At 68.9% G+C, this 56,862-nt stretch carries 49 protein-coding genes (2 of these 49 only partly in view); 25 read left to right on the forward strand and 24 right to left on the reverse strand.

Annotated elements, in window-relative coordinates; translation table 11 throughout:
• Window positions 1-614, reverse strand: partial view of a helix-turn-helix domain-containing protein gene (locus JYG32_RS17505; RefSeq protein WP_213264213.1) — the 5' portion only. The gene continues 394 nt to the left of window position 1, outside the view; the window shows 614 of its 1,008 coding nt (coding positions 1-614); its start codon is at window positions 612-614; the stop codon falls past the left edge of the window.
• Window positions 615-765: 151 nt separating this feature from the next.
• Here JYG32_RS17505 and JYG32_RS17510 point away from each other — a divergent pair, with 151 nt between their 5' ends.
• Window positions 766-1,452, forward strand: a complete 687-nt coding sequence (locus JYG32_RS17510) for a cysteine hydrolase family protein (RefSeq protein WP_213264214.1) — start codon at window positions 766-768, stop codon at window positions 1,450-1,452.
• 114 nt (window positions 1,453-1,566) lie between these two features.
• Here the strand turns inward: JYG32_RS17510 and JYG32_RS17515 are convergent, their stop codons facing one another.
• Window positions 1,567-2,208: a TetR family transcriptional regulator gene (locus JYG32_RS17515; protein WP_174383993.1), complete on the reverse strand. Its 642-nt coding sequence runs from the start codon at window positions 2,206-2,208 to the stop codon at window positions 1,567-1,569.
• A 398-nt stretch (window positions 2,209-2,606) separates the two neighbouring features.
• On the opposite strand from JYG32_RS17515, the gene JYG32_RS17520 reads away from it, so the two are divergent.
• The 3 genes from JYG32_RS17520 to JYG32_RS17530 are packed head-to-tail and all read left to right on the forward strand — an operon-like array spanning window position 2,607 to window position 8,623.
• Complete coding sequence (locus JYG32_RS17520) at window positions 2,607-3,884, forward strand: efflux RND transporter periplasmic adaptor subunit (RefSeq protein ID WP_213264215.1); 1,278 nt, start codon at window positions 2,607-2,609, stop codon at window positions 3,882-3,884.
• Between the two features lie 15 nt (window positions 3,885-3,899).
• Window positions 3,900-7,100: an efflux RND transporter permease BpeB gene (gene bpeB, locus JYG32_RS17525; protein ID WP_174383995.1), complete on the forward strand. Its 3,201-nt coding sequence runs from the start codon at window positions 3,900-3,902 to the stop codon at window positions 7,098-7,100.
• A complete protein-coding gene (locus JYG32_RS17530) occupies window positions 7,100-8,623 on the forward strand; it encodes an efflux transporter outer membrane subunit (protein ID WP_174383996.1) in 1,524 nt (507 codons plus the stop codon). Before bpeB ends, JYG32_RS17530 begins: the two co-directional genes overlap by 1 nt.
• A gap of 354 nt (window positions 8,624-8,977) precedes the next feature.
• Here the strand turns inward: JYG32_RS17530 and JYG32_RS17535 are convergent, their stop codons facing one another.
• Window positions 8,978-10,354: a nucleobase:cation symporter-2 family protein gene (locus JYG32_RS17535; RefSeq protein ID WP_174383997.1), complete on the reverse strand. Its 1,377-nt coding sequence runs from the start codon at window positions 10,352-10,354 to the stop codon at window positions 8,978-8,980.
• Window positions 10,355-10,803: 449 nt separating this feature from the next.
• Between JYG32_RS17535 and JYG32_RS17540 the strand changes: the two genes are divergently transcribed.
• The 3 genes from JYG32_RS17540 (at window position 10,804) to fghA (ending at window position 14,485) form a co-directional block, all read left to right on the forward strand.
• Window positions 10,804-12,270 (forward strand): xylulokinase, encoded by a 1,467-nt coding sequence (locus JYG32_RS17540; RefSeq protein ID WP_213264216.1) that lies wholly within the window; start codon window positions 10,804-10,806, stop codon window positions 12,268-12,270.
• Window positions 12,271-12,513: 243 nt separating this feature from the next.
• Window positions 12,514-13,620 (forward strand): S-(hydroxymethyl)glutathione dehydrogenase/class III alcohol dehydrogenase, encoded by a 1,107-nt coding sequence (locus JYG32_RS17545; RefSeq protein ID WP_034178897.1) that lies wholly within the window; start codon window positions 12,514-12,516, stop codon window positions 13,618-13,620.
• Window positions 13,621-13,636: 16 nt separating this feature from the next.
• A complete protein-coding gene (fghA, locus tag JYG32_RS17550; RefSeq protein ID WP_213264217.1) occupies window positions 13,637-14,485 on the forward strand; it encodes an S-formylglutathione hydrolase in 849 nt (282 codons plus the stop codon).
• 142 nt (window positions 14,486-14,627) lie between these two features.
• Here the strand turns inward: fghA and JYG32_RS17555 are convergent, their stop codons facing one another.
• Genes JYG32_RS17555 through JYG32_RS17570 form a run of 4 tightly spaced genes read right to left on the reverse strand, consistent with a single transcriptional unit; the run spans window position 14,628 to window position 17,731 of the window.
• Window positions 14,628-15,410 carry a metal ABC transporter permease gene (locus tag JYG32_RS17555; RefSeq protein WP_213264218.1) on the reverse strand — a complete coding sequence of 261 codons (783 nt, stop codon included), beginning with the start codon at window positions 15,408-15,410 and terminating at the stop codon, window positions 14,628-14,630.
• On the reverse strand, window positions 15,403-16,293 hold the full coding sequence (locus tag JYG32_RS17560; protein WP_213264219.1) for an ABC transporter ATP-binding protein: 891 nt from the start codon (window positions 16,291-16,293) through the stop codon (window positions 15,403-15,405). The genes JYG32_RS17555 and JYG32_RS17560 overlap by 8 nt, the downstream gene beginning before the upstream one ends.
• Window positions 16,294-16,307: 14 nt before the next feature.
• Window positions 16,308-17,222, reverse strand: coding sequence for a metal ABC transporter solute-binding protein (locus tag JYG32_RS17565; protein WP_213264220.1), 915 nt, complete (start codon window positions 17,220-17,222; stop codon window positions 16,308-16,310).
• Window positions 17,223-17,269: 47 nt separating this feature from the next.
• Window positions 17,270-17,731, reverse strand: coding sequence for a Fur family transcriptional regulator (locus JYG32_RS17570; RefSeq protein WP_011546084.1), 462 nt, complete (start codon window positions 17,729-17,731; stop codon window positions 17,270-17,272).
• 328 nt (window positions 17,732-18,059) lie between these two features.
• Between JYG32_RS17570 and JYG32_RS17575 the strand changes: the two genes are divergently transcribed.
• The 8 genes from JYG32_RS17575 to JYG32_RS17610 all read left to right on the forward strand — a co-directional run bounded on the left by JYG32_RS17575 (window position 18,060) and on the right by JYG32_RS17610 (window position 26,377).
• Entirely contained in the window at window positions 18,060-18,836 is a 777-nt protein-coding gene (locus tag JYG32_RS17575; RefSeq protein ID WP_213264221.1) for an L-iditol 2-dehydrogenase, read from the forward strand.
• 96 nt (window positions 18,837-18,932) lie between these two features.
• Window positions 18,933-19,889: a sugar kinase gene (locus tag JYG32_RS17580; protein WP_174384170.1), complete on the forward strand. Its 957-nt coding sequence runs from the start codon at window positions 18,933-18,935 to the stop codon at window positions 19,887-19,889.
• Window positions 19,877-21,238, forward strand: coding sequence for a D-tagatose-bisphosphate aldolase, class II, non-catalytic subunit (locus tag JYG32_RS17585; RefSeq protein ID WP_213264222.1), 1,362 nt, complete (start codon window positions 19,877-19,879; stop codon window positions 21,236-21,238). The genes JYG32_RS17580 and JYG32_RS17585 overlap by 13 nt, the downstream gene beginning before the upstream one ends.
• A gap of 57 nt (window positions 21,239-21,295) precedes the next feature.
• Entirely contained in the window at window positions 21,296-22,621 is a 1,326-nt protein-coding gene (locus tag JYG32_RS17590) for an ABC transporter substrate-binding protein (RefSeq protein ID WP_213264223.1), read from the forward strand.
• A gap of 100 nt (window positions 22,622-22,721) precedes the next feature.
• Window positions 22,722-23,669 (forward strand): carbohydrate ABC transporter permease, encoded by a 948-nt coding sequence (locus JYG32_RS17595; RefSeq protein ID WP_213264224.1) that lies wholly within the window; start codon window positions 22,722-22,724, stop codon window positions 23,667-23,669.
• On the forward strand, window positions 23,666-24,517 hold the full coding sequence (locus JYG32_RS17600; RefSeq protein ID WP_213264225.1) for a carbohydrate ABC transporter permease: 852 nt from the start codon (window positions 23,666-23,668) through the stop codon (window positions 24,515-24,517). Before JYG32_RS17595 ends, JYG32_RS17600 begins: the two co-directional genes overlap by 4 nt.
• The gene (locus JYG32_RS17605) at window positions 24,514-25,212 is read left to right on the forward strand and encodes an HAD family hydrolase (RefSeq protein WP_213264226.1); all 699 of its coding nucleotides are present in this window, start codon (window positions 24,514-24,516) and stop codon (window positions 25,210-25,212) included. The genes JYG32_RS17600 and JYG32_RS17605 overlap by 4 nt, the downstream gene beginning before the upstream one ends.
• Window positions 25,213-25,267: 55 nt before the next feature.
• A complete protein-coding gene (locus JYG32_RS17610; protein WP_213264227.1) occupies window positions 25,268-26,377 on the forward strand; it encodes an ABC transporter ATP-binding protein in 1,110 nt (369 codons plus the stop codon).
• A gap of 13 nt (window positions 26,378-26,390) precedes the next feature.
• Here the strand turns inward: JYG32_RS17610 and JYG32_RS17615 are convergent, their stop codons facing one another.
• A complete protein-coding gene (locus JYG32_RS17615) occupies window positions 26,391-27,275 on the reverse strand; it encodes a LysR family transcriptional regulator (protein ID WP_213264228.1) in 885 nt (294 codons plus the stop codon).
• 114 nt (window positions 27,276-27,389) lie between these two features.
• On the opposite strand from JYG32_RS17615, the gene JYG32_RS17620 reads away from it, so the two are divergent.
• Window positions 27,390-28,586, forward strand: coding sequence for a serine hydrolase domain-containing protein (locus JYG32_RS17620; protein ID WP_213264229.1), 1,197 nt, complete (start codon window positions 27,390-27,392; stop codon window positions 28,584-28,586).
• A complete protein-coding gene (locus tag JYG32_RS17625) occupies window positions 28,583-29,794 on the forward strand; it encodes an MFS transporter (RefSeq protein ID WP_213264230.1) in 1,212 nt (403 codons plus the stop codon). Before JYG32_RS17620 ends, JYG32_RS17625 begins: the two co-directional genes overlap by 4 nt.
• A 16-nt stretch (window positions 29,795-29,810) precedes the next feature.
• Here JYG32_RS17625 and JYG32_RS17630 read toward each other — a convergent pair whose 3' ends face one another.
• The 4 genes from JYG32_RS17630 to JYG32_RS17645 all read right to left on the reverse strand — a co-directional run bounded on the left by JYG32_RS17630 (window position 29,811) and on the right by JYG32_RS17645 (window position 34,952).
• On the reverse strand, window positions 29,811-30,818 hold the full coding sequence (locus JYG32_RS17630; RefSeq protein ID WP_174384304.1) for a sugar-binding transcriptional regulator: 1,008 nt from the start codon (window positions 30,816-30,818) through the stop codon (window positions 29,811-29,813).
• A 58-nt stretch (window positions 30,819-30,876) separates the two neighbouring features.
• The gene (xylB, locus tag JYG32_RS17635; protein WP_213264231.1) at window positions 30,877-32,358 is read right to left on the reverse strand and encodes a xylulokinase; all 1,482 of its coding nucleotides are present in this window, start codon (window positions 32,356-32,358) and stop codon (window positions 30,877-30,879) included.
• 104 nt (window positions 32,359-32,462) lie between these two features.
• On the reverse strand, window positions 32,463-33,857 hold the full coding sequence (dalD, locus tag JYG32_RS17640) for a D-arabinitol 4-dehydrogenase (RefSeq protein WP_213264232.1): 1,395 nt from the start codon (window positions 33,855-33,857) through the stop codon (window positions 32,463-32,465).
• Window positions 33,858-34,040: 183 nt separating this feature from the next.
• Window positions 34,041-34,952 (reverse strand): LysR family transcriptional regulator, encoded by a 912-nt coding sequence (locus tag JYG32_RS17645; RefSeq protein ID WP_174384382.1) that lies wholly within the window; start codon window positions 34,950-34,952, stop codon window positions 34,041-34,043.
• Between the two features lie 99 nt (window positions 34,953-35,051).
• Between JYG32_RS17645 and mdlC the strand changes: the two genes are divergently transcribed.
• The 4 genes from mdlC (at window position 35,052) to JYG32_RS17665 (ending at window position 40,763) form a co-directional block, all read left to right on the forward strand.
• Window positions 35,052-36,659, forward strand: a complete 1,608-nt coding sequence (gene mdlC / locus JYG32_RS17650) for a benzoylformate decarboxylase (protein WP_213264233.1) — start codon at window positions 35,052-35,054, stop codon at window positions 36,657-36,659.
• Between the two features lie 29 nt (window positions 36,660-36,688).
• Window positions 36,689-38,140, forward strand: coding sequence for an aldehyde dehydrogenase (locus tag JYG32_RS17655; protein WP_213264234.1), 1,452 nt, complete (start codon window positions 36,689-36,691; stop codon window positions 38,138-38,140).
• Window positions 38,141-38,154: 14 nt separating this feature from the next.
• Complete coding sequence (locus JYG32_RS17660; RefSeq protein ID WP_213264235.1) at window positions 38,155-39,099, forward strand: ketopantoate reductase family protein; 945 nt, start codon at window positions 38,155-38,157, stop codon at window positions 39,097-39,099.
• 266 nt (window positions 39,100-39,365) lie between these two features.
• Window positions 39,366-40,763 carry an MFS transporter gene (locus JYG32_RS17665; RefSeq protein WP_213264236.1) on the forward strand — a complete coding sequence of 466 codons (1,398 nt, stop codon included), beginning with the start codon at window positions 39,366-39,368 and terminating at the stop codon, window positions 40,761-40,763.
• Window positions 40,764-40,784: 21 nt separating this feature from the next.
• On the opposite strand, the gene kynA is transcribed toward JYG32_RS17665, so the two are convergent.
• The 3 genes from kynA to kynB form a co-directional block, all read right to left on the reverse strand.
• Entirely contained in the window at window positions 40,785-41,729 is a 945-nt protein-coding gene (kynA, locus tag JYG32_RS17670; RefSeq protein ID WP_213265445.1) for a tryptophan 2,3-dioxygenase, read from the reverse strand.
• Window positions 41,730-41,821: 92 nt separating this feature from the next.
• Window positions 41,822-43,075 (reverse strand): kynureninase, encoded by a 1,254-nt coding sequence (gene kynU, locus JYG32_RS17675; RefSeq protein WP_433960833.1) that lies wholly within the window; start codon window positions 43,073-43,075, stop codon window positions 41,822-41,824.
• A 24-nt stretch (window positions 43,076-43,099) separates the two neighbouring features.
• Window positions 43,100-43,741, reverse strand: coding sequence for an arylformamidase (gene kynB, locus JYG32_RS17680; RefSeq protein WP_213264237.1), 642 nt, complete (start codon window positions 43,739-43,741; stop codon window positions 43,100-43,102).
• 130 nt (window positions 43,742-43,871) lie between these two features.
• Here kynB and JYG32_RS17685 point away from each other — a divergent pair, with 130 nt between their 5' ends.
• Window positions 43,872-44,372, forward strand: a complete 501-nt coding sequence (locus JYG32_RS17685; protein WP_006477992.1) for an Lrp/AsnC family transcriptional regulator — start codon at window positions 43,872-43,874, stop codon at window positions 44,370-44,372.
• Here the strand turns inward: JYG32_RS17685 and JYG32_RS17690 are convergent.
• From JYG32_RS17690 to JYG32_RS17700, 3 genes are all read right to left on the reverse strand, one after another.
• Window positions 44,359-44,868 carry a flavin reductase family protein gene (locus tag JYG32_RS17690; protein WP_174383800.1) on the reverse strand — a complete coding sequence of 170 codons (510 nt, stop codon included), beginning with the start codon at window positions 44,866-44,868 and terminating at the stop codon, window positions 44,359-44,361. The two genes, JYG32_RS17685 and JYG32_RS17690, sit on opposite strands and share 14 nt — an antisense overlap.
• Before the next feature lie 306 nt (window positions 44,869-45,174).
• A complete protein-coding gene (locus tag JYG32_RS17695) occupies window positions 45,175-45,840 on the reverse strand; it encodes a hypothetical protein (protein ID WP_213264238.1) in 666 nt (221 codons plus the stop codon).
• Complete coding sequence (locus JYG32_RS17700) at window positions 45,837-47,243, reverse strand: selenium-binding family protein (RefSeq protein ID WP_174383802.1); 1,407 nt, start codon at window positions 47,241-47,243, stop codon at window positions 45,837-45,839. Before JYG32_RS17700 ends, JYG32_RS17695 begins: the two co-directional genes overlap by 4 nt.
• 580 nt (window positions 47,244-47,823) lie before the next feature.
• On the opposite strand from JYG32_RS17700, the gene msrA reads away from it, so the two are divergent.
• On the forward strand, window positions 47,824-48,384 hold the full coding sequence (msrA, locus tag JYG32_RS17705; protein WP_213264239.1) for a peptide-methionine (S)-S-oxide reductase MsrA: 561 nt from the start codon (window positions 47,824-47,826) through the stop codon (window positions 48,382-48,384).
• 33 nt (window positions 48,385-48,417) lie between these two features.
• On the opposite strand, the gene JYG32_RS17710 is transcribed toward msrA, so the two are convergent.
• The 3 genes from JYG32_RS17710 to pdxH all read right to left on the reverse strand — a co-directional run bounded on the left by JYG32_RS17710 (window position 48,418) and on the right by pdxH (window position 51,723).
• Window positions 48,418-49,716: a DUF72 domain-containing protein gene (locus JYG32_RS17710; protein WP_213264240.1), complete on the reverse strand. Its 1,299-nt coding sequence runs from the start codon at window positions 49,714-49,716 to the stop codon at window positions 48,418-48,420.
• A gap of 23 nt (window positions 49,717-49,739) precedes the next feature.
• Window positions 49,740-50,960, reverse strand: coding sequence for an SAM-dependent methyltransferase (locus JYG32_RS17715; protein ID WP_213264241.1), 1,221 nt, complete (start codon window positions 50,958-50,960; stop codon window positions 49,740-49,742).
• Window positions 50,961-51,078: 118 nt separating this feature from the next.
• Entirely contained in the window at window positions 51,079-51,723 is a 645-nt protein-coding gene (gene pdxH, locus JYG32_RS17720) for a pyridoxamine 5'-phosphate oxidase (protein ID WP_213264242.1), read from the reverse strand.
• A gap of 128 nt (window positions 51,724-51,851) precedes the next feature.
• On the opposite strand from pdxH, the gene tcdA reads away from it, so the two are divergent.
• Window positions 51,852-52,709, forward strand: coding sequence for a tRNA cyclic N6-threonylcarbamoyladenosine(37) synthase TcdA (gene tcdA / locus JYG32_RS17725; protein ID WP_174382606.1), 858 nt, complete (start codon window positions 51,852-51,854; stop codon window positions 52,707-52,709).
• 99 nt (window positions 52,710-52,808) lie between these two features.
• Here tcdA and trxA read toward each other — a convergent pair whose 3' ends face one another.
• Both trxA and JYG32_RS17735 read right to left on the reverse strand, forming a co-directional pair.
• Complete coding sequence (trxA, locus tag JYG32_RS17730) at window positions 52,809-53,657, reverse strand: thioredoxin (protein WP_213264243.1); 849 nt, start codon at window positions 53,655-53,657, stop codon at window positions 52,809-52,811.
• Window positions 53,658-53,709: 52 nt separating this feature from the next.
• Window positions 53,710-54,591 (reverse strand): pirin family protein, encoded by an 882-nt coding sequence (locus JYG32_RS17735; protein ID WP_174382604.1) that lies wholly within the window; start codon window positions 54,589-54,591, stop codon window positions 53,710-53,712.
• Between the two features lie 168 nt (window positions 54,592-54,759).
• Between JYG32_RS17735 and JYG32_RS17740 the strand changes: the two genes are divergently transcribed.
• Window positions 54,760-55,638, forward strand: coding sequence for an EamA family transporter (locus tag JYG32_RS17740; RefSeq protein ID WP_213265447.1), 879 nt, complete (start codon window positions 54,760-54,762; stop codon window positions 55,636-55,638).
• A 51-nt stretch (window positions 55,639-55,689) separates the two neighbouring features.
• On the opposite strand, the gene JYG32_RS17745 is transcribed toward JYG32_RS17740, so the two are convergent.
• A protein-coding gene (locus JYG32_RS17745) for an N-acetylmuramoyl-L-alanine amidase (protein WP_174382603.1) crosses the window boundary here: on the reverse strand, window positions 55,690-56,862 show its 3' portion. It continues 354 nt past the right edge of the window; only the last 1,173 of its 1,527 coding nucleotides appear in the window; the start codon falls outside the window, past its right edge; it ends in the stop codon at window positions 55,690-55,692.

Raw genomic sequence — 56,862 nt, forward strand, 5'->3', positions numbered from 1 at the left:
CCCTGGCGGTGCGGCGGGATCACGAGGCGGCGTGCGATCCGGTTCGCGGCGTCCGAGCCGAAGCGCCGCCGCACGACGTGCAGGCAGCAGTCGAGCCCCGCGGCCGTGCCGGCCGACGTCATCAGGTTGCCGTCGTCCACGTACAGCACGTCGGGATCGAGCTTCACGCGCGGAAAGCGTTGCGCGAAATCGTCGGCCCACGCCCAGTGCGTCGTGGCCGGGCGGCCGTCGAGCAGGCCGGCCGCGGCGAGTACGTAGGCGCCGAGGCACAGCCCGACGAGCTGCGCGCCGCGGGCGGCGACCGCGCGCACGGCGTCGAGCAGTTCGTCGGGCGGCGCTTCGTCCGGGTCGCGCCAGGCCGGCACGATGACGATGTCCGCGTCGTCGAGTGCGTCGAGCCCGTACGGCGCGGTGATCGTGAAGCCGCCCGTCGTCGCGAGCGGGCCGCGCTCGGCCGAGCAGACGCGGAACTCGAACGCGGGCGACGCGGCCGCGTCGCGTTCCTTGCCGAACACGACGGACGGCACCGACAGGTGGAACGGGCTGATGCCGTCGTAGGCGATCACGGCGACGACGGTCGGGGCGGGCGAGGCGGGTGACGCGACGGCGAACATGGCGGGCTCCGGAATGGAAGTGGCCCGATTTTATCGAAGAATGGTAATCCGGCCACTATCTGCATGGGCGATGCAGCCCGACAATGCATCGCATCGCGCCGCTGGCCGTCCCGTTCCGGGGCGGGGCCGCGCCTCAGGACAGGAGCCTGTCATGTCGAACGCCGTCCCGCTTTCCACTTCTCATCCCGCTGCCCGCTGCCCGCTGCCCGCTGCCCGCCGTGCGCTGATCGTGATCGACGTCCAGAACGAATACGTGACGGGCAACCTGCCGATCGAATATCCGCCGGTCGACGTGTCGCTCGCGAACATCGGCCGAGCGATCGACGCCGCGCATGCGGCCCGCGTGCCCGTGATCGTCGTCCAGCACGTCGCGCCGGCCGGCGCGCCGATCTTCGCGCCCGGCACCGACGGCGTTGCGCTGCACGCGGTCGTCGCCGGCCGGCCGTATGCGCACCTGATCGAGAAGGCGCAGGCGAGCGCGTTTGCCGGGACCGATCTGGCCGCATGGCTCGACGCGCACGGGATCGACACGCTCGCGGTGGCCGGCTACATGACGCACAACTGCAATGCGTCGACGGTCTATCACGCGGCGCACGCGGGGCTGAATGTCGAGTACCTGGACGATGCGACGGGCGCGTTGCCGTACGAGAACGAAGCGGGCGCGGCGAGCGCCGAAGAGATTCACCGCGCGTACACGGTGGTGTTCCAGTCGAATTTCGCGGCCGTGATGTCGACCGACGCGTGGATCGAGGGGCTGGCCGGCGCGCCGATGCCGAAGCGCGATTCGGTGGCCGCGTCGAACCGGCGGGCCCGCGCGCATCGCGCGAAGGCGGCCTGAGTGGGTCGGAGAGACGGGGGCGGGGCGTTGCCGCGGCCGCCATGCGGCCGGGGGCCCGGGGCCCGGCTCGGCAATCGATGAAAATGAAACGGCGCGCGTGCAACCGCCGCGCCGTCAGTCGCCTTCCTTCAGCATCGCCGGGCTGTAGCGCAGCATGTCGAAGCAGCCGTCGACGAGCTTTTCCGCATGCTGCTCGGCGTCGATCTCGTCGGGCAGCATCAGCATGTCGCGCACGAAACCGCTGACGAGCGTGTGCAGCATCAGGGTCGCGCGCCAGGTGTCGAGCCGATCGGGCAGCCGCTTCTGCCGGACGGCCACCGCGAGATCGGCGTCGATCGCGTGCAGTGCCTCGCTCATCCCGGCGCGATTGCGCTGCAGCAGCGGCTCCATGTCCGCGACGTACTCGCACTTCATGAACAGGATGCTGAACACGCGCCGCAACTGCGAGTCGCGCTGCACGCCAAGCAGGCACCAGATCAGGATCTTGCGGATCTTCTCGAGCGGATTGCCGCCCGGCGCGTCGAGCGGCATCCGCTTCAGCTCGTCGATCGGCAGAAACACGCGGTCGAACATCGCGTCGAACAGCTCGCTCTTGTTCGCGAAATGCCAGTAGATCGCGCCGCGCGTGACGCCGGCGTGCTGGGCGATGTCCGCGAGCGACGTGTGCGACACGCCCTTCTCGAAGAACACGTGTTCGGCGGCATCGAGAATGCTGTTGCGCGTCTCGAGCGCCTCCTCCTTGGTACGTCTGACCATGTGCAGGCCTGATTGGATCTATCGTAGGTGAATATAGGGTCGGCAACCCTCGTCGCCATCATGCGGATTGGCTATGCTCGCGACTGGTAATAATTCGTAAGACTGGACACCCGGCGTGGCACAAACGGGCTTTTTACATACATTCATGAATGTATATACAATACCACCCTACGATCGAATGACCCAAGTGGCAATCAGTTAATATCCCACTCTGCTGATTCCCGCCAAAGTAACAGTCCGCAGTTCGCGGCATCCCGTCGGCATGGAGGTTTCGTGCCGACGTGCTGTATCCAGCAGTCCAGCAATTCAGGTGTTCGATCTGCGCCGCGAGGCGCATCCGTGTTGCGCTCCCGTCGGGTGCTGCACTTATTCCATTGGTTACACACAGAGGTCGCTCCATGCGCGTCGAACGGGTTCCATACCGCTTGATCACTGTCGCGGCAGCCGCGGTTTTCCTGGCTGCATGCGGAAAAAAAGAATCGGCACCGCCGCCGCAAACGCCTGAAGTCGGCGTCGTCACCGTCCAGCCGCAAGCCGTACCGGTCTTCAGCGAGCTGCCGGGTCGCACCAGCGCGTTCCTCGTCGCGCAGGTCCGCGCGCGGGTCGACGGCATCGTGCTGCGCCGCGAATTCACCGAAGGCACCGACGTCAAGGCCGGCCAGCGTCTCTACAAGATCGATCCGGCGCCGTATATCGCCGCGCTGAACAGCGCGAAGGCGACGCTCGCGAAGGCGCAGGCGAACCTCGTCACGCAGAACGCGCTGGTCGCGCGCTACAAGGTGCTGGTGGCCGCGAACGCGGTCAGCAAGCAGGATTACGACAACGCGGTGGCCACGCAAGGGCAGGCCGCGGCGGACGTCGCGTCCGGCAAGGCGGCGGTCGATACCGCGCAGATCAACCTCGGCTACACCGACGTGGTTTCGCCGATCACGGGCCGTGTCGGCATTTCGCAAGTGACGCCGGGCGCGTACGTGCAGGCGAGCCAGGCGACGCTGATGTCGACCGTGCAGCAGCTCGACCCCGTGTACGTGGACCTCACGCAATCGAGCCTCGAAGGCCTGAAGCTGCGCCAGGACGTGCAGAGCGGCCGCCTGAAGACGACCGGCCCGGGCGCGGCGAAGGTGTCGCTGATCCTCGAGGACGGCAAGACCTATGCGGAGCCGGGCAAGCTGCAGTTCTCGGACGTGACGGTCGACCAGGCCACCGGCTCGGTGACGATCCGTGCGGTCTTCCCGAACCCGGGCAGGGTGCTGCTGCCGGGGATGTTCGTGCGCGCGCGGATCGAGGAAGGTGTGAACGAGAACGCGTTCCTGGTGCCGCAGATCGGCGTCACGCATGACCAGAAGGGCCAGGCGATCGCGATGGTGGTGAACGCCGGCAACAAGGTCGAGCCGCGTCCGCTGAAGACGACGGGCATGCAGGGCCAGAACTGGATCGTCGAAGGCGGTCTGGAAGCGGGCGATCACGTGATCGTGCAGGGCGGCGAGAAGGTGCGCCCGGGTGCGACCGTGAAGTCGGTGCCGGCGCAGCTCGCGCAGGCGGCCGATGCCGCATCGGGCACCGCCGCCGCAACCGCCGCACCGGCTGCCGCCGGTTCCGGCGCCGCTGCCGCTTCCGGTGCCGCCGCATCGGGCGCCGCGCCGGCGAGTGCTGCCGCTGCTTCGAGCGCGCAATAACAGGGAGCCTGTTTCATGGCAAAGTTTTTTATCGATCGCCCGATCTTCGCGTGGGTGATCGCCATCATCCTGATGCTGGCCGGGGTTGCGGCGATCTTCACGCTGCCGATCTCGCAGTATCCGACGATCGCGCCGCCATCGATCCAGATCACCGCGAACTACCCGGGCGCTTCCGCGAAGACGGTGGAAGACACGGTGACGCAGGTGATCGAGCAGCAGATGAGCGGTCTCGACAACTTCCTGTACATGTCGTCGACGAGTGACGACTCGGGCAACGCAACGATCACGCTGACGTTCGCGCCGGGCACCAACGCCGACATCGCGCAGGTTCAGGTCCAGAACAAGCTGTCGCTCGCGACGCCGGTTCTGCCGCAGGTCGTGCAGCAGCTCGGCCTGTCGGTGACGAAGTCGAGCAGCAGCTTCCTGCTGGTGCTCGCCTTCAACTCCGAAGACGGCAGCATGAACAAGTACGACCTCGCGAACTTCGTGGCGTCGCACGTGAAGGATCCGATCAGCCGGTTGAACGGCGTCGGTACCGTCACGCTGTTCGGCTCGCAGTACGCGATGCGGATCTGGCTCGACCCGAACCGCCTGACGAACTACGGCCTCACGCCGGTCGACGTGAGTTCCGCGATCACCGCGCAGAACGTGCAGATCGCGGGCGGCCAGATCGGCGGCACGCCGGCGAAGCCGGGCACGATGCTGCAGGCGACGATCACCGAATCGACGCTGCTGCAGACGCCCGAGCAGTTCGGCAACATCCTGCTGAAGGTCAACCAGGACGGCTCGCAGGTGCGCCTGAAGGACGTCGCGCAGATCGGCCTCGGCGGTGAAAACTACAACTTCGACACGAAGTACAACGGTCAGCCGACCGCGGCACTCGGTATCCAGCTCGCGACCAACGCAAACGCGCTCGCGACCGCGAAGGCCGTGCGCGCGAAGATCGACGAGCTGGCACCGTTCTTCCCGCACGGCCTCGTCGTGAAGTATCCGTACGACACGACGCCGTTCGTGAAGCTGTCGATCGAGGAAGTGGTCAAAACGCTGCTCGAAGGTATCGTGCTGGTGTTCCTCGTGATGTATCTGTTCCTGCAGAACCTGCGGGCGACGATCATCCCGACGATCGCGGTGCCGGTCGTGCTGCTCGGCACGTTCGCGATCATGTCGCTGGTGGGCTTCTCGATCAACACGCTGTCGATGTTCGGCCTCGTGCTCGCGATCGGCCTGCTGGTCGACGATGCGATCGTGGTGGTGGAGAACGTCGAGCGCGTGATGGCGGAAGAGGGCCTGTCACCGAAGGAGGCAACCCGCAAGGCGATGGGCCAGATCACCGGCGCACTCGTCGGCGTGGCGCTCGTGCTGTCGGCGGTGTTCGTGCCGGTCGCGTTCTCCGGCGGGTCGGTCGGCGCGATCTATCGCCAGTTCTCGCTGACGATCGTGTCGGCGATGGTGCTGTCGGTGCTCGTCGCGTTGATTCTGACGCCGGCACTGTGCGCGACGATCCTGAAGCCGATCCCGCAAGGGCATCACGAAGAGAAGAAGGGCTTCTTCGGCTGGTTCAACCGCACGTTCAACAACAGCCGCGACAAGTACCACGTCGGCGTGCACCACGTGATCAAGCGTTCGGGCCGCTGGCTCATCATCTACCTGGTCGTGATCGTCGCGGTCGGCCTGCTGTTCGTGCGCCTGCCGAAGTCGTTCCTGCCCGATGAAGACCAGGGCCTGATGTTCGTGATCGTGCAGACGCCGTCGGGTTCGACGCAGGAAACGACCGCGAAGACGCTCGCGAACATTTCCGACTACCTGCTGAAGGACGAGAAGGAAATCGTCGAATCGGCGTTCACGGTCAACGGCTTCAGCTTCGCGGGTCGCGGCCAGAACTCCGGTCTCGTGTTCGTGCGCCTGAAGGACTACTCGCAGCGTCAGCATGCGAACCAGAAGGTACAGGCACTGATCGGCCGGATGTTCGGGCGCTACGCGGGCTACAAGGACGCGATCGTGATCCCGTTCAACCCGCCGTCGATTCCTGAACTCGGTACGGCCGCCGGCTTCGACTTCGAGCTGACGGACAACGCCGGTCTCGGCCACGACGCGCTGATGGCCGCGCGTAACCAGTTGCTCGGGATGGCCGCGAAGGATCCGACGCTGCAGGGCGTGCGCCCGAACGGCCTGAACGACACGCCGCAGTACAAGGTCGACATCGACCGCGAGAAGGCGAATGCGCTCGGCGTGACGGCGGATGCGATCGACCAGACGTTCTCGATCGCATGGGCGTCGAAGTACGTGAACAACTTCCTCGACACCGACGGCCGGATCAAGAAGGTCTATGTGCAGGCCGACGCGCCGTTCCGGATGACGCCGGACGACATGAACATCTGGTACGTGCGCAACGGGTCGGGCGGGATGGTGCCGTTCAGCGCGTTCGCGACCGGTCACTGGACGTACGGTTCGCCGAAGCTCGAGCGCTATAACGGTGTCTCGGCGATGGAAATCCAGGGTCAGGCGGCACCGGGCAAGTCGACCGGTCAGGCGATGACCGCGATGGAAGGGCTCGCGAAGAAGCTGCCGGTCGGTATCGGCTATTCGTGGACCGGCCTGTCGTTCCAGGAAATCCAGTCCGGTTCGCAGGCGCCGATCCTGTACGCGATCTCGATCCTCGTCGTGTTCCTGTGTCTCGCGGCGCTGTATGAAAGCTGGTCGATCCCGTTCTCGGTGATCATGGTCGTGCCGCTCGGCGTGATCGGTGCACTGCTCGCGGCGACGATGCGCGGCCTCGAGAACGACGTGTTCTTCCAGGTCGGCCTGCTGACCACCGTGGGCTTGTCCGCGAAGAACGCGATCCTGATCGTCGAGTTTGCGCGCGAGCTGCAGGAGTCGGAGAAGATGGGGCCGATCGAGGCCGCGCTGGAAGCGGCGCGCCTGCGGCTGCGTCCGATCCTGATGACGTCGCTCGCGTTCATTCTCGGCGTGATGCCGCTCGCGATCAGCAACGGCGCGGGTTCGGCGAGCCAGCACGCGATCGGTACGGGCGTGATCGGCGGGATGATCACGGCAACGTTCCTCGCGATCTTCATGATCCCGATGTTCTTCGTGAAGATTCGCGCGATCTTCAGCGGCGAGAAGGAAGATGTCGACGAGGCGCTGCGTCTTGCGCAGGATCACATGCACGAGGCGGAGAAGGGCGGCCACGGCGACGACGAGAAGAAGGGGCAGTGATGATGCAAAAACACGCTTTGACTGCAATCGCGGTCGCGCTCTTTGCCACGGGCTGCACGATGGCGCCGCATTACAAGCGGCCCGACGCACCCGTCGCACAGGCGTACCCGGCCGGCGGCGTCTATGCGACGCAGCCGGGCGCTGCCGGCGCGCGCAGCGCGAACGGCCAGGCGGCGACCGCCATCGGCTGGCGCGAATTCTTCGTCGATCCGCGCCTGCAGCGGCTGATCGAGATCGCGCTGAAGAACAACCGCGACCTGCGCGTGTCGGTGCTGAACATCGAGGCGGCGCGCGCGCAGTACCAGATCACGCGCGCGGGCCTGTTCCCGACGCTCGATGCCACGGGTACGGGCAGCATCCAGCGTTTCCCGGCCGGCGTGTCGACGACGCAGGCGCCGTTGATCACGCGCAGCTACAACGTCGGGCTTTCCGCGTCCTGGGAGCTCGACCTGTTCGGCCGCGTGCAGAGCCTGAAGGACCAGGCGCTCGCGCAGTACCTGTCGACCGCGTACGCGCGGCAGGCGCAGGAAATCTCGCTGGTGTCGCAGGTGGCTGACCAGTACCTGACGCTGCTGTCGACCGACGACCTGCTGCAGGTCACGGAGAACACGCTGAAGACCGCGCAGGCGTCGTACGACCTGACGAAGCTGCAGTTCGACAACGGCACGGGCTCCGAGCTCGAGCTGCGTCAGGCGCAGACGGTCGTCGAGACGGCGCTCGCGAACCAGCAGGCGCAGGCGCGTGCGCGTGCACAGGCGCTGAACGCGCTGGTGCTGCTGATCGGCGAGCCGCTGCCGGACGACCTGCCGCCGGGCATGCCGCTCGACGCGCAGAACCTGCTGACGGACGTACCGGCCGGGTTGCCGTCGGACCTGCTGACGCGTCGTCCGGACGTGATGCAGGCCGAGGAGACGCTGCTGGCCGCGAACGCGAACATCGGCGCGGCACGCGCGGCGTTCTTCCCGAAGATCTCGCTGACGGCGGCGTTCGGCACCGCGAGCCCGACGCTCGGCGGCCTGTTCAAGGCCGGTACGGCGGCGTGGTCGTTTGCGCCGAGTATTGCGCTGCCGATCTTCGAGGGCGGTTCGAACATCGCCAATCTCGATCTCGCGCACGTGCAGAAGCGCATCGAGATCGCGAACTACGAGAAGGCGATCCAGTCGGCATTCCGCGAAGTGTCGGACGGGCTGGCCGCACGCGGCACGTACGACCAGCAGATCGCCGCGCTCGAGCGCAACGAGCACGCGCAGCAGCGCCGCTTCGACCTGTCGGACCTGCGTTACAAGAACGGCGTCGACAGCTACCTGTCGGTGCTGACCGCGCAGACGGACCTGTACACGGCGCAGCAGACGCTGATCAATGCGCGTCTGGCACGCTGGACGAACCTCGTCACGCTGTACCGCGCACTGGGCGGCGGCTGGGTTCAGCGGGCCGGCGAGACGCCGCGCGCGCCGGATGCGCCGGTCGACTACGACAAGGCGGCCGCCCCGGCGCCCGCGTCGGCAGCGGCAACGAACGGGTAAGCGAAGCAGGGCGGGGGCGGGCGACCGCTCCTGTCCGTCGATCCGGCGGTATGCGGAAACGACGACGCCACGGACGAAAGTCCGTGGCGTCGTCGTTTTGTGATGTCGAATCGCGTGGAGTGGGGGCCGCTGGCGTGACGCTGGCTGCAGCGGACTTCGGTTACGCCGGTCATTCCGGTTACGCCGACCCGTGCGGCCAATCGGCATCCCGCGCCGCCACTGCCTGCGACCAGCGTTCCCGATCCGTGAGCGATCGCCTGAGCCGCGCGTCGTCCGACGCCCGCCAAGCAAAACGCCACGGCATGCCGTGGCGTTTTCCGTTACCGCGTTGCGCCGTCGTCCGGCGCGGGGCGATCAGTGGTGCACGTCGGCGGGACGCCCGTCGAAGTCGTGTCCGGCGCGGCGGATGTCGCAGCGCGCATCCTTTTCGCCTTTCACGCCGTTGAACACGATGTTCAGGATCACCGACGTTACCGAGGCCAGCAGGATGCCGCTGTGCAGGATCGGTGCGAGCGCGGGCGGCAGCTTCGAGAAGAAGTGCGGCGACACGACCGGCACGAGGCCCATGCCGACGCTCACGGCGACGATGAACAGGTTGTGGCTGTTGTTCACGAAGTCGACCTTCGACAGCACCTTGATGCCGTTCGCGGCCACCATCCCGAACATCACGATGCCTGCGCCGCCGAGCACGAACGGCGGCACCGACGCGACGACCTGCGCCATCTTCGGGAACAGGCCGAGCATCACGAGGATCACGCCGCCCGTCGCGCACACGAACCGGCTCTTCACGCCCGTCACGCCGATCAGTCCGACGTTCTGCGAGAACGACGTATGCGGGAACGAGTTGAAGATGCCGCCGATCAGCGTGCCGAGGCCGTCGACGCGCAGGCCGCGCACGAGGCGCTCCTGGTTGACCGGACGATCGACCATGTCGCCGACCGCGAGGAACATGCCGGTCGATTCGATGAACGTGACGAACATCACCGTGACCATCGTTGCGATCGACAGCGGGTCGAAGTGCGGCCAGCCGAAGTGGAACGGCATCACGAAGCCGACCCACGGCGCGAGCGACACGCCTTCCGTGTTCACGCGGCCGATCGCGAACGCGATCGCGAAGCCGGCGACGATGCCGAGCAGCACCGAGATGTTCGCGATGAAGCCGCGGCCGAACTTGTTGATCAGCAGGATCAGCGTGAGCACGAGCAGCGACAGGCCGAGATAGACGGGGCTGCCGTATTCGGGGTTGCCGACGCCGCCGGCGGCCCAGTTGATGCCGACCTCCATCAGCGACAGCCCGATCACTGCAATCACGGTGCCGACCACCACCGGCGGGAAGAACCGCAACAGCTTGCCGATCATCGGCGCCAGCACGATGCCGATGATGCCGGCCGCGATGGTCGAGCCGAAGATGTCGAGAATGCCGAGGCCGGGGTTCGTGCCGATCGCGATCATCGGGCCGACTGCCGCGAACGTGCAGCCCATGATGACGGGCAGGCGGATCCCGAAGATCCACAGGCCCAGCGTCTGGATCAGCGTCGCGATGCCGCACGAAAACAGATCGGCGCTGATCAGGAACGCGATCTGGTCTTTAGGCAGCTTGAGCGCGCCGCCAACGATAAGCGGCACGGCGACAGCGCCGGCGTACATGACGAGGACGTGTTGCAGGCCAAGCGTTACCAGCTTGCCGGTCGGCAGCACCTCATCGCACGGATGGACCGTGTTCGATTGCATCTGTCTCACTCCATGATCTTGTTTTCGGGGTGATACGAAGTTATTCGGAATGAATCCACGCAACAAGAGCGCTGGGTACTATTCCGTTCTTTGCTGGTTCGATATGCCAATCCGGCATGGAGCAGGGTGTCGATCATCGGGAAACTGCCGCAGGAGTGAGGTTCCCCGGTTTTATAGCCCTTCAAAATAGCGCCGGCCCCCGTGTCAAATATCGGCCGGTTTATGGTGTGTATCGCGGTGCCCGCATAGTGGCAAAAAAGGGTGTGGAAAAATCGTGCCGGGTTAACCCGCGAACGGCCGCTTTTGCGCGCAAGGTGCAGCCCGGTGGAACCCGGCCGCCGACCGACGCTTCCCTGCATCGCATGGCGCTGCACCGACCGCAAAAGCCGGGGCGCACATCGCGATCCCGTTATCATCGGCATCCGTCCCTACGAATTCATCCTCCCGTCATGCGCCTGCTCGGAATCGACCTCGGCACCGGCTCCGTCAAACTCGTCACGCTCGATGCCGACGGCGTCGAGCGCGCGGTCGCGAGCGAACCCTATGCGTTGTCGTCGCCGCAGCCCGGCTGGGCCGAGATCGCGCCCGACGCGTGGTGGCAGGCGCTTATGCGCGCGGCCGCGCGGCTGCCGGCCGGCGAGCGCGCGCAGGTCGCGGCGATCGGCTTCTCGGGCCAGATGCATGGCGTCGTGCTGATCGATGCGGCCGGGCAGCCGGTGCGGCCCGCGCTGCTGTGGCCCGATACGCGCGCGGTGCGCGAAGCGGACGCGGCCGGCTGGCCCGTCGCGGGAGCGCCCGCCGCCGGATTGCCCGTCGCACCGAATCCCGTCGCGCCGGGCATGGCGGGCCCGCTGTTGCGCTGGCTGGCCGCGCACGAACCCGATGCGCTGCGCGCCGCGCGCTGGGCCGTGCAGCCGAAGGACTGGTTGCGCATCGCGCTCGGCGGCGACGTCGCGGCCGATCCGAGCGATGCGTGCGCGACTGCGCTCGCGACGCCCGACGGCGCATGGGATACGGCATTGATCGACGCACTTGGCCTGCCGGCCGACCGGTTCGCGCCGGTCCATGCGTCGACCGCGCGCTGCGGCGTGCTCGGCGCGCACGCGGCCGCGGCGCTCGGGCTGCCGGCCGGCGTGCCGCTGGCGACGGGCGCGGCCGACACCGCATGCGCGGCGCTCGGCAGCGGGCTCGCCGCGGCCGGCGACGCGCTGCTGACGACGGGCAGCGGCGGCCAGATCGTCGTGCTCGCGGATGCGCTGCCGCCCGCGCGGCGCGGGCTGCATCGCTATCGCGCGGCGGCCGTCGGCGGCTATTACACGATGGCCGCGATGCAGAACGTCGGGCTCGCGCTCGAAGCCGTGCGCGGCTGGCTCGGCTATGCGCGATGGGCGGATGCGTATGACGATGCGTTCGCGCAGCCGGCAGCCGAGCGGTTGTGTTTCCTGCCCTACCTGACCGGCGAGCGTTCGCCGTGGATGAACCCCGATGCGCGCGGCGGCTGGCTCGGCCTCGGGCTCGGCGACACGCGCGGCGCGATGATGCGCGCCGCGTTCGAAGGCGTCGCGTTCGCGTTGCGCGCGGGGCTCGATGCGATCCGCGATACGGATCGTCGCGACCCGGTGACGATGCTGCGTCTCGCGGGCGGCGGCTCGGTCGATCCGCGCTGGCGCCAGTTGCTCGCCGATGCGCTCGGCGCGTCGCTGCATGCGATCGACTGCCCGAACGCCGCGACGCGCGGCGCGGCGCTGCTCGCGGGCGTCGCGATCGGGCACTGGCGCGAAGACGCGTTGCACGCGCTTGCACCGGCCGCGTCGCCGGTCGCCGCGCCGCGCGACGACCGCCTGCTGGCCGCGCGCCACGCACGCTTCGTCGATCTGTATGCGCGCACGGATGCATGGTTCACGACGGGCGTTTAAACTCGGACACTTGTTCTTTTGCGTCAGCGATGACGCATCGTGGCAAGCCGGCGACCGATTCCCGCACGCGATGCGCGGCGGGACCGGCCATCATGGCGAGCACGAGATGCTGTTGCCGTGTCGCGTGCGAGGTCGCGCGGCATGGTTTCGACAGATTTGAATGGGGCCCGGTGCGAAGCATGGGACCGGAAAGCGCTGCAGCGCCACCCCGGGGCAACCTAATAGACAGACAGGAGTGACAGGATGAAAACGAAAGCCGCGATTGCATGGAAGGCGGGCGCACCGCTGACGATCGAGGAAGTCGATCTCGAAGGGCCGCGCGCAGGCGAAGTGCTGATCGAAGTGAAGGCGACGGGCATCTGCCACACCGACTACTACACGCTGTCGGGTGCCGATCCGGAAGGGATCTTCCCGGCGATCCTCGGCCATGAAGGCGCGGGCGTGGTGGTCGACGTCGGCCCCGGCGTCGGCACCGTGAGGAAGGGCGATCACGTGATTCCGCTCTACACGCCCGAATGCCGCGAGTGCAAGTTCTGCCTGTCGCGCAAGACCAACCTGTGCCAGAAGATCCGCGCAACGCAGGGCAAGGGCCTGATGCCCGACGCGACGTCGCGCTTCTCGCTCGACGGCAAGCCGCTGTTCCATTACATGGGTACGTCGACGTTCTCGAACTACATCGTCGTGCCGGAGATCGCGGTCGCGAAGGTGCGCGAGGACGCGCCGTTCGACAAGATCTGCTACATCGGCTGCGGCGTGACGACCGGCGTCGGCGCGGTCGTCTACTCGGCGAAGGTCGAGGCCGGTGCGAACGTCGTCGTATTCGGCCTCGGCGGGATCGGCCTGAACGTGATCCAGGGCGCGAAGATGGTCGGCGCGGACAAGATCATCGGCGTCGACATCAACCCGAAGCGCGTCGAGCTCGCGAAGAAGTTCGGGATGACGCACTTCATCAACCCGAACGAAGTCGAGAACGTCGTCGACCACATCGTGCAGCTGACCGACGGCGGCGCCGATTACTCGTTCGAATGCGTCGGCAACGTGAAGCTGATGCGCCAGGCGCTCGAGTGCACGCACAAGGGCTGGGGCCAGTCGTTCATCATCGGCGTTGCCGCGGCCGGCGAGGAAATCAGCACGCGCCCGTTCCAGTTGGTCACGGGGCGCGAGTGGAAGGGTTCGGCGTTCGGCGGCGCGCGCGGCCGCACCGACGTGCCGAAGATCGTCGACTGGTACATGGAAGGCAAGATCAACATCGACGACCTGATCACGCACACGCTGCCGCTCGAGCGGATCAACGAAGGCTTCGACCTGATGAAGCAGGGCGAATCGATCCGCTCGGTCGTGCTGTACTGACCGGGAGCGTACCGTCATGCTCGAACTCGTTTCTTCGCATGCATGCCACGGCGGCGAGCAGCGCTTCTACCGTCACGATTCGGCGGCGATCGGCCTGCCGATGAAGTTCTCGGTGTACCTGCCGCCGCAGGCTGCGCACGGCCGCGTGCCGGCGCTGTTCTACCTCGCGGGGCTGACCTGCACCGACGAGACGTTCGCGATCAAGGCCGGCGCGCAGCAATACGCGGCGCAGCACGGCATCGCGCTCGTGATGCCCGATACGAGCCCGCGCGGCGCGGGCGTGCCGGGCGAGACCGATGGGTGGGACTTCGGCGTCGGCGCGGGCTTCTACGTCGATGCGACCGAAGCGCCGTGGGCCACGCACTACCGGATGGAGTCGTACGTGACGGGCGAGCTGCGCGAACGCGTCGCGGCCGAGCTGCCGATCGACGGCGCGCGGCTCGGGATCTTCGGGCACTCGATGGGCGGGCACGGCGCGCTGACGCTCGCGCTGCGCCATCCCGGCCTGTACCGGTCGGTGTCGGCGTTCGCGCCGATCGCCGCACCGACGCGCTGCCCGTGGGGCGAGAGGGCGTTCTCGGGTTACCTCGGCGACGATCGCGACGCGTGGAAGGCGCACGACGCGAGCGAACTCGTCGCGCGCGCCGATGCGCCGAAGTTCGCGGACGGCATCCTGGTCGACCAGGGCCTCGCCGATCAATTCCTCGCGAACCAGTTGAACCCCGACGTGTTCGAAGCCGCGTGCGCGAAGGCCGGCCAGCCGCTGACGCTGCGCCGCCATCCGGGCTACGACCACGGGTACTACTTCATCTCGACGTTCATCGCCGATCACATCGCCCATCACGCGCACGTGCTCGCACGATGAGCGGGAAGGAAGGCCGATAACGCACGCATCGCTGCACGCGATGGCGGACGCATGAAAAAACGCCGGCGCTGCCCTCGGGCACGCCGGCGTTTTCATTTTCGTCGGGCGGCGATCCGTCGGGCGGCGATCCGTCGATCGGCGATCAGTGGCGCTGCAACAGGCTCGCGCCGTACACGAGCGCCGACAGCGCGGTGATCCAGAAGCTCGTCGGCCAGTCGGTGTGATACGCGAGCACGATACCGGCCCACGCCTCGAACAGCGCGAACAGCGCGGCGAGCAGCACGCCCGTCGACAGCCGCGTCGACACGTTCTGCGCGGCCGCGGCCGGCCCGACCAGCAACGTGAACACGAGCAGCACGCCGACGATCTGCGTCGCGGCGGCCACCGCGAGCGCGCACACCGCGAGGAACAGCATCGACACCGTGCGCAGCGACACGCCCTTGGCTTCGGCCAGTTCGGGCTGCAGCGACGCGAACAGCAGCGGCCGCGCGATCAGCGCGAGCGCGACGAGGCTCACCGCGCCGATGCCCGCCAGCACCGCGAGCGTGTCGTGGCTGACCGCGAGCACGTTGCCGAACAGCAGCGCGGTGACCTGCGTCGCGAACGACGTATAGAAATGCAGGAACAGCAGGCCGAAGCCGAGCGCGCCCGACAGGATCACGCCGATCGCGACGTCGCGGCCCGCGAGCCGTTCGCCGAGCGCGCCCATCCCGATCCCGGCCGCGAGCGTGAAGCCGACCATCCCCCAGATCGGCGAGATGCCGAGCAGTACCGCGCCCGTCGCGCCGGTGAAGCCGACGTGCGACAGCGCATGGCCGGCGAAGGTCTGCCCGCGCAGCACCAGGAAGTAGCCGACGATGCCCGCGAGCACCGCGACGATGCCCGACGCCGCGAAGGCGTTGATCATGAAGTCGTATTCAAACATCGTGCGAATGCCCGGGATGAGCGTGTCCGTGGTGGTGATGGCCGTGTCCGCCGCCGCCGCCGTGCGAGTGGCCGTCGTCGTCCTCGTGTTCGTGGTCGTGCTTCTCGATCTCGACGTCGCCCGACATCACGAAGATCTTGCCGTTCACGCGCATCACGTCGATCGGCGACCCGTAGAGCCGCGACAGCACGGGCTTCGTGATCACCTCGTCGACGGTGCCGAGCGCCGCGACGCCGTTGCCGAGATACAGCACGCGGTCGAGCGCGTTCAGCAGCGGATTCAGTTCGTGCGCGGAGAACAGCACGGTGATGCCGAGCTCGCGCTGCACGTTGCGCACGAGTTCGACCACGCCGCGCTGGTGGTTCGGATCGAGGCTGATCAGCGGCTCGTCGAGCAGCAGCAGCTTCGGGTTGCCGAGCAGGCATTGCGCGAGCAGCAGGCGTTGCCGCTCGCCGCCCGACAGTTCCGACAGCGGCCGGCGCGCGAGCGCCGGGCCGCCGACGAGGTCGAGCACGCGGTCGACCTCGCGGCGCGTCGCCGCGTTCGTGTGCGGCAACCCCCAGCGGTGGCCGTCGGCGGCCATCGCGACGAAGTCGTAGCCGCGCATCCGGCGGTTCGCGAGGCCGCTCCTGATCTGCGGCATGTAGCCGATCGACGCGTTGCCGCGCACGACCGGCACGCCGCCGACGGACAGCGTGCCGGCCGAGACGGGGACGAGGCCGAGCACCGCGCGCATCAGCGTCGTCTTGCCCGCGCCGTTCGGCCCGAGCACGCCGACGAATTCGCCGGGTTCGATCGAGAAGCTGACGTCGCGCAGGATCGTGCGTCCGCCCAGTTCGAGCGTGACGCGATCGACTGCGAGTGCGTGGGGAGTGGCGGTCATTTCGTTGCGGTCGTTTATTTCCTGGCGGCCGAAAGCGCGGCGGAGAGTGCATCGAGCTGGCCGGCCATCCATTGCTGGAAGGTCTTGCCGGCCGGCTGCGTCTCGGTGACGCTGACGGTCGGCACGCCGCCGTCGCGCGCAATCTTCAGCATCCGCTTGGTCATCGGTTCTTCAGCCTGGCTGTTATAGATCAGCACGCGCACCTGCTTCTTGCGCAGGTCGTTCTCGAACGCGGCGACGTCCTGCGCGCTCGCTTCGGTGTTGTTCATCGTCGCGAGCTGGAAGCGCTGGTTGCGCATGTCGAGGCCGATCGCGTCGGACATGTAGCCGAACACGGGCTCGGTGGCCGTCACCGGCACGCCCTTGTACTGTGCGCGCAGCGCGGCGACCTTGTCGTCGACGGGCTTCAGCGACGCGACGAACTTCTGCAGGTTCGCGTCGTAGTCGGCCTGGTTCGCCGGGTCGGCACGGCCGAGCTCGGCCGCGATCGCGCGCGCGGCGGCCGGCATCGTCGCCGGGTCGTACCACAGGTGCGGGTTGTCACCGGTCTTCTTGCCGACGAGATCGGCGACGACGATCGTCGTGCGCTTCGCCTGCTTCGACGCGCCGAGCAGCTTGCCCATCCACGGATCGTAGTCGGCGCCGTTGTAGATCACGACCTGCGCGTGCTGGAGCGCGCGGGCGGTCTTCGGGCTCGCTTCGAACAGGTGCGGATCCTGGTCGGGATTGCTGAGGATGCTCGTGACCGCGACGTGGCGGCCGCCGATCTGCGACACGACATCGCCATAGAAGTTCTCGGCGGCGACGACGTTGACGGTCGCGGCCTGCGCGAACGCGGGTGCCGCGAGCGACAGCGCGGCGGCAGCGGCGGCAAGCCAGCGGACAGGCGACAGGGCGCGCCGCGGCGCGCGCTTCAGGGCAATGGACATGGAACTCCTCGTTGGATGGGGCGGCGCATGCGCCGCGCGATGCGGCGTCAGCGTTGCGCGGGCTTGCGCTTGCAGTGCCCGCACAGGCCGCTCAGCTCGACGACCTGGTGGTGGACTTCGAAACCGTGCGCCGGCTCGCTCGCGGACAACTGCTTCGCGAGGTCGCCGCCGGGGATCTCGACGGTGTCGCCGCACGAATCGCAGATCAGGAACTGGCCTTCGTGCGGCACGCCGATCTCGCAGCACGCGAAGAATGCGTTCTTCGATTCGATCCGGTGGATGAAGCCGTGCTCGACGAGGAAATCCAGCGCGCGATAGACGGTCGTGGGCGGCACGCGGCCGCGCTGCGGTTCGAGCTCGGCGAGCAGGTCGTACGCGCCGATCGGGCGCTGTGCGGCCAGCACGCGTTCGTAGACCTGGCGGCGCAGCGGCGTCCACGCGAGCCCGTGCTCGGCGGCGAATGCGTCGGCCCGGGACAGCCGGGCGTCAATGGACGATGAGGTAGCCATGGCGTGAAGCAGGCAGTGAAACAGAGTACGGCGATGATATAACGTATCGTCGCGCAGTGCAGCGCGAATTCCCTATCCAGTCCACGCTCCGTCCCCTTCATCGCCGATCCGGCCGCACCGCACCGCGCGTGCCGCGCCTTGCCGGGCGTGCGCTGCCGGCCGTTGCCGTGCGCCGTTGTGCCGCAGCGCGTCATAGAAAGCCGTCACGTCGCCTTGACAGCGCGTATCGCGTATCCGATGATTCGATCAACAACAGAGCAATTGATCGGTCAGCGAGCGTTAGCTCACATCGTGACCGTCGTGCAGCAGAACGAACCGGAGACAACCAGTGAGACTGGAAGACAAGGTCGCGATCCTGACTGGCGCCGCAAGCGGCATCGGCGAGGCGGTCGCGCAACGCTATCTGGACGAGGGCGCGCGCTGCGTGCTCGTCGACGTGAAGCCGGCAGGCGGCTCGCTCGCGCGGCTCATCGACGCGAATCCCGGCCGCGCGGTGGCCGTCACCGCCGACGTCACGCGCCGCGACGACATCGAGCGGATCGTCGCCACCGCGGTCGAGCGCTTCGGCGGCGTCGACATCCTGTTCAACAACGCGGCGCTGTTCGACATGCGCCCGATCCTCGACGAATCGTGGGACGTGTTCGACCGGCTGTTCGCGGTCAACGTGAAAGGGCTGTTCTTCCTGATGCAGGCCGTCGCGCAGCGGATGGTCGAGCAGGGGCGCGGCGGCAAGATCGTCAACATGTCGTCGCAGGCCGGCCGGCGCGGCGAGGCACTCGTTTCGCACTACTGCGCGACCAAGGCCGCGGTGATCAGCTACACGCAGTCGGCCGCGCTCGCGCTCGCGCCGCACCGGATCAACGTGAACGGCATTGCGCCGGGCGTCGTCGACACGCCGATGTGGGAGCAGGTCGACGCGCTGTTCGCGCGCTACGAGAACCGGCCGCTCGGCGAGAAGAAGCGGCTCGTCGGTGAAGCCGTGCCGCTCGGCCGCATGGGCGTGCCGGGCGACCTGACGGGCGCCGCGCTGTTCCTCGCGTCGGCCGATGCCGACTACATCACCGCCCAGACGCTGAACGTCGACGGCGGCAACTGGATGAGCTGACATGGCGCCGCTCGCACGCGCAACCTGCCGGCCGGCCTGCGACGACGCGGCATCGCCGCACGCCGCGGCCGCCGTCGAACGAGGAGGGCACGCCTGATGGCCGCGATCGTCGTCGCCGGCGAGCTGCTCGCCGAATTCGTCGCCGCCGAGCGCGGCCAGGGTTTCGACACGCCGGGCCTGTTCGCCGGGCCGTTCCCGAGCGGCGCGCCCGCGATCTTTGCCGATCAGGCCGCGCGGCTCGGCGCGCGCGTCGCGTATGCGGGCTGCGTCGGTCGCGACGCGTTCGGCGACGCGATCGTCGCGCGGCTCGAACGCGACGGCGTCGATGTCGCGCGCATCCGCCGCGTCGCGCGCCCGACCGGCACCGCGTTCGTCGCGTATCGCGACGACGGCTCGCGCAGCTTCGTCTTCAGTCTCTCCACCAGCGCGGCCGCGTGCGTCGATGCCTCCGACGTCGACACGGCCATGTTCGACGGCTGCCGTTATTTCCATGTGATGGGTTCGTCGCTGACGAGCGAATCGGCGATCGCGGCGGTCCAGCGCGGCGTGATCGAGGCCGCGCGCGCCGGCGCGAAGGTGTCGTTCGATCCGAACGTGCGCCCGGAGATGCTGAGCTTCCGCCCGATGCGCGCGGCGCTCGACGAGATGCTCGCCGCGTGCCACCTGTTCCTGCCGAGCGAGGCCGACCTGCCGTTCTTCTGCGGGCCGCAGCCGGCCGAGCGCGCGATCGCGGGCCTGCTCGCGACGCATCCGCTGCTCGAGCGTGTCGTGCTGAAGCGCGGCTCGGCAGGCAGCGTCGCGTTCGACCGCGCGAGCCGTGTCGACGCGCCGGCTTTTCAGGTCGACGAAATCGACCCGACCGGCGCCGGCGACTGCTTCGGCGGCACGCTGGTCGCAAGCCTCGTCGCGGGCGTGCCGATCGAGGTCGCGCTGCGCCGTGCGAACGCGGCCGGCGCGATCGCGGTCACGCGGCGCGGCCCGATGGAAGGCAACAGCAGCGTGGCCGAGATCGACCGTTTCCTGACCGAACGAGGTGTCGCATGTCCGGCCTGACGACCGTCGCGGAACGCTCGCGCACCGCGCACGCGGACGCCGTGCTGCGGATGATCTTCGATGCGAACCGCGCGGACGCGCAGCGCGGCATCTATTCGATCTGCAGCGCGCACCGGCTCGTGCTGGAGGCCGCGTGCGAAGCCGCGCGCGCGGACGGCTCGCCGCTCCTGATCGAGGCGACCTGCAACCAGGTGAACCATCTCGGCGGCTATACGGGCATGACGCCCGCCGATTTCCGTCGCGACGTCGACGCGATCGCCGCGCGCTGCGGGCTCGCGCCGTCGGCGCTCGTGCTCGGCGGCGACCATCTCGGCCCGAACCCGTGGCGGCACCGCCGCGCGGCCGACGCGATGCGCGAGGCCGGCGCGATGGTCGCCGCGTATGTCGAAGCCGGTTTCGAAAAGATCCACCTCGATGCGAGCATGGCGTGCGCGGACGATCCGGCGCGGCTCGACGACCGCACGATCGCCGCGCGCGCGGCCGAACTCTGCCGCGTGGCGGAAGACGCGGCGGCGCGCGCCGGTGTCGCGCCCGTCTACGTGATCGGCACCGAGGTGCCGACCCCGGGCGGCGAAGTCAGCGGCAATCCGGGCGATGCGGGCGACACGGCGATCGCGCAGATCGCGGTCACGCGCAGCGACAGCATCGCCGCGACGCTCGACGCGCACCGCAGCGCGTTCGCGGCGGCCGGGCTCGACGATGCATGGACGCGCGTCGTCGCGATCGTCGCGCAGCCGGGCGTCGACTTCGACGATCGCCACGTGCTCGACTACGACAGCGCGAAGGCCGCGTCGCTCGGCGCGAGTATCCTGCAGACACCGCGCCTCGTGTTCGAGGCGCATTCGACCGATTACCAGACCGAGGGTGCGCTTGCCGCGCTCGTGCGCGACCACTTCGCGGTGCTGAAGGTCGGCCCCGCGCTGACGTTCGCGCTGCGCGAGGCGCTGTTCGCGCTGACATTCATCGAGGATGCGCTGATCGACGACGTCGCGCAGCGATCGCGGTTGCGCGACGTCGTCGATGCCGCGATGCGCGCGCAGCCCGAGCACTGGGCACCGTACTACCGCGGCGACGAAACCGAGCAGCGGCTCGCGCGCCAGTTCAGCTACAGCGACCGCATTCGCTACTACTGGCTGCAGCCGGCCGTTGCGGCCGCGGTCGAGCAACTGTTCGGCAACCTCGCGCGGCAGCCGGTGCCCGAGACGCTCGTCGCGCAGTGGCTGCCGGATGTCTACGCGGCGTGCCGCGCGGGCGGGCTCGCGAAGGAGCCGCGCGCGTGGGTGCGCCACCGGATACGCGACGTGATCGCGCACTATGCGCGCGCGTGCGGAATGCAGCGGCCGGCTTGACGGGCCGCGAAGGAAACGCAGGACCGACGACACTTCGAACAACACAGGAGACATGCCATGCAACGAAAGATGCTCGACGCCGCCGCACGCTGCTTCGCCGGAGCCGCGCTCGCGACGGCCGCCTGCGCCGCGTCCGCGGGCACGCTGACGATCGCGACGCTGAACAACCCCGACATGATCGAGCTGAAGAAGCTGTCGCCGGCGTTCGAGAAGGCGAACCCCGACATCAAGCTGAACTGGGTGATCCTCGAGGAAAACGTGCTGCGCCAGCGCGCGACGACCGACATCACGACCGGCAGCGGCCAGTTCGACGTGATGGCGATCGGCACCTACGAGACGCCGCAGTGGGGCAAGCGCGGCTGGCTCGCGCCGATCACGGGCCTGCCAGCCGACTACGACCTCAACGACATCGTGAAGACCGCGCGCGACAGCCTGTCGTACAACGGCCAGCTCTATGCGCTGCCGTTCTACGTCGAAAGCTCGATGACGTTCTACCGCAAGGACCTGTTCGCGGCGAAGGGGCTGAAGATGCCCGACCAGCCGACCTACGACCAGATCGCCGAGTTCGCGGACAAGCTCACCGACAAGTCGAAGGGCACCTACGGGATCTGCCTGCGCGGCAAGGCCGGCTGGGGCGAGAACATGGCGTTCGTGTCGACGGTCGTGAACACGTTCGGCGGGCGCTGGTTCGACGAGAACTGGAACGCGCAGCTCACGTCGCCCGAATGGAAGAAGGCGATCACGTTCTACGTGAACCTGCTGAAGAAGGACGGCCCGCCGGGAGCGAGCTCGAACGGCTTCAACGAGAACCTGACGCTGACCGCGTCGGGCAAGTGCGCGATGTGGATCGACGCGACGGTCGCGGCCGGGATGCTCTATAACAAGCAGCAGTCGCAGGTCGCCGACAAGATCGGCTTCGCGCCCGCGCCGGTCGCCGTCACGCCGAAGGGCTCGCACTGGCTGTGGGCGTGGGCGCTGGCCGTGCCGAAAACGTCGAAGCAGCAGGACGCCGCGCGCAAGTTCATCGCGTGGGCGACGTCGAAGCAGTACATCGAGATGGCCGGCAAGGACGAGGGCTGGGCGTCGGTGCCGCCGGGCACGCGCACGTCGACCTATCAGCGTCCCGAGTACAAGGCTGCCGCGCCGTTCTCGGACTTCGTGCTGAAGGCGATCGAGACGGCCGACCCGAACGACCCGTCGCTGAAGAAGGTGCCGTACACGGGCGTGCAGTACGTCGGGATTCCTGAATTCCAGTCGTTCGGCACGGTGGTCGGCCAGTCGATCGCAGGTGCGGTTGCCGGCCAGATGACGGTCGACCAGGCGCTCGCCGCCGGGCAGGCCGCCGCCGACCGCGCGGTACGGCAGGCCGGCTACAAGAAGTAACGCGGCCCCGCACCGTGCGCCGACGCGTGCGGTGCGGGCGCCCAAGCCGAAAGGCGGGCAGGCCGTTCGCGCCCGCGCATCAACCGGAGGGACCCTGATCATGCGTCACCTGCGTCTTCCCCTGAGCCACGCGCCGTCGGTCGGCGACGCGTCGTCGCCGCCGGGCGCGCCGCGCCGCGCGCGCGGCGGCGCGAGCTGGCTCGTGTCGCCGTCCGTCGCGGTGCTGCTGCTGTGGATGTCGATCCCGCTCGCGATGACGATCTGGTATTCGTTCTCGCGCTACAACCTGCTGAACCCGGATGTGAAGGGTTTCGCGGGGCTCGACAACTACCGTTTCCTAGCAACCGATCCGTCGTTCCTGCCCGCGATCTGGCACACGCTCGTGCTGATCGGCGCGGTACTCGCGATCACGGTGATCGGCGGCGTGCTGATGTCCGTGCTGTTCGATCGCAAGTTCTATGGGCAGGGCATCGCGCGGCTGCTCGCGATCGCGCCGTTCTTCGTGATGCCGACGGTATCCGCGCTGATCTGGAAGAACATGATCCTGCACCCGGTGTACGGGCTCGTCGCGAATGCGATGCGCGCGCTCGGGATGACGCCGATCGACTGGTTCGCCGATTACCCGCTCACCGCGGTGATCATGATCGTTGCGTGGCAATGGCTGCCGTTCGCGTTCCTGATCCTGTTCACCGCGATCCAGTCGCTCGACCAGGAACAGAAGGAAGCCGCGCGCATCGACGGCGCGGGCCCGATCGCGATGTTCTTCTACATCACGCTGCCGCACCTGAAGCGCGCGATCGCCGTGGTCGTGATGATGGAGACGATTTTCCTGCTGTCGATCTTCGCGGAGATCTACACGACGACCGGCGGCGGCCCGGGCGACGCGACGACCAACCTGTCGTACCTGATCTACGCGCTCGGCCTGCAGCAGTTCGACGTCGGCCTCGCGTCCGCCGGCGGCATCATCGCCGTCGTGGTCGCGAACGTCGTGTCGTTCTTCCTCGTGCGGATGCTCGCGCGCAACCTGAAGGGAGAGTACGAGAAATGAGCGATCTGACCTTCGAAGGCCGGCGCGTGCCGGCCGTGTTCGACCTCGCGCGGCGCGCGCTGCCCGGCGCGCTCGCGTGGCTGATCGCGCTGCTGCTGTTCTTCCCGATCTTCTGGATGGCGATCACCGCGTTCAAGACCGAGCAGCAGGCGTATGCATCGTCGCTGTTCTTCATGCCGACGCTCGACAGCTTCCGCGAGGTGTTCGCGCGCAGCAACTACTTCTCGTTCGCGTGGAATTCGGTGCTGATCTCGGCGGGCGTCACGGTGATCTCGCTGCTGTTCGCGGTGCCGGCCGCCTATGCGATGGCGTTCTTCCCGAACCACCGCACGCAGAAGGTGCTGCTGTGGATGCTGTCGACGAAGATGATGCCGTCGGTCGGCGTGCTCGTGCCGATCTACCTGCTGTGGAAGAACGCGGGGCTGCTCGACACGGTGTCGGGCCTCGTGATCGTCTACACGCTGATCAACCTGCCGATCGCGGTGTGGATGACCTTCACGTACTTCAACGAGATTCCGAAGGATATCCTGGAAGCCGGGCGCATCGACGGTGCATCGACGTGGCAGGAGATCGTCTACCTGCTGATGCCGATGGCGCTGCCCGGGCTTGCGTCGACCGCGCTGCTGCTGGTGATCCTGTCGTGGAACGAGGCGTTCTGGAGCATCAACCTGTCGAGCTCGAACGCGGCGCCGCTGACCGTGTTCATCGCGTCGTACTCGAGCCCCGAGGGGCTGTTCTGGGCGAAGCTGTCCGCCGCTTCGCTGCTCGCGGTCGCGCCGATCCTGATCGTCGGCTGGCTGTCGCAGAAGCAGCTCGTGCGCGGGCTCACGTTCGGGGCGGTCAAGTGAGCGCGGCCGGCCAGGGTGCGAACGTGCTGATCTGCGATTGCGACGGCGTGCTGATCGACAGCGAGGCCGTCGCCGCTGACGTGATCGTGCGCGAGCTCGATGCGCGCTGGCCGGGCGTCGATGCACGGCCGGCCGTGATGCCGCTGCTCGGACTGCGCATCGAACGCGTGCTGGCAGGCGCGGCCGACGCCGTCGGCCGCACGTTGTCGGCGGACGACGTCGATGCGATCCGCCGCGCGGTCGAGGCGGCGGCCGTCAATGCGCCGATGGTCGACGGCATCGACGCGGCGCTCGGCGCGATTCGGTTGACGACGGCCTGCGCGAGCAACAGCTACCGCGCCTACGTCGAGGCGGCGCTCGCGCGCACGGGCCTCGCGCGCTTCTTCGGCGACCGGCTGTTCTGCGCGGATGCCGTCGCGCGGCCGAAGCCGGCGCCGGACGTGTATCTCGCGGCCGCGCGCACGCTTGGGGTGGCGCCCGCGCAGTGCCTGGTCGTCGAGGACAGCGTGACCGGCATCACCGCGGCGGCCGCAGCCGGCATGACCGTGCTCGGCTTCGTCGGCGGCGGGCATGCGTCGGCCGCGCAGATCGACGCGCTGCGCGGCATCGGCGCGCGTCACGTATTCGACGACATGCACGAGCTGCCCGGTTACGTCGCGCGCTGGCAGGCGACGGGCGCGGTGCTGCCGAACTAGCAACGATTGCGCGCCGCGTGCCACGCGGCGCATCACGAACGAACGGAGACAGATCATGGCAAGCGTGCTCCTGCGCAACATCGCGAAGCGCTACGACGAAACCGAAGTGCTGCGCAACGTGAACCTCGACATCGCCGACGGCGAATTCGTCGTGTTCGTCGGCCCGAGCGGCTGCGGCAAATCCACGCTGATGCGGATGATCGCGGGCCTGGAAGATATTTCGAGCGGCGACCTGCTGATCGACGGCGCGAAGGTCAACGACGTGCCGAGCGCGAAGCGCGGCATCGCGATGGTGTTCCAGTCGTATGCGCTGTACCCGCACATGACGCTGTACGACAACATGGCGTTCGGCCTCAAGCTCGCGGGCGCGAAGAAGCCCGAGATCGACCAGGCCGTGAAGCAGGCCGCGAAGATCCTGCACATCGATCACCTGCTCGACCGCAAGCCGAAGCAACTGTCGGGCGGCCAGCGGCAGCGTGTCGCGATCGGCCGCGCGATCACGCGCAAGCCGAAGGTGTTCCTGTTCGACGAGCCGCTGTCGAACCTCGACGCCGCGCTGCGCGTGAAGATGCGGCTGGAGTTCGCGCGGCTGCACGACGAGCTGAAGACGACGATGATCTACGTGACGCACGACCAGGTCGAGGCGATGACGCTCGCGGACAAGATCGTCGTGCTGTCGGGCGGCGCGGTGCAGCAGGTCGGCACGCCGAACGAGCTGTACCACGCGCCGGCGAACCAGTTCGTCGCGGGCTTCATCGGCTCGCCGAAGATGAACTTCCTGAAAGGCACGGTCGAATCGGTCGATGCGGGCGGCGTGCTCGTACGCTTCGACAGCGGCGAGACGCAACGCGTCGCGGTCGAAGCGGTCGGGCTGCAGCGTGGCGCTGCGGTGACCGTCGGCGTGCGGCCCGAGCACCTGCTGGTCGGCACGGCGGCCACGGGTGTCGCCGCGCGGACGATGGCCGTCGAATCGCTCGGCGATGCCGCGTATCTGTACGCGGAGTCGGCGGTCGCACCGGACGGGCTGATCGCGCGGATTCCGCCGCTCGATACGTATCGCACCGGCGAAGCGCTGCATGTGCACGCACAGGCCGAGCACTGCCATCTGTTCGACGAGCACGGGCAGGCATTGCGGCGGCTCGGCGCGCATGCAAAGGCCGCGTGACGGCCGCGATCGGTCAGAGGCGCAGGTTTGCAGCCATGAAGTCGACGAACGCGCGCAGCTTCGGCGTCGGATGGCGGCCTGACGGCCACAACACGTAGATCGGCGTGCAACTCGCGACGTGCTCGTCGAGCACCGCGCACAGCGTGCCGTCGTCGAGCGAATCGCGTACGAAGAACTCGGGCAGGCACGCGATGCCGAGCCCGCGCAGCGTGAAGCACAGGCGCGCTTCCGCGTTGTTGCTGACCATCGATACGGGCACCTCGGGCAGCGTGCCCGTGCGCGGTACGCGCAGCGGCCAGGTTTCGAGCTTGCCGCTGCTCGGAAAGCGGTAGTGCAGGCAGCGGTGCAGCGCGAGATCGGCCGGGGTGCGCGGCGTGCCATGCCGGGCGAGGTAGTCGGGCGACGCGACGAGGTGCTGGCGGAAATGGCGGAGCAGCCGCGACGACAGGCGTGAATCCGTCGGCTGGCCGGTGCGCAGCACCGCGTCGAATCCTTCTTCGACGACGTCGACGAGCCGGTCGCTGAAATCGATATCGAGTTCGATTTCCGGATACGCGGCCATGAAATCGGCGAGCACCGGCAGCAGCAGCGTGCCGATCGTCGGCAGGCTCACGCGCAAACGCCCGCGCGGCGCTTCGGCGCTGTGCGTCAGTTCCTGCTCGGCCGCGTCGATCTCGGCGATCACGCGCCGGCAGCGCTCGAGAAAACGCGTGCCTTCGGCCGTCAGCGTGATGCTGCGCGTGCTGCGGTGAAACAGCCGCACGTTCAGGCGCGCCTCGAGCCGCGCGATGCGCTTGCCGATTGCCGATGCCGACAGCCCGAGCGCGCGGCCGGCCGCGACGAAGCTGCGCGTTTCCGCGACCTGGACGAACACGACGAACCCGCCGAGATTTTCCATGCAAGTTTCCGATTGCGGACACCAGCGTCCGGAGTGTCCGGAACTCTAACCCGGTTTTTCTTCTTGCGTCGGCTCCCTACGATGGACGCTCGTTCATTGTCGAGAGGTCACGCCATGTCATCCCTGCCTGTCACCGCTTCCCGCGCCGAACCGGACGCCGCACTGCGCCACCGGCTCGACGACGCGCTCGATCGCGCACTCGCCGACGAGCGCATGGTCGGCGCGGTCGTGCTGGTCGCGCGCGACGGCGAGCTGTGCTATGCGCGCGCCGCCGGGCTCGCCGATCGCGAAGCCGGTACGCCGATGCGGGAAGACGCGCTGTTCCGGCTCGCGTCGGTCACGAAGCCGGTCGTGACGGCCGCCGCGATGCGGCTCGTCGCGGCGGGGCGCATCGCGCTCGACGAACCCGTCGCGCGCTGGTTGCCCGAATTCCGCCCCGCGCTGCCCGATGGCGCGGCCGCCGCGATCACGTTGCGCCATCTGCTGTCGCATACGGCCGGCCTCGGCTACCGCTTCCTCGAAGCCGACGGCGACGGCCCGTATGCGCGCGCCGGCGTGTCCGACGGGATGGATCGCGCGGGCATCTCGCTCGCCGAGAATGTGCGGCGCATCGCCAGCGTGCCGCTGCAGTTCGCGCCCGGCACGGCGTGGGGCTATTCGCTCGCGACCGACGTGGTCGGCGCGCTGATCGAGGCGGTCGACGGCCGGCCGCTCGCCGACGCAGTGGCCGCGCTCGTCACGACACCGCTCGGGATGACCGACACCGCGTTCGTCGCGCACGACGCCGCGCGCTTCGCGACGCCTTACGTGAGCACGCCGGGCGCACCGCGCCGGATGGCCGACATCGATCTCGTGCCGGCGTTCGACGGCATGATCGGCATCCGCTTCGAACCGGCGCGCGTGTTCGACGGCGATGCGTGGCCGTCGGGCGGCGCGGGGATGGTCGGCACCGCGCGCGATTGCGTGACGCTGCTCGACGCGCTGCGCACCGGCCGCGACGGCTGGCTCGAACCCGCGTGGATCGACGAGATGGCGCGCATCCAGCCGGGCGCGCACGAACTGCAGGATGCGCCAGGCTTCGGCTTCGGGCTCGGCTTTTCGGTGCTGCGGGATCCGGCGGCCGCGCAGTCGCCGGAATCGGTCGGCACCTGGCGCTGGGGCGGCGCGTACGGGCATGCATGGTTCGTCGACCGCGCGGCCGGGCTGACGGTCGTCGCACTGACCAACACGCTGTACGAGGGCATGCACGGGCGGATCGTGACCGATGTGCGCGATGCGGTGTACGGCGTCGAGGTCGGGAGCGCGGCATGAGCGACTGCACACCGATTGACGGCGCGGTTTCCGTCGGGCCGGCGCAAGCGCGCGAGCGCCTGCCGGTCGCGAACCTGCTGGCGCTCGCGACGGCCGCGTTCATCACGATCCTCACCGAAGCGTTGCCGGCCGGACTGCTGCCGCTGATGAGCGTCGACCTGCGCGTACCCGACGCGCTGATCGGCCAGCTCGTGACCGTGTATGCGCTCGGCTCGATCGTCGCGGCGATTCCGCTCGTCGCCGCGACGCGCACGATGCGCCGGCGCCGCCTGCTGCTCGCGGCGCTGGCCGGCTTCGTCGTGTCGAATGCGCTGACCGCCGCGTCGCCGTACTACGCGCTCACGCTCGCCGCGCGCTTCGTCGCGGGCATGTCGGCCGGGCTGCTGTGGGCGTTGCTGGCCGGCTATGCGAGCCGGATGGTCGAAGCGTCGCTGCGCGGCCGCGCGATCGCGGTCGCGATGCTCGGCGCGCCGGTCGCGATGTCGATCGGCATTCCGGCCGGCACCGCGCTGGGCGCGGCGCTCGGCTGGCGCGTCGCGTTCGCGTTGATTACGCTCGCGGCGCTTGCGCTGATCGGCTGGATCCGCTTGCGCGTACCCGATTACCCGGGGCTGCAGGCCGGCGCGCGCGAACCGGTGCTCGGCGTGTTGACGCTGCCCGGCGTGCGGCCGGTGCTGATCGTGATGTTCGCGTACGTGCTCGCGCACAACATGCTGTACACGTACGTCGCGCCGTTCCTCGCGGGCATGCGGATGGGTGCGCAGGTCGACGTGGTGCTGTTGGTGTTCGGCATCGCGTCGCTGGTCGGCATCGCGCTGACGGGCGCGTGGATCGGCGCCGCGCAACGGCGCCTGACGCTCGCCAGCATCGCGCTGTTCGCGCTCGCGGCGGCGATGCTCGGCGCCGGATCGGGGATGACGATCGTCTATGCGGGCGTCGCGCTGTGGGGGCTTGCCTTCGGCGGCGCGCCGACGCTGTTCCAGACCGCCGCCGCGAACGCCGCGGGGGAGTCGGCCGACGTCGCGCAGTCGATGCTCGTGACGGTGTGGAATCTCGCGATCGCCGGTGGCGGCATCGCGGGCGGGATGCTGCTCGGCGCAACCGGCGCCGGCGCGATTCCGTGGGTGCTCGTGGCGCTGCTGGCGGCCGCGTGGATCGGTGCGTGGCGCGCGCGCCGGCATGCGTTTCCGGCGCCGCGCACGGCCTGAGCGTTCGACTGCGGCGTCAGTCGGCCTTCGCGTCGAGCGCGGCGCGCGCGCAGGTTTCGTCGGTGACGAGCCCCGACACCCAGCCGCCGCGCAGCGCGGCGATCACCGCGTCGCGTTTCTTTGGGCCGCCCGCGAACGCGATCGTCGGGCGTTTCGGCGGCGCGGCGAGCGACACGCTCGTCACGCGCGCGCTGGTCGACACGTCGATCAGCTTGCCGTGCGCGTCGATCGGCATGCCGAGCAGCTCGGCCACCGCGCCGAGTGCGGTCATTTCGTCGCGCTCCTGTTCGGTGATGAAGCCGTCTTCGTAGAGCGGGCAGTGCGGGCCGGTGTTGCCGATCCCGACGAACGCGACGTCGGCCTTGCCCGACAGCGCCTCGACGATCCGGTACAGCCGGTGGTTGCACCACTGCGCGCGCTCGGCGGGGCTGTCGGCGAACAATGGCGCGGGCAGCAGGAAGTGCTTGCTGCCGGTCTTCTCGGAGATGTACTGCGCGACGTCGTAGCGGTTCGACGAGCCGTCGGCCGCGATCGCGCCGACCATCGACACGAGCCGGTGCTGCGGGCGGTCGATCTGCGCGATCTGCGCGACGGCGGCCTTCAGCGTCCGGCCGCTGCTGACGGCGATCACCATCGGCCGCGTCTCGCCCAGGTAGCGCTCCATCACCTGCGCGCCGGCGACCGCGAGCTTGCGGTCGATTGCTTCGGGCGCATCGGCATCGACGGGCACGACTTCGCACATCGCGAGGCCGTAGCGCTTCGACAGCTGCGCGCCGAGATCGAGACAGTCGGCGAGCTGGTGGTCGACGCGCACGCGGATCAGGTTCTTCTCGACCGCGAACGCGACGAGGCGCTGCGCGACCGGGCGCGACACCTGCAGTTTTTCGGCGATTTCGTTCTGCGTGTCGCCCGCGACGTAGTAGAGCCACGCGGCACGCGTGGCGAGATCGAGTTTTTCTGAGGACTTGGACACGATAGCGATTCGATTCGGATCTGGGCCGGCCGGCGGGCCGCACGACGGCATCCACTGTACCGCATGTCTTGCGCGCGGCCGACGGCCGGTTGGCGCGCCGCGGCGGCGCTTACGCGAGCCGCGCGCGCGACGGTTCGTACAGCGGGCGCACGTGGCGGTACAGCGCGCGGAACGCGTCGAGGCGTTCGCGCAGCAGCGCATGGCGGGTGGCGTCCGGCGCGTATTCGGCGCGCACCGGCGGCTTGGTCAGCACCGTCTGCGGATCGCCGCCGACGGCCAGCCAGCCGAGCCGGGCCGCGCCGAGCGCCGCGCCCGTTTCGCCGCCGCCGATCTGGCGCGTGCGCACGTTCAGCGCATCGGCGATCAGTTGCGCCCAGAACGCGCTGCGCGCGCCGCCGCCGATCAGCGACAGCCCGTCGGCTTCGACGCCGGCCGCATGCAGCGCGTCGAGACCGTCGGCGAGGCCGAGCGTCACGCCTTCGAGCACCGCGTAGCCGAGATGCGCGCGCTCGGTCGCGTGCGTCATCCCGAAGAACACGCCCTGCGCATACGGGTCGTTGTGCGGCGTGCGTTCGCCGGACAGGTAGGGCAGGAACAGCGGGGCCGTCGCGAACGCATCGGTGTCCAGCGCTTCGACTTCGGCGAGCAGCGCGGGCTCGTCGGTGCCCGTCAGCTTGCAGACCCAGCGCAGGCAGCTCGCGGCCGACAGTACGACGCTCATCAATTGCCAGCGATCGGGAATCGCATGGCAGAACGCATGCACGGCCGACGCGGGATTCGGCATGAAGCGGTCGCCGACCACGCTCAGCACGCCCGACGTGCCGAGCGACACGAAGCCGTCGCCTGCGTGGATCGCGCCGATGCCGAGCGCGCTCGTCGCGTTGTCGCCGCCGCCGCCGGCCACCACGACGGCCTCCGACAGCCCGAGTTCGCGCGCGATATCCGCGCGCAGCGTGCCGGACGGCGCGTTGCCTTCGACGATGCGCGGCATCTGGTCGCGCGTCATGTCGCACGCGGCGAGCAGCGCGTCGGACCAGTCGCGGCGCGCGACGTCGAGCCACAGCGTGCCGGCCGCGTCCGACGGATCGGACACTTTCGCGCCGGTCAGCCGGAACCGCAGGTAATCCTTCGGCATCAGCACGCACGCGGTCGCCGCGAACACGTCGGGTTCGTGCTTCGCGACCCACAGCAGTTTCGGCGCGGTGAAGCCCGGCATCGCGAGATTGCCGGCCAGCGCATGGAGATCGGGTGCGCGTTCGGTGAGCAGCGCGCATTCGTCGGCGCTGCGCATGTCGTTCCACAGGATCGCGGGGCGCAGCACGCGGTCGTCGCGACCGAGCAGCACGGCGCCGTGCATCTGGCCCGACAGGCCGATGCCGCGCACGGCCGCGAACGCTTGCGGATGCCGTTCGCGCAGCGCCGCGAGCGCGGCGAGCGTGCCTTGCCACCAGTCGTCCGGATGCTGTTCGGCCCAGCGCGGATGCGGCCGCGACACGGTGAACGGCGAGCCGGCGGTGCCGACGACCGCGCCGTCCGGGGCGAGCAGCAGCACCTTCACTTCCGAGGTGCCGAGGTCGATGCCGAGATACATGAGCGAACCGTTCCGTCAGAGAGGAGCCGCTACTTTAGCCGTGCCGCACGGCATGTGCCAAGCGGGTTTGCCCGGCTGCGTGGCCGGGTGCCGGCTCTCACGCGTCAACGCGGCGCGAGCCATGCGTCGACGCGTGCGAGTGCGGCGCGCAGCGCCTCGAGCAGCGCGGCGTTGCCGGCGAGCGAGCCCCACAGCGGGCGGCTCGCGCACAGCGCGACGACCGGATCGTCCGCTTCGACGATCGCCCGCGCGGCGCTTTCGTCCATCACGCCGTCCTGGTACGCATACGGCAGCGTGCCGCGTGCCCAGCGTTCGAGAAAGCGCAGGAACAAGGCGGGCAGCACGGCGGTGGCGACCGGCGCGGCGCCGCGCGCGAACGATTCGACGAGCGTCGGCGCGATGAAGCCGGGGATCTTCGAGAAGCCGTCGGCCGCGACGCGCTGGTTCGTGTCGAGCACGTACGGATTGCCGAACCGTTCGAGCACGACGTCGCGGTAGCGCGCGAGATCGAGCGGGCTCGGGGTCAGGCACGGGATCACGTCCTGCGTCACGTAGTCGTGCGCGAAGCGGCGGATCGCCGCGTCGTGCGTGCCTTCGTGAATGTAGGTGTAGCCCGCGAGCGTACCGGCCCACGCGATGCAGCTATGCGTCGCGTTGAGGATGCGGATCTTCGCTTCCTCATACGGGTGCACGTCGTCGACGAGCTCCGCGCCAGCCAATTCCCAGCGCGGCCGGCCGGCCGCGAAGCGGTCCTCGATCACCCACTGGATGAACGATTCGCCCATCACCGGGCATGCGTCGTCGATGCCGGTGGCCGCCAGCACGCGTTCGCGCACGTCGGCGGTCGGGCGCGGCGTGATGCGGTCGACCATCGCGCTCGGCGTGGCGACGTTCGCGTCGAACCACGCGAGCAGGTCGGCTGCGCCGCGCCGTTCGAGGAATTCGCGCATCCCCGCGCGAAAGCGCGCGCCGTTGTTGCGCAGGTTGTCGCAGCTCTGCAGCGTGAGCGGGCCCGCGCCGCGCTGCATGCGTTCGGCGAGCAGCGCCGCGAGCGCGCCGTACAGCGTCGTGCGCGCGCCCTGCAGGTCGGCCGCGAGATCGGCATTCGCGATGTCGAGCCGGTTGTGTTCGTCGAGGTAGTAGCCGCCTTCGGTCACCGTGAACGACACGATCCGGCAGGCCGGGTCGGCGCCGGCGTCGATCAGCGCGGCGAGATCGATCGACCAGGGCAGCACGCGCGTGATCGCGCGGATCGTCTCGTATGCGCGCTCGCCTTGCGGCGTGACGGTTTCGAGCGTGTATTCGCCGTGCTGCGCGGCGAGCGCGTCCATCGTCGCGCGCATGTCGTCGCGGATGTTGCCGATGGTCAGCGACCAGCGTTCGTCGGCCGGCACGGCCGCGTTCACGCGATGCAGATACCACGCCTGGTGCGCGCGGTGAAACGAACCCGCGCCGATGTGCAGCAGCACGGGCGCGCGGGCGGAGGACGATTCGCTCATCCGGTGTCTCCTGTTCGTGCCAGTCATTCCTGTCGACTAGATCATTTGCTCGTCATGTGAGCGAATGATCGTATCCGGCCGAACGAAAGTCAAGGCGGGGACACGGCATTTCGATGGTGCGCTGCGGCGGCGCGCGGGCAGCGCGGGAAGGGGCGCGAACAGGCGGCCGGTCGGGAAAGGGCGTCAGCGCCCTTCGCGCGTGAGCGCGACGAGTTCGTCGAGCAGCTTGCCGGCCGGCCCCGGCAGGATCCCGTGGCGGCGCCGGAACGCGGTGAGCGTGCGCACCGCGACGACCTCGCGCACGGGCAGCGTGTCGATCGTGCCGGCGGCCTGCTCGGCGCCGTACATCGGCTCGGCCATCCAGCTCAGGAACCCGGCATGCGCGACGAGGCTCTTCAGCGTCGTGACCGAGCGCGTCTCGACCGCGATGTCGGGCAGCGCGAGCCCGTGCGCGTCGAAGGTCGCGCGCATATGGTCGAACGGCGCGGTGCCGCGCGGCGGAATTGCCCAGCGCGCGTGCAGTGTGTCGGCGAGCGTCGGCGCGCGGCCGAGCGCGCGCAACGGATGGTGCGGCGCCGCAACGATATGGCTGCGATCTTCCCAGCGGCACTCGGGAATCGCGACGATCTCGTCGGTGTCGGGCCCGTGCGCGGACAGCGCGAGATCGATCTCGTGCTTGTTCAGTCCTTCGGCGAGGCGGTCCCACACGCCTTCGAGGATCTCGACGCGCAGGTTCGGCCAGCGGTCGAGCACGCGGCCGACCGCGATCGGCAGCACGAGGCTCGCGATGCTGCCCACCGCGCCGACCTTGATCGTGCCCTTCGCGAACCCGCGCATTGCGTCGAGCTCCTCGCGCGCGTGCTCGGCCTCGTGCTGCAGCAGCGTCGCATGCGGCAGCAGCGCGTCGCCGAACGCGGTGAGCTGCACGCCCTTCGAATGGCGCTCGAACAGCGGCGCGCCGACCTGGTCCTCGAGCCGCTTCAGGATCCGGCTCAGCGCCGGCTGCGTCACGTGCAGCGCGTCGGCCGCGCGGCCGAGGCTGCCGCACGCGACGATCGTCGTGAAGGCGCGCAATTGTCGGAGATCGAAAGTCATGTCGGAATGTAATGGCTTATCGCAAAAAATACAGTATCCGAGAATGGCTTGCGCTTCGATACTGTGGAAACCGCCAAGCCATCGAGGAGATACCCGAGCATGTCCGGCCATCCGCCCCCATCCGCCGCATCGATCACCGTTCGCGATGCGGTCATCGACCTGCTTCGCCAGTTCGGCATCGACCGCGTGTTCGGCAATCCCGGTTCGACCGAACTGCCGATGTTCCGCGACTTTCCCGCCGATTTCCGCTACGTGCTCGGCTTGCACGAGGCCGTCGTGGTCGGGATGGCCGACGGCCATGCGCAGGCCACCGGCAATGCGGCGGTCGTCAACCTGCATTCGGCGGCGGGCGTCGGCAACGCGATGGGCAATCTCTTTACCGCGTTCAAGAATCGCACGCCGCTGATCGTCACCGCGGGCCAGCAGGCGCGCGCGATCTTGCCGTTCGACCCGTTCCTCGGCGCAACGCAGGCCGCCGAGCTGCCGAAGCCGTACGTGAAATGGAGCATCGAGCCCGCACGTGCGCAGGACGTGCCGGCCGCAATCGCGCGTGCGTACCGCATCGCGATGCAGGAGCCGCGCGGCCCCGTGTTCGTATCGATCCCGGTCGACGACTGGGACCATCCGGCCGAACTGCTGCCGCGGCGCGACGTCAGCAGCGTCGTGCGGCCCGATCCCGACGCGCTCGCGCGGCTCGGCGATGCGCTCGACGCCGCGCGGCGTCCCGCGTTCGTGGTCGGCGCGGCCGTCGATCGCGCGGGTGCGTGGGACGATGTCGTGCGGCTTGCCGAGCGGCACCGTGCGCGCGTGTACGTCGCGCCGATGTCGGGGCGCTGCAGCTTCCCCGAGGACCATCCGCTGTTCGCCGGCTTCCTGCCCGCGATCCGCGAGAAGATCGTCGCGCGGCTCGACGGGCACGACCTCGTGTTCGCGTTCGGCGCGCCCGCGTTCACCTATCACATCGAAGGCTTCGGCCCGCACGTGCCGCCGGGTGCGACGCTCGTGCAGCTCGTCGACGATCCGGGCGTCGCCGCGTGGACGCCGGCGGGCGATGCGGTCGTCGGCAACCTGCGGCTCGCCGCGCGCGACCTGCTGGCGCGGCCGGCACCGCCCGAGCGGCCGATGCCTGCGCCGCGCCCGCCGTCCGCGCGCGTCGACGCCCCGGCCGCCGGCGAGCGCATGTCGGTCGCGTTCGCGCTGCAGACGCTCGCCGACGTGCGCGACGCGCACGACATCGTCGTCGAGGAAGCGCCGAGCGCGCGGCCGATGATGCAGGAACACCTGCCGTTCACACTCAGCGGCACGTTCTACACGATGGACAGCGGCGGGCTCGGCTACGGGATGCCGGCTGCGGTCGGCGTCGCGCTCGCGCAGCCGGGCCGGCGCGTGATCGGGCTGATCGGCGACGGGTCGAGCCTGTACTCGATCCAGGCACTGTGGAGCGCCGCGCAGTTGAAGTTGCCGATCACGTTCGTGATCCTGAACAACCGGCGCTACGCGGCGCTGCAGGACTTCGCGCCCGTGTTCGGCTTCGGCCCCGGCGATCCCGTGCAGGGCACCGATCTGCCCGACCTGGATTTCGTCGCGCTTGCCGAAGGGATGGGTTGCCGCGGCGTGCGGGTCGCCGATGCGGCGCACCTGCGCGACACGCTGACCGACGCGCTGCGTGCCGCGACGCCGGTCGTCGTCGAAGTCGAGATTGCCTGACGCGCGCCGCGCGTCTTTCCGGAGACTCCATGCAAACCGTATCGATGCTGATCGGCGGCGAACGCCGCCATTCATCCAGCGGCGCGACCTTCGTGCGCCGCAACCCGCTCGATGGCGAAGTCGCGTCCGCGGCGCCCGCGTGTACCGTCGACGATGCGCGTGCGGCGGCCGACGCGGCTGCCCGCGCATTTCCCGAATGGGCCGCGCTCGGCCCGGGCGCGCGCCGCGCGCTGCTGCTGAAGGCGGCCGCCGCGCTCGAAGCGAAGCATGAACAGTTCGTCGCCGCGATGGCGGCCGAGACGGGCGCGTCCGCGCTGTGGGCCGGCTTCAACGTGCACCTTGCCGCGAGCGGGCTCGTCGAGGCCGCGTCGCTGACCACGCAGGTCGGCGGCGAGCTGATTCCGTCCGACGTGCCCGGTTCGCTCGCGATGGGCGTGCGGCAGCCGGCCGGCGTCGTGCTCGGCATCGCGCCGTGGAACGCACCGGTGATCCTCGCGACGCGCGCGCTCGCGCTGCCGCTCGCATGCGGCAACACGGTCGTGCTGAAGGGCTCGGAGCTGTGTCCCGTCACGCACGGGCTGATCGTCGAGGCGCTGCAGGAGGCCGGGCTGCCGCCGGGCGTCGTCAACTTCGTGACGAATGCGCCCGAGGACGCGGGGGCGGTCGTCGATGCCTTGATCGCGCATCCGGCCGTGCGCCGCGTGAACTTCACCGGCTCGACGCGCGTCGGCAGGATCGTCGCCGAAGCGTGCGCGCGCCACCTGAAGCCGTCGGTGCTGGAGCTTGGCGGCAAGGCACCGTTCGTCGTGCTCGACGATGCCGATATCGACGCAGCGGTCGCGGCGGCCGCGTTCGGCGCGTTCGCGAATTCCGGGCAGATCTGCATGTCGACCGAGCGGATCGTCGTCGATGCATCGATCGCCGATGCATTCGTCGCGAAGCTTGCCGACAAGGCTGCGTCGCTGCCGCTCGGCGATCCGCGCAACGGGCCGGTCGTGCTCGGCTCGCTGATCGACATGAAGGCCGTCGAGCGCTGCAACGCGCTGATCGACGATGCGCTCGCGCACGGCGCGACGCTGCTGTGCGGCGGCAAGGCCGACAGCACGCTGTTCCCGGCGACGCTGCTCGATCGCGTGAGCCCGGCGATGCGCATCTATGCCGAGGAATCGTTCGGCCCGGTGAAGGGCATCGTGCGCGTCGACGGCGAGGACGCCGCGATCCGCTGCGCGAACGACAACGCGTTCGGGCTGTCGTCGGCCGTGTTCAGCCGCGATGTCGCGCGCGCGCTGCGCGTCGCGGCACGCATCGAATCGGGCATCTGTCACGTGAACGGCCCGACCGTGCACGACGAGGCGCAGATGCCGTTCGGCGGCGTGAAAGAAAGCGGCTTCGGCCACTTTGGCGGCAAGGCCGGCATCGCGGCCTTCACGGACCTGCGCTGGATCACCGTGCAGACCGCGCCGCGCCACTATCCGTTCTGACGAGGCCACCGACGATGAGGATCGCGATTCTGGGTGCGGGCGCGATGGGCTCGCTGTTCGGCGGGCTGCTGGCCGAAAGCGGCGAGGCCGTCACGCTGATCGACGTGAACGACGCGCATCTCGACGCGATCCGCCGCGACGGGCTGCGCATCGACGACGCTCGCGGCGAACGGCGCATTCGCGCGTTGCAGGCCATGCGGCCGGAAGCCGCGAACGCGGACGCGGCTGCAGCGCCCGACGCATCGTTCGACCTGCTGATCGTTTTCACGAAATCGCTGCATACGCGCAGCGCGCTCGATGGCGTGCGCGCGCTGCTGACGCCGCACACGCACGTGCTGACATTGCAGAACGGTCTCGGCAACGTCGAGACGCTGAATGCGTTCGTGCCGCTCGAGCGCATCCTGGTCGGCGTGACGACGTGGCCGGCCGATGCTGCGGGGCCTGCGCACGTTCGCTCGCACGGCGCGGGCACGATCCGCATGATGACGGCCGACGGGGCGGCACGCCCGTTCGCGACGGCCGTGGCCGATGCGCTGTCGCGCGCGGGGCTCGCTTGCACGCTTGACGCCGACGTATGGGCCGCGATCTGGGAGAAGGTCGCGTTCAACGCGGCGCTCAACACGCTGTGCGCCGCGACGGGCTGCACGGTCGACCAGCTCGGCAACCATCACGACGGGCCGCGGCTCGCGCTCGCGATCGCGGCCGAGACGGCCGCCGTCGCCCGCGCGAAGGGGATTGCTGTAGACGGCGAACGCATTGCGCGCAACGTCGAACACGCCATCGGCGAGCATCGCGGCCATCGCCCGTCGATGCTGCAGGACGTGCTCGCGGGGCGCCGCACGGAAATCGACGCGATCAGCGGCAAGGTTGTCGCGGCTGCACGCGACGCGGGCGTCGCGGTGCCGCACACCGAGACGTTGCTCGCGCTCGTCCGGCTGATCGACGCACGGATGAACTGAGCATCAGACTGGCGGCGCCGCGTGCGCCGCGCAACGATACGAGCGCGTCGCACGCAGACGACGGCGCCGGATCGAGACGGGTTGGACAAGACACCGGGGCCAGCGCAGACGCGCTGACGCCGGCCGACCGCGCAGTACGAGATCCGGGCACGCGCCGACGCGCCAGCCCGGGCAACTGGAGACGCCATGAAAGCCATCGAATGCCGTTGTCTTGCCGCGCGCCGTTCGCGCACGTCGCCGCCGCCGCGCGGCGCACGGGAGGTCGCATGAGCACGCGCGACGGATTGCAGCCGCCGTCGGTCGACATCGGCACGACGCTCGACGACGGGCCGTTCACGACGATGCAGCGCTGCGTGGTGCTGCTCGCCGCGCTCGCGATCGTGCTCGACGGCTTCGACGGCCAGTTGATCGGTTTCGCGATTCCGGTGCTGATCCGCGAATGGGGCATCACGCGCGGCGCGTTCGCGCCGGCCGTCGCGGCCGGGCTGATCGGGATGGGCATCGGCAGCGCGTGCGCGGGGCTCGTCGCGGACCGCTTCGGCCGCCGCCAGGCCGTGATCGGCAGCGTGTTCCTGTTCGGCGTCGCGACCTGCGCGATCGGCTTCGCGCCCGATGTCGCGGCGATCGCGATGCTGCGCTTTTGCGCGGGGCTCGGGATCGGCGGCGCGCTGCCGACCGCCACGACGATGACGGCCGAATACACGCCCGCGCGGCGCCGCACGATGATGGTGACCGCGACGATCGTCTGCGTGCCGCTCGGCGGGATGCTGGCCGGCCTGTTCGCGCACGCGGTGCTGCCGCGCTACGGCTGGCGCGGCCTGTTCTTCGCGGGCGGCGCGCTGCCGCTCGTGCTCGGTTTCGTGCTCGTGCTCGCGCTGCCCGAATCGCCGCGTTATCTCGCGCGACGCCCCGCGCGCTGGCCGGAGCTCGGCGCGCTGCTCGCGCGGATGCAGCGGCCGGTCGCGCCGGGCACCGTGTTCACCGATACGAAAGACGCACGCGCGCCCGGCGGCCGCGGCGGCTTCGGCGCGCTGTTCGCGAGCGGCCAGGCGCGCGACACGATCGCGCTGTGGTGCGCGTTCTTCATGTGTCTGCTTGCTGTCTACGCGGCGTTCAGCTGGTTGCCGACGATGCTGGCCGCGAACGGGCTCAGCGTGTCGGTCGCGGGCGCTGGGCTCACCGCGTACAACCTCGGCGGCGTGATCGGCGCGCTGCTGTGCGCATGGGCGATCGCGCATGCCGGGTCGCGCTGGCCGCTCGCGCTGTGCAGCATCGGCGGCGCGGCGAGCGCGGTGTGGCTGATGGGCGTCGATGCGAGCCGGCACACGAGCTGGCTGATCGTCGGGCTCGGCCTGCACGGGCTGTTCGTCAACGCGGTGCAGTCGACGATGTATGCGCTGTGTGCGTACATCTACCCGACGGCCGTGCGCGCGACGGGCACCGCGAGCGCGCTTGCATTCGGCCGGCTCGGCGCGATCCTCAGCGCGTTCGCGGGCGCGATCGTGATCACGACGGGCGGCACGAGCGCGTACCTGACGATGCTGGCCGCCGCGATGGGCGTCGTGTGCATCGCGCTGCTGGCGGTGCGGCGGCACATTCCGCGGCTGTCGCGCGCGCAGTCGCTGCCGCGCGAAGGAGAGGAACTGGCCCGCACGTCGTCGTGACGTGCGGGCACATCACGTGCGTTACAGCGTGGTGCGCACGTGCCAGAGCTCGGGGAACAGCACGACGTCGAGCATCTTGCGCAGATACGGCGCGCCGCTGGTGCCGCCGGTGCCCTGCTTGAAGCCGATGATGCGCTCGACGGTCGTCACGTGACGGAAGCGCCACTGACGGAACGCGTCCTCGAGATCGACCAGTTCCTCGGCCATCTCGTACAGCTCCCAGTGCTGCTGCGGGTGACGGTACACGTCGAGCCACGCGGCTTCGACCGTTTCGTCGTGCCGCGTCGGCTGCGTCCAGTCGCGCTCGAGCCGCTCCGGCGCGATCGGGAAACCGCGTCGCGCGAGCAGGCGCACGACCTCGTCGTAGAACGACGGCGCTTCGAGCGTCGCGCGCACCTGTTCGAGGATGTCGGGCCGGTGCGCATGCGGCTGCAGCATCTGCACGTTCTTGTTGCCGAGCAGGAATTCGAGCTGGCGATACTGGTAGGACTGGAAGCCCGACGACTGCCCGAGATACGGCCGCATCGCCGAATACTCGGACGGCGTCATCGTCGACAGCACGTTCCACGCCTGCACGAGCTGCTCGAGGATGCGCGACACGCGCGCGAGCATCTTGAATGCGGGCGGCAACGCGTCGGCGCGCACCGCGTCGAGCGCGCCGCGCAGCTCGAACAGCGCGAGCTTCATCCACAGCTCGCTCGTCTGATGCTGGATGATGAACAGCATCTCGTTGTGATCGGGCGACAGCGGATGCTGCGCGTCGAGGATCGAATTCAGCGACAGGTAGTCGCCGTAGCTCATCGACTTCGAGAAATCGAGCTGCGCGTTGTGCCAGCCGGCTTGGCCCGAGGCATCGCCCGGCACGTGCGGCGCTTCGTGTGCCGCTGGCGCCGAATGTGCCTGTTGCGCGGCGCGTGCGCCCGAGAACGGGCAGCCCGCCGGCGCGTCGTCGCCGGGTGGCTGCATATGACCAGAATTCACGACTTTCTCCAGGATTGAATGACGGGGGCGCGGCGCGCAATCCGCACGTCACTGCGGCGCGCGCCGGCCGAAACCGGTCAGGTCACCGCGCCGCGTTCGGCGAACTCGGGCGCCTTCCATGCGTTGGTGGCCAGGATGTCGCGCAGCGTCTCGACGGCATCCCACACGTCGGCGAAGCGCACGTAGAGCGGCGTGAAGCCGAAGCGCAGCACGTACGGCTCGCGGTAGTCGCCGATCACGCCGCGCGCGATCAGCGCCTGCATCACTTCGTAGCCGTGCGGATGCTCGAAGCTCGCCTGCGAGCCGCGCTGGTGATGCGAGCGCGGCGTGACGAGCTTCAGCGACAGGCCCGCGCAGCGCGCTTCGACGAGCGCGATGAACGCGTCGGTCAGCGCGAGCGACTTGCGGCGGATCGCCTGCATGTCGGTCTGCAGGAACACGTCGAGCCCGCATTCGACCATCGACATCGACACGATCGGCTGCGTGCCGCACAGGAAGCGCGCGATGCCCGGATCGGGCGCGAAGCCGGGCTGCATCGCGAACGGCGCGCGGTGGCCCCACCAGCCGGACAGCGGCTGCGAGAAATGCGCGTGATGGCGCTGCGGCACCCACACGAACGCGGGCGAACCGGGGCCGCCGTTCAGGTACTTGTACGTGCAGCCGACCGCGCCGTCCGCGCGCGCGCCGTTCAGGTCGACCGGCACCGCGCCGGCCGAGTGCGCGAGATCCCACAGCATCAGCGCGCCCGCGTCGTGCACGAGTTGCGTAACGGCCGGCATGTCGTGCATGGAGCCGGTGCGGTAGTTCACGTGCGTGATCATCGCGACGGCCGTGTCCGCGCCGAGCGCGTCGGGCAGGTCGGCCGGATCGTCGATCAGGCGCAGTTCGTAGCCACCGCCGAGCTGTTCGATCAGCCCCTGCGCGATATACAGGTCGGTCGGGAAGTTCGAGCGCTCCGACACGATCACGCGGCGCTCGGGCGCGCGCTCGGCCTGGTGGCGCAGCATCGCCGACAGCAGCTTGAACAGGTTGATCGAGATGGTGTCGGTCACGACCGTTTCGCCGGGCGCGCCGCCGATCAGCGTCGCGAGCTTGTCGCCGAGACGGTGCGGCAGCGCGAACCAGCCGGCCGTGTTCCAGCTCCGGATCAGTCCTTCGCCCCATTCGGCGCCGATCACCTGCTGCGCGCGGGCAGCCGACGCGCGCGGCTGCGCGCCGAGCGAGTTGCCGTCGAGGTAGATCACGCCGTCGGGCAGTGCGAACTGGTCGCGCAGCGGGCCGAGCGGGTCGTCGCGGTCGAGGGCGAGCGCGTCTTCACGGGTCTTGATCATGATGTGGGGTCGTAGGTCAGGTAATCAGGAAGCACGCGCGGGCAGCGCGCGCAGCACCGCGCGCACGGGGCTCGCGTCGAGCGTCGCGAACTTCAGCGGCAATGCGATCAGTTCATAGTCGCCGGGCGGCACGTCGTCGAGCACGATGCCTTCGAGGATCGCCATCCGGTGCGCACGCACGCGGTGATGCGCATCCATCGTTTTCGATTCCTGCGGGTCGAGCGACGGCGTGTCGATGCCGATCAGCTTCACGCCATGCGCGGCGAGCAGGTCGATCGTTTCAGGCGCGACTGCGCAGAACTCGGGGTCCCATTGCGCGATCGGCGCTTGCGCACAGGTGCGCAGCAGCACGCGCGGCGGCACGCCGTCGAGCGCGGCCGCGATATCGGCCGGCTGCACGACGGGCGATGCGCCGATGCAATGGATCACGCGGCAGGTGCCGAGATAGGTGTCGAGCGGCACGGCGCCGATCGGTGCGCCGTCGGCGTCGTAGTGCAGCGGCGCGTCGCAGTGCGCGCCCGTATGCGGCGACAGCGTCAGGCGCGCGACGTTGACCGGCGAGCCGGCCTCCATCCGCCACACGCGTTCGACGGAAACCGGCGTATCGCCCGGCCACACGGGGGTGGCGGGGCTGACAGGCGGCGAGATGTCCCAGAGTGTGTCCATGGCATGACGAATCGGTGAGTCGGTGCTTCGAATGATAGGTGGACGCTCGCAGAAAGTGCTTGCGAAATAAACATGGACAATCCGCCGGATTGGCAGATAATTCGACTCAGAGGGAAAACGGGGACCAAAAATGCACGCGATCACGCTCGATGCCACCGACTGCCGGATTCTGGCGGTACTGCAGGAGGAGGGCAGAATCAGCAATCTCGACCTGGCGGAACGGATTTCGCTTTCGCCGTCCGCCTGCCTGCGCCGCATGCGCCTGCTCGAGGAGCAGGGCGTGATCGAGCACTATCGCGCGTGCCTGAGCCGCGAGAAGCTCGGCTTCGAGCTCGAGGCGTTCGTGCAGGTGTCGATGCGCAACGAAGAGAATCAATGGCACGAGCGCTTCGCGGAAGCGCTGCGCGAATGGCCGGAGGTGGTCGGCGCGTTCGTCGTGACGGGCGAGAGCCACTATCTGCTGCGCGTGCTCGCGCACAACCTCAAGCACTATTCGGATTTCGTGCTGAACCGGCTCTACAAGGCGCCGGGCGTGATGGACATCCGTTCGAACATCGTGCTGCAGACGCTGAAGGACGAAGCCGGCGCGCCGGTCGGGCTGGCGCGCACGGGCGCGATCAAAGCGGTGTAAGGCCGTGGAAGCCGCCGCCGTGGAACACGAGCGGCGGCGTCGCGTCCGATGCGGCCCGCACGCCGCAGCGTTCCACTTCGCCGACGAAGATGACGTGGTCGCCTTCGTCATAGCGGCTGCGGTTGTGGCATTCGAACCACGCGAGCGCGCCGTCGAGCACGGGCATCCCCGAGTTGCCGGCCACATGCGCGATCCCTTCGAAGCGGTCGCCCTTGTAGGTCGAGAAACGCTTGCACAGGTCGACCTGCGACGCCGCGAGCACGTTCACCACGTAATGGCTGTTGCCGCGAAACACGGGCATCGACGCCGATTTGTGCGCGAGGCTCCACAGCACGAGCGGCGGATCGAGCGATACCGAGTTGAACGAGCTGGCGGTGATGCCGATCAGCTGCCCGGACGGCGCGCGCGTCGTGATCACCGTCACGCCCGTCGCAAACTGGCCGAGCGCCTGGCGGAAGGCGGCCGAGTCGAAATCCGGCGGGTTGGCGTGGCTCATCGGGCGGCCATCCGGAACGAAACGGGCGGGCGCGGCGCGACGCGGGGGTGACGGGCGCGGCGGACGAAAGGCGACAAGGCGGTCGGTTGGGAAGTGGTGCGCATGGCCCGATTTTAGCGGAATCGGGGCCGCCGGGCCCGGCCGGACGGCGCAGTGCGGGGATAGCGTGACGTAGCGAACCCTGTGGCACGATGCCGGCTTCGCGATGGCGCGCGGTTGGCATGGCCGTTCTGTCGCGTTTTTGTGCGGTGCCGTCGGTCCACCTGCCCATCCGCCGATCCGCCACGCGTGCCATCGACGCCCGCGCTATCGCGTCGCCGCCAGTCCGAGCGACAGCGCGCCCGTCACGATCAGGCTGGACGCCCAGGCCGCATCGAGGTTGAACCAGCTCCGCGACACGAATTTCAGCCCGAGATAGCGGTACACGAGCCACGCGAGCCCGCCGCCGGCGGCGATCATCGCGACCGCATGCACGGCCGCGACGACGAGTGCCATCCCGAGATGCGCATCGACGAGCGTGGCCGCCGCGCGGTGGCCGGCATCCCTGTCGAGCCCGCAGAGCCCGAGGTAGATCGGCACCAGCATCAGCCCCGCACCGTGCGCGATCGCAACCGCGAACGACCACAGGCCGAGCCGTGCGGGCGGGATCCGTGCGAGCGCACGCGGATGCCGGCGCCGGATCAGCAGCACGGCGCCGAAGCCGATCACGAGCGCGCTCGCGCCGATCCGGATCGCCGATTGCCACGCGAGCAGCGCGGCGAGCAGCCCGAACGGCAGCATCACCGCGAATACCGCGAGCGCATGGCCGAGCGCGAGAAAGCCGAGCGCCGCGACGAGCGCGCCGCCGCGGCGCGTCATCAGTGCGTTCGACACCGCGAGCGGCCAGCCCATCGCGGGATTGAGCCCGTGATACACGCCGCTCGCGAGCACGGCCGCCCACAGCGCGAACTGCGCGTGAAGTCCGGTGTTCAACGCTTGACCGACGGATAGCAGAACGAGTCGGTCGAGCAGTCGCCGCCTTCGAGCCGGATCTGGTGCGCGCGATAGCCGTCGGGGAACTCGACCCAGTAATCGTCGGCGAGCGTCAGCCCGCCGTCCGGCCCCGCATGCGCGAGCACTTGTGCGGCCGGCACCCCGTCCGGATAGAACTGGTCGTCCCACGTCGAATAGAGCGAGTTGGTCCAGTACACGCGCCGACCGTCGCGGCTGATCTCGACCATCTGCGGGCCGCCCGCGAACGCGCGGCCGTTCGAGTGCGGCGCGCGGCGCACGATGCCGCCGATCCGCACCGACCCCGCGAGCACCGGGTTATGCGGATCCGACACGTCGTACTGGCGCATCTCGCCGGTGCCCCAGCACGACACGTACAGGAAGCGGTCGTCGAGCGACAGGTCGATGTCGGTCACGAGCGGCGGCACCGCGCCGAACCCTTTCAGCAGCGGCGGCAGTTCGTCGGCCGCGGCCGGTTCGGGCGGGATCGTCGCAGTCTTCTTCACATGGAACTTGCCGTCTTCGCGCCACCAGGTCCAGATCGAGCCTTCGAGATTCGTCGTATCGACCACGACGCCGACGAATCCGTATTCGCGCACCGGGTCGTGCGCGGGCCGCACCTCGAGCGCCATCTGGTGCTGCGCGCCGAGATCGATCGTCTGCACGTTGCGCCGCGCGCGCAGGTCCCAGAAATGCAGCCGGTGCCCGTATTTGTTCGCGAGCAGGTCCTCGGGCACGATGCCGTTCTCGAATTGCGGCGGCAGCGCCCATTCGCTCGACACCATGTAGTCGCGCGGCAGGTTCCACCAGAAATCGTAGTGCTTGTCCTGCGGGCCGCGATCGATCTCCCAGCGGCCGAGCACGTCGAAGGTTTCGCAATCCATGATGAAGATGCCGGGCGCGCCGTCGGTGCCGTCCTTGCCCGCGCCGCCGAGCGTGCTCACGTAGATGCCCTCGGGGCCGCAGTGAACGGTGTGCGGCCGCGAATAACCGGTCTTCGCGAAGATCTCGTCGGGTTCGATGATCTTGTGGATGCGTGCCTGGGTCGGGTGCGGCTTCGTGTCGATCACGTAGATGCGCGACGAGCGCAGGCCGGGGATGATCAGGAAGCGGCGTTCGAGGAACGCATGGCCGGTCAGCGGCGACAGCGCCGACGAGCACGCATTCCAGCCGAAGTGGTGAAACTCGTCGCCGGTGTTCGGCATCGTCACCGTGTGCACGATTTTTCCGTAGGTCGGCGAGCCGGGCTTCACGTCGATCACGGCGAGCGCGTCGGGTCTGGAAAAATCGGGGCTCAGCAACAACGTATAGGCAAACGCTTCCGCCGGCGCCTGCATCGCAAGCTCCGGCGAAGCGTGAAATGTCGGGTCAGGCCGCATGCTCATGGTAAGTGCTCTCTCGGTGGTATCGAATCACGGACGCACGGCCGTGCGCTGCGCGCGTGCGGGTCGGGGGTGCCGCGCGGCGCGCATCGCGCCGGCGGGTGCGATCGGCAGGCGGCTGCACGCATCGGCGACACGTGCAGCGCCGTGCATCAGTTCGTGAAAGCGGGTGAAGACGAGGCGCGGGATCGTCGTGCCCGGGGCGACACGGGCGCAGGGCATCGCGATGGTGCGGCTGAAGCGTCGGCTCGCGACGTGGCGGCGACCGGGCCCGCGACGCGGGCTGTGTATGTGAAGGCGTGCATATCGATGTTCCGGCAGATGATGGGTGCATCAGGGACGGGCGTGCATCGGACGCTTTGCGTGGCCGGGCGGTTTGCGCCGCGGTTACGCGTGCCTAAGTGTAGTCGAGAAACGTGCGGCCGGTCGCGCGCCGCACCGGTGCGATCTGCCAGGTTCGCGCGCGAGTGAGATACTTGCCGAAGTGCCGCTGCGTCCCGTACCGCGGGCGGGCAGCGGCGAGACGGAACGGTGGCGCCGGCACCTGCGTGCCGGCCGCTGTCATCAACGAGGGGCTGATTTCATGGTGAACGAAATGCTTGAAACCGCGACGTTGGGAGGCGGGTGTTTCTGGTGCACGGAGGCCGTGTTTCTCGACGTCGACGGCGTGACTGCCGTCCAGTCGGGCTACGCGGGCGGCCATACGCGCAATCCGGGCTATCGCGACATCTGCGAAGGCGACACGGGCCACGCGGAAGTCGTCAACGTGACGTTCGATCCGGCGCGCATCGGCTATCGCGAGATCCTCGGGATCTTCTTCGCGACGCACGATCCGACCCAGTTGAACCGGCAGGGCAACGACGTCGGCACGCAGTACCGGTCGGTCGTGTTCACGCATTCGGATGCGCAACGCGATACGGCGCTGGACGTGATCCGCGAGCTGGAGCGCGAGCAGGTGTTCGGGCAGCCGATCGTCACGCAGGTCGTGCCGCTCGACGGCAACTACTGGCCGGCCGAGGACTATCACCAGAACTACTACGCGCGTAACCCGGGGCAGGGCTACTGCTCGGTCGTGATCGGGCCGAAGCTCGCGAAATTCCGGCAGAAGTTCTCGCACCGGCTGAAGTCGCTGCGCGGCGCGTAAGCGCGCGACCGGCGCAAACCGGCGAAACCGACGTCAAGCCGCCTCGTTGCGCCACTGCGCGCACGCGGCGGCGATCTCGCGCGCGAGCGCGATGCACGACAGCGGCGCGGAGCCTTCCGCCTTGTTGTTGATCGTGATGATCACCGGCTGCCCGGCCAGCGCATAGCGCGCGGCCAGTTCGGCGAGCGCCGAGCGCGTGGCCGGATCCTCGTCGACGAGCTTGTCGAACGGCTCGTACTTCGCTTTCGCCTGTTCGTACTTGAAGCCGCCGTGCAGGCTCCAGCGCACGATCAGCGGGCCCGGCGCGTCGCCGTCGAGCAGTGCGAGCGCGGCGGCCTGGCGCAGCGGGTCGGGCATTCGCGCGTGCAGGCCGACGCAGTAGCGCACGCCGAGCGCGGCGAGTGCGCGGATGAAGCGCGGCGTGAGCAGGCTCGCGTCGCGGATCTCGATCGCGTAGCGCGGGCCGTCGGCTTCCGGCGGCAGCGGCGGCAGCGCCGCGAAGAACGCGGCCAGCCGGTCGATCAGTGCGGCCGGTTCGGCGAGCAGCCGGTCGGGCAGCGGCGAGAACTGGAATACGAGCACGCCGGCTTTCCGGCCGAGCCCTTCGAGGCACGGCTGCACGAATTCGCGGGTGGCGAGCGGCGCGTCGAGGAAGGTCGGGTTCGGCCCCGACGGCTCGCCGCGCCGGCCGCGCACGACCGCGTCGGTCACCGAGGCCGGCGCCTTCACGACGAAGCGGAAATCGTCGGGCACCTGCTGCGCGTAGCGCAGGTAGTCGGCGACGGACAGCGGGCCGTAGAACGACCGGTCGAGGCTCACGCTCTTCAGCAGCGGATGCGCGCCGTACGCTGCGAGCCCTTCGCGCGACAGCTTCGTCTGCGCGAAATCGCCGTCGTAGACGATGCCGTTCCAGCCGGGGAAGTACCACGACGACGTGCCGAGCCGGACGTTCGGCGGCAGGCCGGCCGCCGCGTCGGCGACGTCCGCCGCGATCGGCGCGGGCGGCACGCCGCGCGAGCGCCGGCCTTTCTTCGGCGGTGCGGCCGCCGGCGACGGTTCGTCCCACAGCAGGCCGGAGGCAGGCGGCGGTGCTTCGTCGGAAGGGGGGGAGGCTGCACGGGCGGGCGGTGCGTCGCGCGCATCGTCATGCGGGTCCGGCACTACGCGTTCGCTGGCGTTGGCGGAACGCGCGTCGTCCGCGGGCGGCGACGCGCGTGCAGCGTCCGTCGGCACGCCGAACAGGTCGAATTGCCCGTCGGCGTGCGACCCGTCCGTGTCGTCGTGCTGCTGTCGTTCCGGCGGCGCCTTGCGCCGCGTCCTGCCGTCACCCATGCATGCCCAGCGTGAAGTGCTGCCTAGCGCGGCAGCGCGTGTTCGTACATATAGCGCCGCGACCACGGCAGCGTTTTCGCGCTGCGTCCGGCCTTGCGGCACACGATCTGGAAGATCGACACGTCGTCGTGCTCGAACGCATACGCGCAGCCGGCGAGATACACGCGCCAGATACGGAATTTTTCGTCGTCGACGAGGGCTTTCGCCTGTTCGGCCTTCGCCTCGAAGTTTTCCGTCCAGATTTCGAGCGTGCGCGCATAGTGCCGCCGCAGGCTTTCGACGTCAACCGCTTCCAGCCCGCCGCGCTGCGCCGCTTCGAGCGCGAGGCTGATGTGCGGCAGCTCGCCGTCCGGGAACACGTAGCGGTCGATGAACTCGCCGCCGCCGAGTGCCGTTTCGCCGCTTTCCGCGTCGGTCGACGTGATGCCGTGGTTCATCGCGATGCCGTCGTCGGCGAGCAGTTCGCGGATCCGCGAGAAATAGAGCGGCAGGTTCTTGCGGCCGACGTGCTCGAACATCCCGACGCTCGTGATGCGGTCGAACTGGCCGTCGATCTCGCGGTAATCCTGCAGGCGGATCTCGATCTTGTCCTCGAGCCCCGCGGCCTTCACGCGCGCGGTCGCGAGGTCGAACTGGTTCTGCGACAGCGTCACGCCGAGACACGTCGCGCCGAACTTCTGCGCGGCGCGCAGCACGAGTGCACCCCAGCCGCAGCCGATGTCGAGCAGGCGCTGGCCCGGCTGCAACTGGATCTTCGTCAGGATGTGGTCGATCTTCTTGACCTGCGCGGTGGCAAGATCCTCGTCGCCGTTCTCGAAGTACGCGCACGAGTACACCATGTTCTCGTCGAGCCACAGCTTGTAGAACGCGTTCGAGACGTCGTAGTGATACTGGATCGCCTTTCTGTCGGTGTTTTTCGTGTGAGTGAAGTAGCGCTTCACGCGCGCGAGCTTGCTCGCGCTCGTCACCGTGCTGCGCGCGAGCGAGTAGCCGATGTTGATGATGTCCGACAGCTTGCCTTCGATGTCGATCTTGCCCTTCACGTACGCCTCGCCGAGATTGTCGAGGCTCGGTTCGAGCAGCAGCGGCAACGCCGACGCGCTGTTTACTTTCAGCGTGACCTGCGGCGCGCTGAAAGTGCCGAAATCGAGTTGATCGCCGTTCCACAGCACGAGACGCGCCGGTATGTTCGCTTTCGCCCGTACTTCGTCCGCCCACTGTGCCAGCTTCTTTTCCCAGAACATTTGGATTCTCCGTTTGTTCGTTGAATCGAATACAGCCAAGTATCTTGACCAGCGCCCCGCCGTGAAGCGGGCGCCCGGATGCAACACGAGACACGACCGGCGTGCGCCGGCGCCGCGCTTACGGCGACAGGCGCGAGATCGTCCAGCCCTGCGACGTTTCGGCGTCGCGCGTATAGAGCAGGCGGTCGTGCAGCCGCGACGGGCGCCCCTGCCAGAACTCGATCGAGTCGGGCACGAGGCGGTAGCCGCCCCAGTGCGGCGGGCGCGGCGGGGTGTCGCCGTAGCGTTCGCTGACGGCCTTTTCGCGCGCTTCGAGCGTCGCGCGGCTGTCGATCACGGCGCTCTGCTCGGACGCCCATGCGCCGATGCGCGAGCCGAGCGGGCGCGACGCGAAATAGCGGTCGCTTTCTTCGGCGCTGGTTTTCTCGATCCGGCCTTCGATGCGCACCTGGCGCTCGAGCTCGATCCAGTAGAACAGCAGCGCCGCTTGCGGATGCGCGGCGAGATCGCGCCCCTTGCGGCTTTCGTAATTGGTAAAGAAGACGAACCCGCGTTCGTCGACGCCCTTGACGAGCACGATCCGGGCCGACGGCCGGCCGTCGGCGCCGACGGTCGCGAGCGTCATCGTGTTCGGCTCGGGCAGTTGGGCGGCGAGCGCCTCCTTGAACCAGCGGTCGAACTGGACGAAGGGGTCGTGGGCGGCATCGGCTTCGTCGAGCGAAGCACGTGAATAGTTGATGCGGAGATCGGCGAGAGTCGTCATGTTATGCAAACGCTTCAATCTGGGGCCAGTATAGCGAACGCGCGAGAATCGTGCGTGCACAGTGGCGCGTGCGAGCGGGGAGTTCAGGCAAAATAGAGGGCTGCTCGACTTACGTTTTCCTTGCTGCCATGTCCTCTGCCGACACTGCCCCGCCCAGTTCTTCTGATCTTACCCCGAGCCCGACAATCCAGCTTGACGTGGATCGTGAGCGGCGTTTCGGCGGCGTCGCACGGCTGTACGGCGCGCCGGCGGCGGCCGCTTTCGAGCGTGCGCATGTCGCGGTGATCGGGATCGGCGGCGTCGGGTCGTGGACGGCCGAGGCGCTCGCGCGCAGCGCGATCGGCACGCTGACGCTGATCGATCTCGACAACGTCGCCGAAAGCAATACGAACCGGCAGATCCATGCGCTAGACGGCAATTACGGCAAGCCGAAGGTCGATGCGATGGCCGAGCGGATCGCGCTGATCGATCCCGCGTGCCGCGTGAACCGGATCGAGGATTTCGCCGAGCCCGACAACTTCGACGCGCTGCTCGGCGGCGGTTTCGACTACGTGATCGACGCGATCGACAGCGTGCGCACGAAAGTCGCGCTGATCGCGTGGTGCGTCGCGAAGCGGCAGCCGCTGGTCACGGTCGGCGGCGCGGGTGGCCAGCTCGACCCGACGCGGATCCGGATCGACGATCTCGCGCTGACGATCCAGGATCCATTGCTGTCGAAGGTGCGCGCGCAGTTGCGCAAGCAGCACGGCTTCCCGCGCGGGCCGAAGGCGCGTTTCAAGGTCAGCGCCGTGTATTCGGACGAGCCGCTGATCTATCCGGAAGCGGCCGCGTGCGACATCGAGGACGGCGCCGAGCCGTCGACGGCCGCGCACGTCGCGGGGCTCAACTGTGCGGGATTCGGTTCGAGCGTATGCGTGACCGCGAGCTTCGGTTTCGCGGCCGCCGCGCATGCGCTGCGTGCGATTGCTGTGCAGGCCGCCGGCTGATCGGCGAGGCGCGAGCGTCGATTCATGCTGCGGCGCGGGACACGCGCTGCCAGCGATACGGCGACCCAGCCGGGCCGTTGCGGCCCGGCCGGTCGTTCGTCAGTTGAGCGCCATGCTCAGCTTGCGCCGCCATCCTGCGACGATATCGGGGCGGTCGCCCGCCAGCTCGAATACCGAAATCATCGTCTTGCGGCCGAGATCGTCGCCGTACGCGCGGTCGCGCGTCACGATTTCCAGCAACTGTTCCAGCGCACCTTCATACGCGCGCCGCGCGATCAGGCTCTGCGCGAGGTCGAAGCGCGCGTCGAGATCGCCGGGGTTCGCCGCGATGCGTGCTTCGAGCGCGTCGGTCGGCGGCAGGTCGGCTGTTGCGTCGAGCGCGTCGAAACGGGTCTTGATCGCCTGGTAGCGCGGATCGCCGCCTTCCACGATCTGCGGCGATAGCCGCTCGGCCTCGGCGCGCGCGAGTTCGACCTGGTTGCTCGCGAGCAGCAGTTCGATCAGGTCGAGCCGCGCGTCGTCGAAGCCGGGGTTCAGCGCGAGCGCCGCTTCGAGGTGCGTGAGCGCGTCGTCGTTGCGCGATTCGGCCATCGCGTACTGCGCGGCGCGGCGTTCCGCTTCCTCGGGCGCCGGCAGCAGCCGGTCGAGGAACGCGCGCAACTGGCCTTCGGGCAGCACGCCGACGAACTGGTCGACCGGGCGCCCGTCCGCGAACGCGATCACGTGCGGGATGCTGCGCGTCTGGAAGTGCGCGGCGAGTTCCTGGTTCTCGTCGACGTTGACCTTCACGAGCTTCCAGCGGCCTGCGTAATCGCCTTCGAGTTTTTCGAGCAGCGGGCCGAGCGTCTTGCAGGGGCCGCACCACGGCGCCCAGAAGTCGACCAGCACGGGCGTGTCCAGCGACGCCTCGATGACGTCTTTCTCGAATGTGGCAAGCGTGGTGTCCATGTCGTTCTCTTCCGTTCGAATATCGTCAGGATGGGGGCAGCGCGCCCCTTTTTCAACGCGGCTTCGACTCGGGCAGCGGAATCCACTCGGTCTCGCCCGGCACCTTGCCCATTTCCTGGCGCGTCCATGCCTGTTTCGCGCGCTCGATCGCATCGCGGCTGCTGGCGACGAAATTCCATTCGATGAAGCGCTCGCCGTCGATCTTGTCGCCGCCGAGCAGCATCGCGCGCGCACCGGTGGCACTCGTCAGCGCGACCGTTGCGCCCGGCGCGAGCACGGCCATCCGCTCGGCCGGAACCGGCGTGCCGTCGATCGCGAGATCGCCGTCGACCACGTAGACCGCGCGCTCCTCGTGCGATGCATCGAGTTCGATGCGGCCGCCGGCCGCGAATTCGGCCGCGACATACAGCGTGCGCGAGAACGTCGTGACCGGCGAACGCAGCCCGAACGCGTCGCCGGCGATCACCGTCAGCGACACGCCGCCGTCGTCGTGCGTCGGCAGCGTGTCGGCCGCATGGTGCTCGAACGACGGCTCGGTGGTCTCGTGCGCGCGCGGCAGCGCGACCCAGGTCTGGATCCCGTGCACGGTGTGGCCGCTCGCGCGCTGGGCGTCGGGCGTGCGTTCGGAGTGGACGATCCCGCGGCCGGCCGTCATCCAGTTCACGTCGCCCGGCACGATTTCCTGCAGCGAGCCGAGGCTGTCGCGATGCAGGATCGCACCGTCGAACAGGTAGGTGACGGTCGCGAGCCCGATGTGCGGATGCGGGCGCACGTCGAGCCCCGTGCCGGCCGGCAGCATGGCGGGCCCCATGTGATCGAAGAAGATGAACGGACCGACGAGGCGCGCGGCGAGCGCGGGCAGCGTGCGGCGCACCTGCAGGTTGCCGATGTCGCGCACATGCGGTTTCAGCAAGGCTTTGATCGGGACGGTCATGGCGTGTCCTGTGGGGCGACGGGGGATGCGGGTCATTGTACTGGCCGCACGCGTTCGACGCGCGTGGCCGATTCCATGCGCCCCGCACGGGTATCCGGCCCCGCGATGAATCCCCGGTAGACTGGCCGGCTTCAGAACAACGATCAGACAATTGAGGAGATACCGATGATGGCCCCGAAGGACTTGCTGCTCGCGCTGGTCGTGATCCTGGCGTGGGGCGTGAACTTCGTCGTGATCAAGGTCGGCCTGCACGGGATGCCGCCGATGCTGCTCGGCGCGCTGCGCTTCACGCTCGCGGCCGTGCCCGCGGTGTTCTTCGTGCGCCGGCCGCAGATTCCGTGGCGCCTGCTGGTGCTGTACGGCGCGACGATCCAGCTCGGCCAGTTCGTGCTCCTGTTCACCGGCATGTACGTCGGCATGCCGGCCGGCCTCGCGTCGCTCGTGCTGCAGTCGCAGGCGTTCTTCACGCTGGTGTTCGCGATGCTGTTCCTCGGCGAGCGGCTGCGCGTGCAGAGCCTGATCGGGCTCGCGATCGCCGCGGGCGGGCTCGTCGTGATCGCGGCGCAGGGCGGCCGAGCGATGACGCTCGCGGGCTTCCTGCTGACGATCGGCTCGGCCGCGATGTGGGCGTTCGGCAACATCGTCACGAAGAAGGTCGGCAAGGCAAACCTCGTGTCGCTCGTCGTGTGGGCGAGCCTCGTGCCGCCCGTGCCGTTCTTCCTGCTGTCGCTGTGGTTCGAAGGGCCGCACCGGATCGCGACCGCGCTCGCCGGGCTGAACGGCGCGTCGATCTTCGCGGTCGTCTATCTCGCGTTCGTCGCGACGCTGCTCGGCTACGGGCTGTGGAGCCGCCTGATGTCGCGCTATCCGGCCGCGCAGGTCGCGCAGTTCTCGCTGCTGGTGCCGATCGTCGGCCTCGCGTCGTCGTCGCTGCTGCTCGACGAGCACCTGACGCGCGCGCAACTGATCGGCGCCGCGCTCGTGATGGGCGGGCTTGCGGTGAACGTGTTCGGCGGGAAACTGGTGCGCCGCTTCGCGGTGTCGTGACGCGCCGGCACGCGCTGCGTGCCGGCGGTGGGGCGGGGTGGGGTACGGCCGTCAGGCCATCCGGCCCTTCGCGAGCGGCGGATTCGCGGCGAAATAACGCTTGATGCCGCGGAAGATCGCGTCGGCCATCTCGTCGCGATAGCTGTCGTCGTTGAGCCTGCGCTCTTCGTCCGGGTTGCTGATGAACGCGGTCTCGACAAGGATCGACGGAATGTCGGGCGCCTTCAGCACCGCGAACCCGGCCTGCTCGACCGAGCCCTTGTGCAGCTTGTTGATGCCGCCGACTTCCTTCAGCACGTAGTTGCCGTAGCGCAGCGAGTCGCGGATCTGCGCGGTCGTCGACATGTCGAACAGCGCGCGGTTCACGGCGGCGTCCGCCGTCTTGATGTTGATGCCGCCGATCAGGTCGGACGAGTTTTCCTTGTTCGCCATCCAGCGCGCCGCGGCGCTCGTCGCGCCGTGGTCGGACAGCGCGAACACCGACGAGCCGCGCGCGGACGGCGTCGTGAACGCGTCCGCGTGGATCGACACGAAGAGATCGGCGCCGACGCGGCGCGCCTTCTGGACGCGCACGTTCAGCGGCACGAAGAAGTCGGCGTCGCGCGTCATCATCGCACGCATGTTCGGCGCGCCGTCGATCTTCGCGCGCAGCTTCTTCGCGATGTCGAGCGCGATGTGCTTCTCGTACGTGCCGCCGCCGCCGATCGCGCCCGGATCCTCGCCGCCGTGGCCCGGATCGATTGCGACCGTCAGCAGGCGCACGGTGCCGCCCTTGCCGGATTTCGGCGCGGTGAACTTGTAGGTGTCGCCGTCGTCGTCGCTGTCGTCGCGGCGCGCGATGACGGGCGGCGGCTTGACGGCCGGCTTCGCGGGTGTCGAAGGCGTGGCCGCGGCGGGCGGCGTGCGCGGTGTGGCCGGCGTGTTCTGCGCGAAGCGCTGGAAGAACGCGTCGCTGTTGTCGCCGGCGGCAGGCGGCGGCGTGGCCGGCCCGTTCAGCGCGGTCGGCGGCTGCATCTGCTGCGCGCGCACCGTGTCGTTGAGCGCCTGTTCCTTGCGTTCCGTCTGCGCGATCAGGTCGGTCAGCGGATCGGGCGCGACGGCCGGATACAGGTCGAACACGAGCCGGTACTTGTAGGTGCCGACCGGCGGCAGCGTGAACACCTGCGGCTTCACCGAGCCTTTCAGGTCGAACACCATCCGCACGACGTGCGGCTGATACTGGCC

The sequence above is a fragment of the Burkholderia pyrrocinia genome (assembly GCF_018417535.1).
GTDB classification, from domain to species: domain Bacteria; phylum Pseudomonadota; class Gammaproteobacteria; order Burkholderiales; family Burkholderiaceae; genus Burkholderia; species Burkholderia pyrrocinia_E.

Coding starts and splice junctions, on each gene's coding strand:
- JYG32_RS17510 (WP_213264214.1), top strand. CDS start 766: ATGTCGAACGCCGTCCCGCTTTCCACTTCTCATCCCGCTGCCCGCTGC.
- JYG32_RS17515 (WP_174383993.1), bottom strand. CDS start 2,208: ATGGTCAGACGTACCAAGGAGGAGGCGCTCGAGACGCGCAACAGCATT.
- JYG32_RS17520 (WP_213264215.1), top strand. CDS start 2,607: ATGCGCGTCGAACGGGTTCCATACCGCTTGATCACTGTCGCGGCAGCC.
- bpeB (WP_174383995.1), top strand. CDS start 3,900: ATGGCAAAGTTTTTTATCGATCGCCCGATCTTCGCGTGGGTGATCGCC.
- JYG32_RS17530 (WP_174383996.1), top strand. CDS start 7,100: ATGATGCAAAAACACGCTTTGACTGCAATCGCGGTCGCGCTCTTTGCC.
- JYG32_RS17535 (WP_174383997.1), bottom strand. CDS start 10,354: ATGCAATCGAACACGGTCCATCCGTGCGATGAGGTGCTGCCGACCGGC.
- JYG32_RS17540 (WP_213264216.1), top strand. CDS start 10,804: ATGCGCCTGCTCGGAATCGACCTCGGCACCGGCTCCGTCAAACTCGTC.
- JYG32_RS17545 (WP_034178897.1), top strand. CDS start 12,514: ATGAAAACGAAAGCCGCGATTGCATGGAAGGCGGGCGCACCGCTGACG.
- fghA (WP_213264217.1), top strand. CDS start 13,637: ATGCTCGAACTCGTTTCTTCGCATGCATGCCACGGCGGCGAGCAGCGC.
- JYG32_RS17555 (WP_213264218.1), bottom strand. CDS start 15,410: ATGTTTGAATACGACTTCATGATCAACGCCTTCGCGGCGTCGGGCATC.
- JYG32_RS17560 (WP_213264219.1), bottom strand. CDS start 16,293: ATGACCGCCACTCCCCACGCACTCGCAGTCGATCGCGTCACGCTCGAA.
- JYG32_RS17565 (WP_213264220.1), bottom strand. CDS start 17,222: ATGTCCATTGCCCTGAAGCGCGCGCCGCGGCGCGCCCTGTCGCCTGTC.
- JYG32_RS17570 (WP_011546084.1), bottom strand. CDS start 17,731: ATGGCTACCTCATCGTCCATTGACGCCCGGCTGTCCCGGGCCGACGCA.
- JYG32_RS17580 (WP_174384170.1), top strand. CDS start 18,933: ATGGCCGCGATCGTCGTCGCCGGCGAGCTGCTCGCCGAATTCGTCGCC.
- JYG32_RS17585 (WP_213264222.1), top strand. CDS start 19,877: ATGTCCGGCCTGACGACCGTCGCGGAACGCTCGCGCACCGCGCACGCG.
- JYG32_RS17590 (WP_213264223.1), top strand. CDS start 21,296: ATGCAACGAAAGATGCTCGACGCCGCCGCACGCTGCTTCGCCGGAGCC.
- JYG32_RS17595 (WP_213264224.1), top strand. CDS start 22,722: ATGCGTCACCTGCGTCTTCCCCTGAGCCACGCGCCGTCGGTCGGCGAC.
- JYG32_RS17600 (WP_213264225.1), top strand. CDS start 23,666: ATGAGCGATCTGACCTTCGAAGGCCGGCGCGTGCCGGCCGTGTTCGAC.
- JYG32_RS17610 (WP_213264227.1), top strand. CDS start 25,268: ATGGCAAGCGTGCTCCTGCGCAACATCGCGAAGCGCTACGACGAAACC.
- JYG32_RS17615 (WP_213264228.1), bottom strand. CDS start 27,275: ATGGAAAATCTCGGCGGGTTCGTCGTGTTCGTCCAGGTCGCGGAAACG.
- JYG32_RS17620 (WP_213264229.1), top strand. CDS start 27,390: ATGTCATCCCTGCCTGTCACCGCTTCCCGCGCCGAACCGGACGCCGCA.
- JYG32_RS17625 (WP_213264230.1), top strand. CDS start 28,583: ATGAGCGACTGCACACCGATTGACGGCGCGGTTTCCGTCGGGCCGGCG.
- JYG32_RS17630 (WP_174384304.1), bottom strand. CDS start 30,818: ATGCCGTCGTGCGGCCCGCCGGCCGGCCCAGATCCGAATCGAATCGCT.
- xylB (WP_213264231.1), bottom strand. CDS start 32,358: ATGTATCTCGGCATCGACCTCGGCACCTCGGAAGTGAAGGTGCTGCTG.
- dalD (WP_213264232.1), bottom strand. CDS start 33,857: ATGAGCGAATCGTCCTCCGCCCGCGCGCCCGTGCTGCTGCACATCGGC.
- JYG32_RS17645 (WP_174384382.1), bottom strand. CDS start 34,952: ATGACTTTCGATCTCCGACAATTGCGCGCCTTCACGACGATCGTCGCG.
- mdlC (WP_213264233.1), top strand. CDS start 35,052: ATGTCCGGCCATCCGCCCCCATCCGCCGCATCGATCACCGTTCGCGAT.
- JYG32_RS17655 (WP_213264234.1), top strand. CDS start 36,689: ATGCAAACCGTATCGATGCTGATCGGCGGCGAACGCCGCCATTCATCC.
- JYG32_RS17660 (WP_213264235.1), top strand. CDS start 38,155: ATGAGGATCGCGATTCTGGGTGCGGGCGCGATGGGCTCGCTGTTCGGC.
- JYG32_RS17665 (WP_213264236.1), top strand. CDS start 39,366: ATGAGCACGCGCGACGGATTGCAGCCGCCGTCGGTCGACATCGGCACG.
- kynA (WP_213265445.1), bottom strand. CDS start 41,729: ATGCAGCCACCCGGCGACGACGCGCCGGCGGGCTGCCCGTTCTCGGGC.
- kynU (WP_433960833.1), bottom strand. CDS start 43,075: ATGATCAAGACCCGTGAAGACGCGCTCGCCCTCGACCGCGACGACCCG.
- kynB (WP_213264237.1), bottom strand. CDS start 43,741: ATGGACACACTCTGGGACATCTCGCCGCCTGTCAGCCCCGCCACCCCC.
- JYG32_RS17685 (WP_006477992.1), top strand. CDS start 43,872: ATGCACGCGATCACGCTCGATGCCACCGACTGCCGGATTCTGGCGGTA.
- JYG32_RS17690 (WP_174383800.1), bottom strand. CDS start 44,868: ATGAGCCACGCCAACCCGCCGGATTTCGACTCGGCCGCCTTCCGCCAG.
- JYG32_RS17700 (WP_174383802.1), bottom strand. CDS start 47,243: ATGAGCATGCGGCCTGACCCGACATTTCACGCTTCGCCGGAGCTTGCG.
- msrA (WP_213264239.1), top strand. CDS start 47,824: ATGGTGAACGAAATGCTTGAAACCGCGACGTTGGGAGGCGGGTGTTTC.
- JYG32_RS17710 (WP_213264240.1), bottom strand. CDS start 49,716: ATGGGTGACGGCAGGACGCGGCGCAAGGCGCCGCCGGAACGACAGCAG.
- JYG32_RS17715 (WP_213264241.1), bottom strand. CDS start 50,960: ATGTTCTGGGAAAAGAAGCTGGCACAGTGGGCGGACGAAGTACGGGCG.
- pdxH (WP_213264242.1), bottom strand. CDS start 51,723: ATGACGACTCTCGCCGATCTCCGCATCAACTATTCACGTGCTTCGCTC.
- tcdA (WP_174382606.1), top strand. CDS start 51,852: ATGTCCTCTGCCGACACTGCCCCGCCCAGTTCTTCTGATCTTACCCCG.
- trxA (WP_213264243.1), bottom strand. CDS start 53,657: ATGGACACCACGCTTGCCACATTCGAGAAAGACGTCATCGAGGCGTCG.
- JYG32_RS17735 (WP_174382604.1), bottom strand. CDS start 54,591: ATGACCGTCCCGATCAAAGCCTTGCTGAAACCGCATGTGCGCGACATC.
- JYG32_RS17740 (WP_213265447.1), top strand. CDS start 54,760: ATGGCCCCGAAGGACTTGCTGCTCGCGCTGGTCGTGATCCTGGCGTGG.